Origin of the sequence: Paenibacillus sp. NFR01 (assembly GCF_900111565.1) — a bacterium.
In the GTDB taxonomy this organism is placed as follows: Bacteria; Bacillota; Bacilli; order Paenibacillales; family Paenibacillaceae; genus Paenibacillus_AQ.
Genome location: NZ_FOIK01000007.1, coordinates 61,610 through 119,280 on the forward strand (window position 1 = coordinate 61,610; position 57,671 = coordinate 119,280).

Consider the following 57,671-nt stretch of genomic DNA (forward strand, 5'->3'; position numbering starts at 1 on the left):
ACCCGGAGTGTATAGAGCGGCTGCTTCCCGTAGTTACGCGGCCACCATAGCTGCGGCTCTGCGATAATGAAGCTAAGCGCCTTGCCTTCGGCGCTTGCGGCCGCTTCGCCCTCCAGTAAGGTACCGTCGGGCGTCTCCAGCGCGGCATGCACGGTCAGCTCGGCATTCGGCGACCACTGTTCCACGCCGGTGCGGACATCGAGCCGGACGGCGCCGTTCTCGTGATGCTGCGATACGAATAAGTCGTCGATCCGGCCCAGGTCGTAGCCGCGGATCGAGATATCGCGCCAGATTCCCGAATCCGGCAGCTTCGGACCCCAATCCCAGCCGAACATGCTGTGCGCCTTACGCAGGTGGGAGATGCCGGGCACTGCGTCGGCGCAGCTCGACAGATGATATTCCTTGTCCTTCTCAAGGACGAACTTCGTCGCCGACCGGATGACTACGTGAATGTCGTTCGGTCCGGCCCGAAGCACGTCCTTGACGTCCGTCTCATAGGTGCGGTGCATGTTGTCGGCACTCAGCACGAGCTGGCCGTTAATCGATACCTCGCACAGCGTATCCAGCCCTTCGCAGCGGAGCAAGACGTTGTCACGCGCGAGCAGCGCCGGGGCTGCCTCGAAGCTCCGCTCGTATTCGTAATCGAACTTCGTCAGCTCCAGAGTGGCCATCTCGTTGTCGCGATAGAACGGATCCTCCATCTTGCCCGCCCGGAGCAGATCATGGAAGACGGAGCCGGGCACGACGGCATCGATCCATTCGTGCTCGTCGGTTCGCTTCATTCGCCAAGCACCGTTCAGGGTCAGTAGTTGCATTTTATTACCTCCTCATTCCCGCTCGAGAGTTGTGCTAATCCCGTATACTGTACTGGATAGAGATTAACGATAATGGCCGGGAACAGCTAAATCGTAGCATTCGATCCTTATCATGTCTTGTATTGCAAACGCAGATTGTTGTGCTATATTAACATCAGTTTCGAGAATATCCCGAGTGAAGGAACAGGAGGGGAGTACCGATTGAAGGCGGCTATGCTGCGCGCTGCAACGCTGATCGACGCGCAGACGCAATCCAACTACCATATTGTAGAATCGATCAATCACGCTTATCCGCTGCACGGACACGATTTTTATGAGATCTTCATTATCCTTACCGGTCGATGTGCGCATCTGATAAACGGCGAGACGCAGATGCTTGAAGAACGCGAGATGGTATTCATCCGTCCCGGCGATACGCATGGCTATGACTTCTGCGGCGATACCGACTGCCGGTTCTTAAACGTCAACTTCTATCCGGAAGCGGTAGAGTACGCTTTTGAGTTCGCAGGCAGTCCCGGCTTTGCGTCGCGGATGAAACGGGCGAAGCTGCCGCCTGTCCTCCGGCTGGCGCCGCCCGACATGGACGCCTTGATGCGTAAGGGCAGCCAGATCGGGTTGTATGAGTCGATCGACAAGGCAAAGGCACGGTCGACGGCGAGGAGCTGGCTGGTCGATGCGCTGACGCTCTTTTTCGTAGCCCACAGGGACGAGGATCAGAAAGCGATGCCGTCGTGGCTCGATCATCTGCTGCTGGAGCTGCAGAAGAAAGAGAATTTCACCTGCGGTCCTGGCCGGCTGGTCGAGTTGTCGGGGCGGAGCGCCGGTCACTTGAACCGCGTGTTCAAAGAGGTTTTGCAGATGACGCCGACCGCATACCTGAACCGGCTGCGTCTCACCCACGCCCGCAACCTGCTGCTGACGACAAATTTGGGCATTATTGAAGTTGCCTATGAATCGGGCTTCGATAACCTGAGCCACTTCTATCATCTTTTCAAGAAGCAGTACGGCGTCTCCCCCGGCAAGACCCGCTCCGTCTGAGCGTCGGAACCTCCATTCGACTTTTTTTGATCCCATCGTTGAGAGGTATTGGCGAACGTAGTCTCTGCGATTTCGAAATAAAGAAAAATAGCAATTTCTCTTTATACTTCCAGCAAGAAACAGGAAGAGTTATCTCCTCTTGAGGAATACAATAGAGAGGCTTTGAATGTCCTTTTCAAACGACGAAGTATTGCGACCATACTATCCAAACTAGAATCATGGAGAGATGACGAAATGAACGTAGAAGCGGTTTTTGAGCATTTTCCTATCCTGAGGTCAGATGAACTCGTATTGAAAAAGATTGAAGATCGCCATGTAGACGAAGTTTTTGAGATCTATGACAATGACAGGGTATTTGAATACTGCGGCATCATACCTAAGCACAATAAAGATACCGTGAGAAACATGATCGGGCATTTCGAAAGGGATTATAATAAAAGGTCGCGGGTGAAGTGGGGGATATTCGCGAATCATGAAGCCGAACGTCTGCTTGGAATTATTGAAGCCATGGATTTCAACTCAAAAGTTGATATGGTGACAATTGGTTATTTTTTGGCGGAATCGCATTGGGGAAAAGGAATTGCTGCCGAGGCTCTGAGAATGTTGCTCCACTTCTTGTTTGTGAATGTCAACGTAAACCGAATTCAAGCAGAAGTGATGCCTCGGAATGAGAATTCCAAAAAGGTACTATTGAAAAACGGCTTCACGAAAGAAGGAATGCTAAGACAAGCGACATTATGGTCAGGTAAAGGGATTGTCGATATAGAGATGTATGGTATTTTAAGAGAAGATTATATGAGTTGATCGTGAAAATGAATTCTATCATCAGCGATCATCTGCGATGATAGCTGAATGAATATGCAACTTTGTGTTTGACATTCGCAAAGTTTAACCGAGCCGGGCTGTCCCTCAGTGGAGAGTCCGTTTTTATTTGTCTTTGAAACGTTCTGATAGACCTGCGTATTGGCAAGTATTAGTTACATTTAATAACATAATTAGTTTTAATATATACCATAAATTAAAAAAATACTTAAAAAATAAAACAATTGACGTGACAAATTGACTGAATATATAATATTTTCAGAAATTCGAATAAAAATGTCAGAAAACATGACATTTAATTTCGGTTTTAATCTTCGGCCTCATTCGAATCCTGGGGGAGAGGAGAGCCGGTAATGGGATGCCAGTTACATAAAAATTGAAGAGAGGTGGTTATTCTAACTTTTTTCCAGTTTTATTCGTACGGGCTCATCAAATCTAGTAATCTATGTTGTCAAATCTTCCGCAATCTACTCGCAAACCTCAATCTCGAAACCTTTCATCCGCGACCTTTCATCTACGACCTTATGACCTTTCATCAACGACCTTACACCCTTGAGAGCCGGCAACGGCAGCACTTCTTTCATTGACAATTCAGTCATGACGGCATGACAGAAGGAGCGAAACACTTGAAAAGAAAAGTAGCGAAACGTTCTTTCGCGATGATGCTTTCCGCTTCCTTGGCTTTAGGCCTGTTTCCTTCCGCTTTGCTTGCGGAGGCGGAACCAAACGTGGCTCCGGTTGACGAAGCGCCTCTACTGCAGAACAGCTTTATGGCTACCGAAAAGCCGGGCAAGCTGCCTGCCGGACAGCGGATCATCGTGAAATATAAGCCTAGTGCCGATTACGCCCGCTTACAGGCGGTAACTTCAGCAGTATATTCGGAATCGTTGTCCCGGCTGCATATGGGGGTGCTTGAATTGGCTCCGGGGGCAGACGCGAATGCAGTGCTCGCGAACTTGAACTCAAATCCTGACGTGCTTTATGCAGAGCCGGATGTGAAGATCCTGAAGCATGCTTCAGCCCCTCCTAAACAGGAAGGAGTCTCATCCACCGGACAAGGCTCTGTACCTGATGCCGGGACTGCCTTCGAGGCCGGACAGCCTAAAGTGGATTCCGTTTCGCCAAAGGCAGAATTGGGAGCGACTGTGTCTGCGGCAGCCATTCCAACCTATCCGGATGACGAATATTTTTCGTCTCAATGGGGGCTGCATTATGAGGGACAAAGCATTGATGGCTCCTATGGTAATTATGATGTCGATATCGACGCACCTGAGGCCTGGAGCATCACCAAAGGTTCGCAAGACACGATTGTTGCCATTTTGGATACGGGCATAGACATCAATCATCCGGATTTGGCTGCTAACGTATGGCGGAATCCGAATGAAATTCCCGGTAATTTAATCGATGATGATGGCAATGGTTTTATCGATGACTTCACCGGCTGGAATTTTTATGGAAATAACAGCGAGCCGTACAGCATTTACGACGATGATTTTTATGGTACGCAGACCGCCGGCATTCTCGCCGCAAAGGATAATAATTTCACCGGCATTTCCGGCGTCGCGCCGGGTATCCGGTATATGCCGCTCAAGATCATGGGTGCCGACGGCGGCTATGTGTCGGACGCTCTGCGCGCGATCGATTATGCGGAGCGGATGGGTGCGAAGATTGCCAACATCAGCTGGTCGACGGAATCGTACAGCAATGCTTTGAAGGACGCAATTGACGCTTCCGATATGCTGTTTGTCGCGAGCGCCGGGGAGGATTACGTGAATATCAATAAGGATGAATTTCCTGAATATCCGGCTGCGTATGACAGCGACAACATATTGTCGGTTGCAGGCCTCGGCATGGATGGGCAATTCTACAATACCTACGGAATAAAAAACGTTGATATCTCGGCGCCCAGCTCCAAGATCATGACTACGATTCCGACTCGGAATCCGGGCGTTGGTGCGGAGATCGATAACGGCACGTATAAGGTGATTTACAACGAAATGGGCTATGAAGGCATGTGGACCGGCGATGCGTCGTCGATCAACAACCACATGGGAGGGTTCAACAAAGCGCTGGAATACCTGGGCAAATCGGACGAAAGTCCTTCCTCCATCCTGCTGGTAGACGATGAGGAAATTTCTGAACAGAGCGATTACAGCGTTCTGGGTGAGTACAAAGGCCTTCTGAACGCTGCGGGCGCCAATTATGATATCGCCAAGGTTCAGCCTGGTACGGACGGACCGTCTCTGGAGGAGATGAGCGCATACGATATCGTTATTTGGTTCACCGGATACGCTTTTGGCTCCTCGCTGGATGGACGGCCGACAACGGTTCTGCGGAGCCTGGACCAGAACAATCTGACGGAATACTTAAACGGCGGCGGCCGCCTGCTGCTGACGGGACCCGGTGCACTGACCAACATCGAATCCAGTGATTTCGTGAAGAACGTGCTTCACCTGGACTTTGTCCGTTACGATTTTTATCGCGGGACGGGCGACATCAGCAGATGGAGTCATGCGGAAGGTCAACCGGGCACGGTCTATGATGGCGATCTGTACGATATTTCGGCGATCACCTTTGCCGATTATACGTCCAACGACGAGTCTGTCGCCCGAATGAATCTGACGGTTCCTATGCCTGATTACGATTATGATTTCGGAACGTATCTTGCGCCAGCGTATGCGTCCGGCGTTGCCGCGCTCATTCTGAGCCAGTCCCCAACGCTTGATGCCAAGTCGCTCAAGGAGCGCGTCATTCTTTCCGGCAAGCATCTCGAATCGTTGTATGACGAAGACAGACATGATTACATGAACAACGGCAGGATGGTCGATGCGTTCCGCGCGGTTAGCGACGATGATGTTCCCGGCAAGCCGCTGCAGGCCGTTCAGACGGATTCGCTCGATCAAATCAGCGGCGATATGCAGGATGTGTTCTACGTCCATCTGAACGCCGGCGACAAGCTGAACCTTTCGCTAACGGGAGACAACGGGGGCAAATTCATGATGGTGCTCTATAATCCCGATCTGAAATCGCTCAGCGATTGGGACGCGCAAGACAAGTCGCTCGGATCGTCCATGGCGGGCAGTTCGCCGGCAACGCTTACCTATCAAGCTGATAAGTCCGGCTACTATTACGTGGGTGTTTTCTTCATCGGCAGTTCGGACAGCTATACGCTCACGATGAACACAGATCCGAGCAACATGCAAGGCATGTATGAGGATACCAGTGCTTCGCTGGCTTTTACCGGTCCATGGGCGGAAAAAGAGGACGAAGGCTATTCCGGCGGGACGGTCAAGACCATCGACGCCGCGGGCAGCGTGAAGCTTGCGTTCACCGGCAGCCAGATCGAATGGACGGCCTTGAAGGATGACTCGATGGGCATCGCAGACGTGTATCTGGATGGAGTCAAGGCGGCATCGCCTTCTCTATACAGCAAGACGCCGCAAGCCCAGCAATCGGTCTTCAAGCAGTCTCTGCAATATGGATACCACACGATTGAAGTGAAGTGGACAGGAAAGTCCGATCCGGCGGCGAAGCGGACGGTGCACGCGATCAATGTTGATTCGTTCAACGTCGGCGATGGCGCAGGCGCCTTTACCTCCGTCAAGGAAGAGTCGGATGCTGCCTTCCTTTTTAACGGTATATGGGCATGGCAGTCGAACGTTAACTATTCGGGCGGTCATGCGATGGTGACGGAAAACGCGGGCGCTTATGCGGAATTTTCATTCACGGGAACAAACGCGGTACTGCAGGCTGCAACATCGCCTAAGAGCGGGAAAGTGACCATCATGATCGACGATCAGCCCGAAACGGCGCAGACGATTGATCTTTACAGCGAGGCTACCCATTATCAGGTTCCGGTCTTTGACACGGGCGAGCTGTCTTACGGCCCGCACTTGCTTCGGATCATCAATGTGCATGCGAAGAACGAGAAGTCCGGAGGATACAGCACGAACGTCGACGCCATTGTCGTGACGAAACCGGCGGACGGCGCAAGCCTGAAAATCTATCAGGACATGAATCCGTTTGTGAAATTTACCGGTGTCTGGACGACCCAAATATCGAGTAAAAATTCCGGCGGCAGCGCGAAGTACTCCGATTTGACCGGCAATGCCGTGAAGTTCACCTTCCTGGGTACCAAGGTCACGCTTTTGTCCCAGACCGGACCGACCCGGGGCATGGTTGATATTTATATCGACGGCGTGAAGGCGAACGAGCAGCCAATCGATATGTACAGCGAGCAATACAGCTACAAAGTTCCAGTCTTCGAATCTGCTGTCCTGCCTTACGGAAGCCATGAAGTACAAGTTGTGAATACAGGAGAGAAAAACGTATTATCTTCGGGTCATGTGATCTCGATCGACGCTTTCTACGTCATCAAGTAGGCATTTAGCACTTCTTATTATTCATGCGGAAATGGGGAACAGAAACTTGAAAAACGTACTCATGAAAAAGTCGGCCGTGTTCGCAGCCGCCATGATGTTGCTGTTTAACGTGCCCGCCAGCGTCCTGGCTGCCGATAGCGAAGCCGCGAATGTGACGAGCGGGCTGCCCAAAATCGATTACAAGCAGTTGAAGGAAGCATTCGAGAAAGCATCGAAAGCCGATGCGGAACAGGAGCCTTCCATTTCGCCAGGGCTGAACACGAAATCTGCCGGCAGCGTCAACGTCATCGTGCAGTTCAGCAAAGAGCCGGTGGTGGTCAGTCAATATGGCGCTAAGCTGCGCAGACAAGCGTTCTCTGCACAGACGGTGACGCAAGGGATCCAACAGCAGCAGGCTGCTTTCGTCAGCGCCTCGAAAGCAAAGGGCGTGTCGGTTAAGGTGAACCGTAAGTTCAATACGGTTTTGAACGGGATGGAGGTTACGGTGCCTGCAGATAAAATCCCGACATTGGCCAGTCTTCCGGGCGTAGTCAGCATTAGCGAAAATCTGACGTACTATCCCCTTGCTGCTGACGGAGGTGCGGCGGTTATGGCTGATCCGGTATACGACGACGCTCCGCTCAAGCAAATCGGCGTTGACGAAGCATGGGCCATGGGCTATACAGGAGCAGGCATGAAGGTTGCGGTTCTCGATACAGGCGTTGATTATTACCACCCTGACTTGACTATTGCAGGCGGCTACGATTCCTTCTATCAGGATGATGATCCTTACGAGGAGCCTCCGCTCACGCCGATGGAGGATGAGCTCGGCATCGGCTTCGAAGGTACGCAGCACGGCACTCACGTTTCAGGAACGATCGCGGGTCGTGCCCGCAACGGTGCGGCATCGCAAGTGCAAAAGGGTGTTGCATACGACGCGGACCTGTATGTCTACAAAGTGCTTGGCAGAACGTCAGATGGTAAGGTATCCGGCTCCTCGGCGACGATCATTGACGGTATAGAGCGGGCGGTTAAAGCCGGCGTTGACGTCATTAACATGTCGCTTGGCGCAGACGAGAACAAGAATCCGAATTCGCCGGACTCCATTGCGGTCAACAACGCGGTTCTCCACGGTGTCACCGTAGTCGTCGCGAATGGCAACGCAGCAACGCAGGGGCCTTATTACTACTCGATGGGCACGCCTTCGGCTGCGCAGCTTGCTTTCTCTGTCGGGGCTGCTACAAGCCCGAGTACAATTCCGATCTATAGCGCAAATGTATCCCATCAGATCTCTGGCGCTGCCCCTTCCGAAGCGAAGCCGCTGAAGCTGGCCCAGTGGAAGACGGGTCAGGAGGACTTCGCGGCGCTGTTTGGAACGGATCCGATCAATGCAGTTTACGTTGGCCTTGGCAAAGACTCCGACTACAAGAATGTGAATGTAACGGGGAAAATCGCGTTTATCTCCCGCGGCGACATCGCATTCACCGATAAAGTGGCCTTTGCGAAGAAGCACGGCGCACTTGCCGTCATCATGTTCAACGGCAACTCCAAAAAGGTAGGCGGCGTGACAGTTCCGGACTTGACGGAAGACCAGCCTGGCCGTAACGGCCTGATCGGACTCGATGGCGGGCCGGGTGCCGACAACATTCCGACGTTCGATATGACGGGCGTGGAAGGCCGGTCGATTGCGCGTGAGTTGACCAGCACTTCGGGTAAAACGCTCAGCTTCACGTTCGAGGCTTTCAACTCTACCGAGAATGAGGGCGATCAGATGGGCGACTTCAGCTCGCGGGGCCCTAACTCGGACGGTAACTTCAGTATTAAGCCGGATCTCGTCGCTCCGGGTGTCAACATCTATTCGACCTGGCCGGAGTATGGAAAATTTAACTCCAATGCGAACTATAGCGAAGCATATATGCGTGAATCGGGTACGAGCATGGCCACGCCTCACGTAGCGGGGCTGGCGCTGCTCGTGAAGGAGGCGCATCCGGACTGGGGGCCGCTCGATATCCGCGCCGCACTTGATAATACGTCGGAAAGCATTTACGATCCGTCGGGAACGCTGTACGACGTCTATTCCCAAGGTTCGGGGCGGGTTAACGTGGCTAAGGCCATCGAGACACCGGCTCTCTTGAAAGCGATGGATAACATCACCATTTACGACAACTTGATGAATGCGACGACGATGCCAAGCGAAGCGGGCAGCGTAAGCTTCGGTTTGGTTGATGCCGGGTCTCCGGCTGTCTCGAAGCCGCTGGAGCTGGAGAACATGTCCGGCAATGCGCTGACATATTCGGCTCACGTATCCATGCACCTGCAGGTCACATCGGACCCGGATCCGATCCGTTCCGTGCCGACGCCGGATGTATCCAAGATCGATATGACCTTAAGCGGCTTGGGCGCAGGTGACACGGTAACAGTATCGCCTAACGGTAAAGCTGACTTTACGCTGATAGCCGAAGCGAATCCGGATGCGAAAGCCGGCGTCTATGAAGGCGAAGTCGTGCTGGAAAGCGCAGGCGTGCCTACGCTTCATCTGCCGTTCGTCATTCATGTCGGCGAAGATTCAGATCCGACGGAATGGGGCGTGACGGACATTCGCTCGACAGACGTGGTGGCCGCTCCGGACCATCCCATCGACGTTACGGCGAATTTAAACGCTAAGGACATCCAGCAAATTCTGCTGGTTGCTTTCTCGCCAGAATCCGACGCATGCATTGTATCGACCATGTATGACGAGGAGTTGACGACCATCGCGCCAGGCCCGCTCAAATTCGAGCAAATCGACGGCAGCTGTATTGGCACGGATGAGAGAGTGGACGATGAGGGGAATTTTTTGATAGGCAAGCTGGACGGTTTTTACGAGCTCGCCATTATGGCGCTGCATGTCGATAAAGCGACCGGAGAGGCCGACTTCGATCATGCACAGGTTGCCTACACAAGTGTGAAATTTAGCAGTGGAAGCATCGGTAACCCGGGCGGCGAAAATCCGGGCGGAGGCGATCCGGGCAATGAGAACCCGGGTGGAGGCGATCCGGGCAATGGAAATCCGGGTGGCGGTAATCCGGGCGGAGGCAATCCGGGTGGCGGTAGTCCGGGTGGTGGCAGTCCTGGTGGCGGTAGTCCAGGAGGCGGCGGTTCGGGTGGTAACACTGGAAACGATACACCGCAATCGAACGGAGGCATTACCCCAACGGTATTTGAGCAAGGGCAATCCAAAGAGGCCGCTGAGGTCTCCATGAAGCTCGAGGGACAAGAATTGATCGCAAGCGTGACGAACGAGGGACTGAAGAAGGCGATCGACAACGCGAAGCAATCCCCGGTTGCCATTACCATGAGCACGGCCGATAAAGATTCGACAGGAGCACAGCTGCAGCTGACGCCGGCGCAAGTCAATCTGCTGCGCCAAGCGCCTGCCAACAGTTCAATAGTCTTTACGTGGAACGAGGCTTCATCCGTTGCCTTCCCGCTGTCCGTACTGGCGGGCTTGTCGGAGGGTGCGGCATTGAATATTCACGTTGAGAAGAACGCAAACGCGAAGTCTGGATTCCAGGCTGCATATCCGGAAGCCGACATCCTGGGCGAAGCTTACACGTTCGAGGCGGATATCGTCCTGAACGGCAAGACGACGCCGGTTGACTTCAAACCGGAGCAATCGTTCAAACGCTCCTTCCTGATTGCGCAAGCAGTGAATCCTGCGTCGGCAGGGGTGTTGTATGAAGAAGACGGCAAAGTCAGCCCGGTAGCTGCGACATTCCAAGCAGCCAGCGGCGGAACAATCGTTACGATCGACCGTCCTGGATTCTCGACGTATGCAGTGGCCAAACGCCAGGTGGCGTTTAGCGATATCGGAAATTCCTGGGCTAAGGATCATATTCAGACACTGGCCAATGCGTTCCTGCTGAATGGCACGTCGGCAGGCAAGTTCGAGCCGAAGGCGGATGTTACGCGTGCTCAATTCGCATCGATGCTTGTTCGTGGGCTGGGTCTGCAGAAAGCGGCGGCATCTGCTCCATTTAGCGATGTGACTGCGAAGGACTGGTTCGCTCAGGATGTGGCGGCCGCATACGCAGCCGGTCTCGTGACTGGCGGCGCAGACGGCAGCTTCCATCCGAACGCTCCGATCAGCCGTCAGGACTTGACGGTAATGCTCGCCAGAGCAGCGGAACTGCTCAAGCTGCTCAAGCCTGCCGGAACGCATAAGCCTTACACGGATATGCCGCAAATTAGCGCTTACGCCGAAGAAAGCGTACAGACGGTGAGCGATCTTGGACTGATGGAAGGGTATCAATCGCAAGGCGGCATCGCATTCGATCCGCAAGGAGAGACAAGCCGCGAAGCCGTGGCGAAAGTGCTCCACAGCTTACTTCAAGCTGCCGGTCTAATTCAATAAGCCGTTGTGCCCGAGGGAATTCGGGTTGGAGGAAGCCGGTTGCCGGCTTCCCTGGCCTCTCCCCGGCATTTGCGCGGCAGAACACTACCTGTGACAGAAGGAGCCCAAAACCTTGAAAAGAAAAGTACGAAAACAAGCTCTTGTCGTGACGCTTTCTTTGTCGGTAGCGTTGGGCCTGACGGTTCCGGACGTTGCGGCCTATGCACAAATGGCGGACGATACGCAGCCCGCAACGCAAAAAGCACCGGACAAGGAGCGTAAAAGCCAATGGCCAGCGGCCGCATCGAATACATTGAATCAACCAGCTGACCTTGAAGAAGCCCCTCAAGAGCCGCAGACGCAGCTGTCGCTCCCCGTGACTGAACAGGATAAGTTTCTGGCCAGTCTAGGGAAACAAGCAGGGGCGGCGTCCCAGGCGGAAGGGAGCCGGGTCCTTGTTAAGTACAAGGAGGGCGCCGATTTCTCGAATAATCGGATCGGGTCTGAAGCAGTCTCCGAAGCATGGACGCTTCCCGGCTCGGATCTTGCGGTGCTGCAACTGGCATCTGCCGATGTGGACGGAGTGATCTCGCAGCTGGAAAGCGATCCGAACGTTCTATATGCGGAACCGGATGTTAAGGTTCATATGGCCTCAGTGCCAAGCGATCCTATGTTCCCCGAGCAATGGGGGCTTCGGAATGTTGGACAAATCATTGACGGTCCGATCAAAGGCCTTCCAGGCTTTGATATCAATGCGTTGAACGCATGGGATATCAGCCAAGGAAGCGGCGATGTCACCGTTGCGGTTCTGGATACGGGCATAGACACTGCCCATCCTGACCTGCAGTCCAATATCTGGCGAAACGCCGGCGAAATTCCGAATAACGGCATCGACGATGACGGAGACGGATTTGTGGATGATGTGAACGGCTGGGACTTCTATAACGGAGACGGAACGGTCTTCGATGCCAGCCAAGGCGACTTTCACGGCACCGAGGTGGCAGGCATCATCGCTGCTTCGGCAAATAACGGCATCGGGATTTCTGGCGTCGCTCCAAATGTGAAGATCCTGCCGCTGAAGGTGCTTGGACCTGATGGTTCGGGTTATGCATCGGACATTATCCGCGCGATTCAATATGCCGAGCGTGCCGGAGCCCGAGTCGCGAACCTGAGCTGGACGACGGATACGTACAGTAAGGCGCTGAAGGATGCAATCGAGGCCTCGCCGATGCTCTTCACTGTTGCGGCAGGCAATGAGCCCAAAGAGGATTTCTCGCTCAAGGCGCCAAGAAACCTTGACGTTACTCCGGTCTATCCGGGATCCTTCGGCACCGGCAATATGGTTACTGTAGGTTCGGTGGGTCCTGATGGACTTTACTCTTACTTCAGCAACTACGGATCCAAGAGCATCGATCTGGCGGCACCGGGCATCGCTGTACTCAGCACGGAGCCTTCCCGGAATATCGGTCTTGGCGCGCAAATCGATAATGGAACATTTAAGGCGGTCTATAACGTATTTGGCTTCGAGTCGATGCCTGTAGCGGAGCAGCGGCAAGCGGCCTTCGACAGCGCCATGCAGTTTCTTGGCGTTTCCGGCGGCGGGGATAAGCCCTCCGTTCTGCTAGTGCAGGACGATATGAATGATATCAGCTACCCGGATGAGCTTGAGATCTACACCGGGCTGCTGGATAAAGCCGGGTACACGTATGATGTAGAGACGGTACTGGCGGCGGCCGAGGGACCATCGCTTGAGACGTTAAGCGGTTATGATGCCGTGATCTGGTTCACGGGATTTGGCAATTCATCGTTCATGCCAAAGGATGAAGAGAACGTTACCGCCTACTTGAACGGCGGCGGAAGCTTGCTGCTGACGGGTCCTGGCTCACTGTTTCGACTGGCTGATACGCCGTTTATGCGCGATACGCTGCATTTAGACTTCGTTCGGTTCGAAGAGCCCGATTACGAGAGCTGGAGTTTTGCGTCAGGCATCGCCGGCACGATCTATGAAGGGATAGAGTACAACCTGACGGATAAGGGGGTATTCAGCGACGTCGAAACCAACGATCCGGCGATTACCCTCATCAATCTGGAGGTTCCGGTGAATGACTACGGCAAGAACACGGGAACGTCGATGGCTGCTCCGTACGCGGCGGGTCTTGCCGCGCTTCTGTTCAGCCAAGATCCTTCGCAGAGTGCAGAATCTGTCCGGGCCCGCCTGAAGCTTAGCGGCAAGCCGCTTGCTTCGCTTGCGAACATGACGTCAAACGGCAAAATGCTTGACGCGTTCGGCGCATTGACCGATGACGAGCTTCCGGGCAAACCGCTTCCGGCTGCGAATTCGGCCTTGGGTACATTGGATGAAGCGGCGAATCCGGACGATGTTTACTTCGTTCATCTGCTCGCCGGCGACACGCTGTCGTTGTCGCTATCGGGAAGCGCGGATACCGATTTCGATCTATATTTGTACGGCCCTTCCACACAAACCATTCAATCCAGCAGTGGCATGGCGGCATATTCGGAGTCGGAAGGCAGTTCGGCAGAGTCCCTTAATTATCATGTGCCGGAGACGGGTTATTACTATGTCAACGTTCATGCTTTTGGCGGAAGCGGAACCTACGAGCTGAGTACTTCCCAAGAGGAAGCAGTGACACATGGGGTTGGTGTCTACGAAGATGACGATCAGGCCCTCACATTCAGCGGCGACTGGAAAACAAGCTCCGATACCGGCTATTCGAGCGGGACAGCCAAGAAATTGAATGCCGAAGGCAGCGTCAGCTTCACGTTCACCGGGAGCGAGGTTAGCTGGACGGGCTATAAAGGGCCTGATCAGGGTATCGCCGATGTGTATATTGATGGTGTCAAGGTTGCTTCGCCATCCCTTTACAACAAATGGAGACAATTGAGACAGACCCTGTTCAAGCAAGCCGTACCGAAGGGGGCGCATACGCTGACCATAAAGTGGACGGGCAGCCAGGAGATGTATTCGACAGGAACAACCATTAACGTCGATGGGTTAACCGTTGCCGATCAGGCCGAAGCCTACACGGTAAAGCTTGAGGAGAACAATCCGGACTTCTCATTCAAAGGCTCGTGGAAAAAACAGCCCAATACGGTATTTTCGAATGGCTATGCCATGGCATCCTTCCAAACGGGTGATGAGGCGGTGCTATCCTTTACCGGCACGCGGGCAGTATTGGTTTCCGGAAAAATGATAGGCATCCATCCGCTAATCGCCGTGACGATCGATGACAAGCCCGAAACAGAGAAGGTCATCGATTTAAATGGGGATAGTCTATTAAAAGATACCTATCAGCTGCCGGTATTTGATACGGGCGAACTGCCAAACGGCAAGCACACCCTTCGGATCATCAACGTCACAGACTTTATTGCGATTGGGCAATTGCCGATTGTGATCGATTCGCTGATCGTAACGAAGGCGACGAAGGACGAAGCCAATCAGACGACGACGACACTGTATGAAGATACGAATGCGCACGTGACATTCAAAGGTTTGTGGCAGATGAATTTCTCGCCTCGAAACAGCGGAAGAAGCGCAATGTATTCGAATCAGGCGTCCAGTACAGTTGAGTTAGCCTTCCGCGGATCCCAGTTATACGTCGTGGGCACCAAGGGACCGGACCGGGGCAAGGTGGATATATACATTGACGGCAAGCTTGCGACGCCAAACCATGTCGATATGTACAGCTCTTCCTATCAATATCAATCGCGCATATTCGAATTGAAGGGCTTGAGCGATACGCAGCATACGGTCAAGATTGTCAACTTAGGCGTCAAAAACCCCAAATCGTCGGGCACCTATATGTCCTTCGACGTATTCCAGGTCATCAGCGATCAATTAGCAATAGATTGATAGCTTTGCTTGAACAGGCTAATGCAAAAGAAGCGCGCCATTCTCAGTCCGCAAAGACGGAATGGCGTGCTTCTTTTTACGCTCAAAATTCCTAAGGAGACTCAGATCATTTGGGAACATGTATTGGGGCAGCTAAGTTTTGCAGCAGCAGGTTATCGTATTTAGCCGCATGTTTTTGTTCATCGAGAATAACGCCATACAAGGTATCCTTGTAAATGCCGTGCGGCAGACCGAACCATATTTTTCGGTATTTTTCGACCGCGGCCAATTCGCCTTGAAAGGCTTTTTGCAGCCCTTCAACATAAGAATTCACATTCTCCGGCGCTTCATTGCTGACTCCCGTCACTTCATGCCCTGTGATTTCCTTATACATTTGGCGAAACATTTGATTATGTCCCCGTTCATCGTTCCGAATAGAGGTAATGACGTCGACTTGTTCCTGGTTCGGAGCGAGTGGAATGAGTTGATTATAAAAAAGTTCATCGTTTCGTTCACCTTGCACGGCATTTTTCATTAATTCAAGTGCCTCTTGAGTCGAAGTAGCCCAGACGGGGGCGAATGGCGCCCGAGGCCAATACGGATAAACCATATACATGCGTATACCCTCCAGAAATGTAAGTATTTATATCCTCAGTTATATTCACATTAGCCCAGTGTGTGATTATGCGGGACACCGGAAATCGCGGAACCATCTTGGTTTTTTGTTATCCTGCTTGAGATCTTGGTATGGTTGGGAGCGGGAGGAGTGAATATGATTAACTTGTATTTAAAACGCTTTCATTCTGGGAGGAATGTCTGATATGTACAAGGTAAAAAAACTTCTGATCCGCACCACGCTGCTGATGTCCGCACTGCTGCTGGCCCTCGCCCCGTCGGCATCCGCCGCCACCGTCTTCGATGAGCCACTCACTTATTTCAACTCGGCCACCTGGCAGAAGGCGGACGGGTACTCGAACGGCGGCATGTTCAACTGTACCTGGCGCGCAGCCAACGTCACGTTCACCGGCAGCGGCCAAATGCGCCTGGCTTTGACCAGCTCCAGCTACAACAAGTTCGACGGCGCGGAGATGCGCTCGGTGTATAAGTACGGCTACGGCAAATACGAGGTGAACATGAAGCCGGCGAAGAATCCGGGCATCGTCTCTTCCTTTTTCACGTATACCGGCCCCAGCGACGGAACGCCATGGGATGAAATCGATATCGAGTTCCTGGGCAAAGACACCACCAAGGTCCAGTTCAATTACTACACCAATGGCGTAGGCGGCCATGAAAAGATCGTCGATCTCGGCTTTGACGCCGCGAACGGCTACCACACGTATGCCTTCGACTGGCAGAAGGGCTCCATCAAATGGTATGTGGACGGCGTTCTGAAGCATACGGCAACCAGCAACATTCCGTCCAACCCCGGCAAAATCATGATGAACCTGTGGAACGGTACCGGCGTCGATTCCTGGCTGGGCTCCTACAACGGGGCGAATCCGCTCTATGCCTACTATGACTGGCTCAAATATACGGGCAATTAAAAGCCCCGGCATCTGCCATCTTCATAATTTGTTATTCGGCTTGACACATTGGTATGGCGAACCCTCCCTGCATTTTGTACGCTTATAGCAAGAAACTGCACAGGAGGAGCGGAATTGAAGCACAGCAAATGGATGATCGCGGCTGGGGCAGCCGTCGTGCTTTCGGTCGCGGCATGGATCGGAATAACGATTGCCCAAGACTCGCCCAAGGGAACGGCTCCGCTCAAGGAGGGTTCGATCCAGGATGATTTTACTAAATTTCAGGAGGCGCTATGGAGCAAGACGGACGGGTATTCCAATGGCAGCATGTTCAACTGCACCTGGCGCGCGGACAATATCGCTTTTACGGATGACGGATTTCTCCGGCTCTCGTTAACCAGCCCTTCCGCCGGACAATACGACGGCTCCGAATACCGCACGACTTCCAAATACGGCTACGGCCGGTATGAGGTTCAAATGAAGCCGGCGGCCCATCCCGGCATCGTCTCTTCGTTCTTTACGTATACCGGTCCTTCCGAAGGCGAGCCATGGGATGAGATCGATATTGAGTTTCTGGGCAAGGATACCACCAAGGTCCAGTTTAACTACTTCAAGGGCGGCGTCGGCGGACATGAGCATGTATACGATCTCGGTTTCGATGCCGCGAAGGAAGTCCATGCATATGCATTCGAATGGAAAAAGGATTCCATCACCTGGTATGTGGATGATCAGCCTGTGTATACCGCCGAGGAGAACATTCCTTCCGTTCCCGGAAGAATCATGATGAATCTGTGGAACGGCACCGGCGTCGACGATTGGCTCGGACCGTATGACGGCCAGGCCCCGCTGTATGCTTACTATGATAAGATCCGGTTTATTCCTGAATAACCGCGGGGATGGCGGATGCCTCCCGCGACAAGAAACCGCCTTGATCCAAGGCGGTTTCTTGTACCTGTATAGGTTATTGCCGCGCGCGGTCCCAGGCGTTAACCTCCCGGGTCTCATCCGCTCCTCCGTATAGGAGCCACTTCTTGACGAAGTTATCGAACTCCTGGAGATCGCCGTCTTCGAAAATGATCTTCTGGAAGGTCTTCTGCTCCAGCTTCTTTAACAGCTCGCCTTCCGACTTCATTGCGGGGGTCAAAGGGCCGGTGAACTGTTCCTTATAGGAGGCGGCTTTCTGGGATAACAGGATCGGCGCAACGTCCTCGGGAATTTCCTTAATCACGTTGGAGGGAATTCTTGCCCCGTCGAACGTTAGCGTATAGGAGGCGACCCGGACGCCGCCCATAGGCAGGAAGGAGGGATCGATCGTCGGCTGCCCGTCATGCATAACCCAGTCATAGCCCTCTGCGAGCCCGTTTTTGAACTCGCCGGTTGCCGTAGCGTAATAATCAAATAAATAATTTTGGTATCGGAAAAAAATCTCCGGATGCTCCATCTTCTTGTTGATGAGAATCGCGCCGTTGACGGGTAAAGAGCCTCTGCGCATGACCGTGCCGTCCGCACCGGAGGGGATCGGAGCCGGCTGAATTTGCGCCTGCGGATCTTTGGCGCTCAGAGCGGAAAGCGGCCAGCCCCGCATCCAGTACGGCCCGGCAATGATGCCGGCTTTACCCGAGACAAAGAGATTGCCGGCGCCCTCCTCGTCGAGCCAGGCGCTGTCCGCAGAGAGGTAGCCCCGTTCCACCCAGCGCTTCATCAGGGCAACGGCCTTGCGGGCCCCGGGCTGCGTCGAGCCGTATTTCAGTTCTCCGCCGGGCCCGCGATTCCACTGCTCCGGAACGGTTCCGAACGCGCCGAAGATCCAGCTGCTGTCGCCCATCCAGGTATTGGGCCCGTTGCGGAAGCTGACGGCCAGGCCGTACGTATCCTTTTGTCCGTTCCCGTCTGGATCCCGGTTAACGAAAGCATCCATGACCTGCTCGAGTTCGTCCAGCGTCCGGGGAGCCTGCAGATGAAGCTTGTCCAGCCAGTCCTGCCGGATCCAGAGAATCGGATCGGAGTTATATTCATAGTCCATAATCGGAATGGCGTATTCGCCGCCGTCCCGGACATAGGCATCCCAGGCCGAGGGGTCCTCCGCGACCGCCTTTTTCCAAACCGGAGAAGCGTATTGATCAAAGAGACTGCCGACCTCGCGGAATTGTCCGGAATCGATCAGCTCCTGGATGACGTTGGCGTCCCGGAGCGTCACCACATCCGGCATATTCCCTTTGGCTAATTCGAAGCGCAGCTTGTTGGCATAGGTTTCGGTGGTGCCGGAGATGGTCCAGAGATAGCGGAGCTTGATGCCAAGCCGCTCATCGGCCCAGACCGTATGGACGTTGTGTTCCAGGCTTTCGCCGTCCTTAAACGTCAAATTGGGATTTATGGAGCCTACCGTCGTAAGCTCGGCAGGAGGATCGTATTTTCCCTCCTGCATATTGAAGACCGCCGGCTCGTCTTTTGTCGTAAGGGGCTCCGTGCCGCCGGAATGGCCGCTGCGGAACATACATCCCGACAACAGCAGCAGCGTGAGCAGGGATAAACTTATTCTCATGAGAACCTTCGCCTCCGCGTCGTTCTGGTCGATTCGTACCGATTGTATCATAACGGTTTGTGCGTGGTTTATGATATGTTTTTGTAAATATGGCACAGCCTTTTGAAAAGGATGATCTTATGGCCCGGCGGGCAAATCTGTTTGTCAAAATGGTCGCGATTCTGCTTTCGCTAATATCGGTAACGCTCTTCTTCTACGGCGTGTCTTACCGCAAGGATGTCGGCGTGATCACAAGCCAGATCGAAACCACCGACCTGAACCACCTGGAGTTCCTGACCCAGCAGCTGGATACCGGCATCAATCAGCTGGCCGGAAGCATGTACGCCCTGCAGCGGGACCCAACGATCCGCGATTACGTGCAGATCCGGCAGCTGGAGCATCTGATCGACCCCAGCCAGACGATCATGACCGTACTGGAGAAGCTGTCGCTGCAGACCGGCGCAAGCACCTGGGAGAACCGCATCGTACTCTACAAGCCGCATACCGGCGAGACGCTCGGCTCGGATTCTTCGCTCTCCTTCGACGCTTCCATTCTATCCGGTGCGCTGCCGGCAGGCTGGAAGTATGAGCCGAAACCGGAGGGAGGCCGAGACGCCGCTTTCCGGCTGCTGCTGTCGGACCCGGCAGAGAGCCGGAATACGCCGGAACAAGCCCGGCTGCTGATGGTCATGTATGTTCCCGTGTCCAATCTGGAGCGGATGTTCGAAACCTACCAGTCGCAGAACAGCGGAGATACGCTGCTATACCATCCATCCTTCGGCATCATTCAAGGGCACGGCGCGGACAAGGACTTAGCCGAGCGGATCGTGGGCAGGCTTCCGGCTCCCGGCAACGGAGAGTCGACCCAAATCGTCAGGCTGAAGGAGGGCCGTTTTCTCGTCAGCTCCGTGCCGTCTTCGACCCTGGACTGGCAGGTCGTTCACTATTCGCCGATGGAGGAGATTCTGAAGCCCATCCGCAGCACCCGGACGTCCTTCTTCACGGCCTCGGCCATCCTGCTCGCGATGAGCCTGCTCTTCTCGCTGCTGCTGTACCGCCAGGTCCAACGGCCGGTCAGCCTGCTGCTGCGTTCCCTGAACCGGATGAAGGAGGGGCGCTGGTCGACGCGGATTCATACGAAGACCAATGCCGAATTCTCCATGCTCAACGAGGAGTTCAATGAGATGGCCGAAACGATCCAATCGCTGATCGAGCAGGTGTATATGGAGCAGATCCGGGTAAAGGACGCCCATCTCAAGCAGCTCCAGTCCCAGATCAACCCGCATTTCCTGTATAACTGCCTTCATTTCATCAAGAGCAAGGCCGTGGTCGGCGATACGGAGGCGGTGGAGGCAATGGCGCTGAATCTGGGCGAATATTACCGATACATCACCCGGGTCGATCACTCCCTGACCACGCTGGGCGAAGAGCTGAAGCTGCTGGAGAACTATCTGGCCATCCAGAACCTGCGCAAGCAGCGGATTCGCTACGAAATGGAGATCGATGACTGCTTGCTCGGCCTGCAGATCCCCCGGCTGCTGATTCAGCCGCTGGTGGAGAACAGTATCATTCACGGCATCGAGAAAAAAATCGGCCAATGCTTCATCCGGATTTCCGCCGTCCGGACCGGGGATTTCGCCGCCGTGACCGTCGAGGACAACGGAGCCGGCATGACCGCGGAAGCCATCGAGCAGCTGTACGCCAGGCTGAACGATCCGGTGCGCGAGGATGATGAAACCCCCGGCGGCTGCGGCCTTTGGAATGTGCAGCAGCGGCTTAAGCACTTTTTCGGCGAATCGTCCGGTCTGGTCATTGCCCCTTCGCCTTCCGGCGGTCTGCAAATAACGCTCCGAATGGAGAAGAAAGAGGTCCTAGATGCATCAAATCCTTCTGGTTGACGATGAACCTTATGTGGTGGACGACCTGTGCCTGTCCGTTCCCTGGCGGGAGCTGGGCTTTGAACAGGTTCACAAAGCCTATTCCGGTTACGAGGCGCTGGAGCTGCTCCAGCGCTATCCGATCGACATTGTCGTCGCCGACATCAATATGCCGGAAATGTCCGGCCTCGAGCTGATTACGATCATCCGCCGCCGCTGGAAGCGAACCCGGGTAGTCATGCTGACCGGCTATGCGGAATTCGAATACGCCCGCAAAGCGATCCATGAGCAGGCGAGCGACTACCTGCTGAAGCCGATCGCCAACGATCAGCTGACCCTAGTCATCAGCAGAATTCAACAGGAGCTGCGCGAGGAATGGGAGACATGGACCTCCTATCAGCGCACGATGCAGACCTTCCGCGAGCATCTGCCGCTGCTCCGGGACCGGCTGCTCGGCGAGCTGCTGCAGGGCCGCAAGCTCTCCCCGCCGCAGCTTCAGGAGCGGTTGTCCCAGTTTGATCTGCCGCTGCGCCCGGACCTCCCGGTCTGCCTGGCGGTGGCCCGGCTGGAGGAGTTCTTCCGCGGACGCGACATGAACAGCATGCTGCTGTTTGAATACGCCATTCTGAATATCGCGAACGAGCTGTTTCAGGACCGGTTCTACATCTGGTCCTGCAAGGATGTGCACGATTATCTGGTCCTGCTCCTTCAGCCCCGCGAGGAGCAGGAGGAAGGCGCCGAAATCTGGGGCGAGCAGGTGGCCCAGGCGGCCTACCAGCTCCAGAACAATGTGAGCACGCTGATCGGCGGCGGCCTCTCGGTTGTCACGACAGGCTGGGGAGCCTTCCCCGATCAGGTCTATCCGCTGTATCAGACCGCGATCTCCGCGATCCGCCACCACATCGGCAGCGAAACGGGATTCTATCTGAAGGCCGATGACGCCGGAAGCGCAGAAGTCGCTGCGCTGCAGCCGCTCTATGAGCCGCCGATGCTGTTCCACATGTTCGAAGCCAACAACTGGCAGGGCATCGAGGAGAAGCTGGAGGCTATCATCCGGGACCTCGGCTCCAGCGCCGACCGCTCGCTGGAGCATATCCAGGAGGCCCGGCTTCACCTGGAGTCCGTCTTTTATTATTTTGCGCACAAAAACAACAAGCTGCTGAGCGATATCGTCGGGAATCCGCTGCTGGAGCTTCCGCCGTTCCAGACGCCGGACGCGCTGCGGGAATGGGCGCTGACCCTGATCGTCCGCCTGCGGGAGCATTTCGACTCGGAGCGCCGGGACAGCCGGTCTGTGCTGATCCGCAAAGTGCATGCCTATATCAACGACAATCTGCATTACGTTTCGCTCCAGTCCATCGCCGATCATGTCGGGATGCATCCGGTCTACCTGTCCAAAATGTACAAGCTGGAGACAGGCAGGCGCATCAGCGATTATATCGGACAGGCGAAGATGGAAAAAGCGGCGTATCTGCTGACGCATACGCCGCTGAAAATATATGAGATTGCCACCGAGCTCGGCTATTCGAACGCCCATTACTTCATCAAGCTGTTCAGGGAATACGCCGATATGACGCCGCAGGAGTTCCGCGACCGGGGCGCCGTCTGACGCCTAGCTTCCGGACGGTTCAAAGCGCAGCTCTACCTCGTGGACGCCGCCGTCGTTCAGGTAAGGCACGGCGCCTTTAGGCAGGGCTTGCCCGTCCAGCGTCAGGCTGGCAGCCGTGTCGCGGAGGCGGCAGAAGCCCTCCGGCTTGTGAATCCGGATGCGGTACGTCGTGCCGTCATGCTTCACCGTGAAGGACATGTCCGTGTCCGTCTCCCGCAGCACGGGATCAAGGACAAGCCCGGCTTCGTTATATTCCACGCCCCATGCCGCCATCAGCGAGAGGGTGAGCCAGGTCGAGGTGCCGCTGAGCATCGGGCCGATGTTCTCGCCGGTCTCGCTGTTGTTGTATTGGGTGCAGAATCTCGGATTTCCGCAGATGCCGAACGGATCCTCCATCGTCCGGTAAGGCAGGATTTTGTCAACGAGCCAGTAGCCAAAGCCGGCGAGACGGGCGGCAAGCGCGGGATTCCGCGCTTCTTTGGCGCCCTTGAACATCGCGGCGGCGGCCATCATGCAGGCGTGCTTGAAGACGCCGCCGTTCTCCCGGTCGCCCGGAAAATATTCGTCGGAAGCCGTATGCGAGGACACCCGGCCAAGCGCTACCGGAGAGACCAGCTTCAGGCCGTAAGGGGTCTTCAGGCGGCGCTCCAGCGTATCCAGCATCACTTCAACCTGCTCTTCGTCGGCACAGCCGGAGAGCACGCTCCAGCTGAACGAATTCAGGAAATAGGAGCCGTCGTGTTCCCCGGAAGCGGACAGCCCGTCTCCGGCCGCGCCGAGATAAGCGTATTCGCCGTCCGGATAACGGTTAAACAGCACGCGGGCGAAGAAGTCGCCTTTCCAGGCGTGAAGCTGTATCCGCTCCCGCAGCTCCGTACTGAAAGTCTTGAGCTCGTCGGCGTAACCGCCTTCGCCCTTTTTGTCGGCTAGCTCAGCCAGTTCGTCCACCGCCAGCTTCAGCAGGAACGCGTTCATGACGCTTTCCGAATAATCGCTGTCCAGCGGCTCGCCGAAGACGCCGCCTTGCTCCAGCTGCTGCCGGTAGCGCGCCTCCTTCGCCGGACCGTTAATGCAGTTGCCGTCCAGCTTCAGGCAGTCGTTCCAGTCCGCATAATCGAGAAGCGGCAGGCCATGCCGTCCGACGGAGATCCGGCCCGAATACGTGATGATCGCCTGCAGCGTTCTGAAGATTGGACGAAGCTGCCCGTCGGTGCCGGCTACCGGACATTCCTCGTCCAGAATGCCCATATCGCCGGTCAGCATCACATAGCGGTGAACGGCCTGAACCAGCCACAGCGCATCATCCGACCACTTGCCCGGCTCCTTGCCGACCCAGAAGAAGTTGTGGAAGGCATAGCCGAATTCGAACACCATTCCCGCCCATTCGATGAGCAGGCTGCGGACCAGCCCCGCACGTCCCATGCCCACAAAGTAATACATGGAGGCGTACAAATCCTGGATTTCGCGAAAGCCGATTTCCCGGTAGCCCTTTTGCGTCTGGCAGAAGGAGCGGGAGACAAAGGACTGATACAGCACCTGAAACGGCAGGTTCCGGTTGACATAAACGTCGAGCTCGGGAGAGCCGGACTCGATTTGCAGAAACTGGCCGTATTCATGGACGAACCGCCGGGCCTCCTCCAGCGCAGCTCCGGCTGCATCGGGGGAGGAGAAGCGGTTGATCAGCGCGCCGACCTCTTCGGCAAGCGAGGCCTCGCTGAAGCCTGCGCCGCTCTTGTCGGAGACGAGACCGGTCAGCTGATCCACGGCCGCCGTTCCGCCCGCCGGCAGGGTTAGCGGCGCTGCCACGGCGAAGAACCCCGGTCCTTTGCGGTACAGCTCGCTGCTTAGCCTTAAAGCACCCGCCGGCCGGTGCAGCGTGCCGGTTCCCACGAATTCATTGTAGTTGACGCAGTACTCCCAGGGCAGCTCGGCGCCGTCCGGTCCGTGAACGATCATCGTATGGAACCGCAGATCCCTGCGTCCGGCTTCCGGATAATAATCCGGACTGATGGCCGCAACGGCGCCGTCTTCGCTGCGGAGCACGCCGCCCTGCATGATGACGTTGCTGTACAGCACGTCCTCGAACAGCGCGCCGGGAGCGGCTGAGCCGAACATCCCGGTGTAGACGAGCCGGACGTTGCGGTCCCGTCCGCTTATATTTTCGATGCTGATCCGCTGCAGCTCGGTGGCCAGCGGCTCGCCTTCCCGCTGCGGCAGGATCGAAACGGTCCGCGTGATCTCCAGGCCGCAAACCGTCCGGTAGGCGATCACCGTCGAGTTCTGGGAGTGGCGGCATACGGCGGATTCGATGCGCGAGTCTCCCGGTTCCGCGGAATAGAAGATTTGCTCCCCGTCCTCGAACAGGTAGAACTGCCGGTTGGCCGGGAAGCCGTTCTCCTCCTGGCGCATATCCCAGCGGGTCGCAAGCACTTGCGTCGCGGCATGCGACCGGAAGCTGCCGCCGCCCACCCGGTCTACGACGCTCTTGGGCGTCGTCTGCAGGGCATGGGGGAAATCAAGACGGTTGCCCAGCAGCAGATTGACCGCGAAATGCGGCCCCGGCAGCGGCGTCCGTAGGTCCAGAATATGCTCGCCGTCGGCATTGAGCGATCCCGCCCAGGCGGGCGCTTCTTTAAGCAGACGAAGGGCCGCTTGGGCCGCGGCCTCCGGAAGCTCCGCTTCCCGAACCGCTTCGCCGGCGGGCCGGAGATAGAGCGCCAGCGGCTTCTCCCCGCCTACGGCGAGCAGCGCCGAAATGCCGGTCGGAACGGCAGGCAGCAGCCCCGCAATCTGCGGCAGCTTCAGCAGCTCCCGGATGGCCGGCAGCCGAAGCGGCAGGCCGGCTACGCCGAGGGCGGACTGATGGCGGGAATCGGCAAAGATGGCGCTCACCGGGAGGCCGGGTGCGATCAGGCGGCCGAACTGCTCTCTCAGCACGTCCTCGGGCGAAGTGTGTACATTTCTTGCGGCGGTATAGCTCAGCATGACATACATCCTTTCCGGGCAGGACCGGATCAGCCTTTGACGGCGCCGGCGGTCATCCCGCTGATAAAATATTTCTGAGTCAGGAAGAAGGTGGCCATGACCGGGAGCGTGACTACGGTGGAAGCCGCCATCAGCAGGTCATAACGGGTATTGTATTGTCCCACGAACAGCCGGATGCCGACCGGTATGGTCTGGACGTCGGAGCTGGTCGTAAGCACCCAGGCGAAGAGCAGCTCATCCCAGGCCGTCAGGAAGATAAAGATGCCAGTCGCGATAATGCCCGGAACGGAGAGCGGCAGAATGATTTTGTAAAAAGCCTGGAATTTGCTGCAGCCGTCAATGGCCGCCGACTCCTCCAGGTCTCTCGGAATGGAGACGAAGAATCCGCGCATGATCCAGATGCTGATCGGGGTATAGAACGCCGTGTAGACAAGAATCATGCCCCAATACGTATTGATCATCGGCAGTCCGATCGTGTTGCGGATCCACAGAAACATCAGGTAGATCGGGAACAGGAACATAATGCCGGGAATGAGCTGCGTGGAGATAATGCTCATGCTGAACAGCTTCGAGCCCGGAAAATCAAATCGGGCCAGCGCATAGCCCGCCAAGACGGCAAAAGTGCCGGCCAGCAAGGTCGTCGCGCCGCAGATCAGCAGACTGTTGCGGAAATAGACGGCAAAATTGACCGTGTCCCACATGTTGACGTAGTTGACCCATTGCGGCTTTTTCAATTCAAACGAAGTAATGCCGTTCAGGATTTGATCGTTGGAATGCAGGGAGGTGAACACCATCCACAGAATCGGGAACACCGTAAGCGCCACGATCGCCCACGTCAGCGACGTCAGGATAAAGGAGGAGGTAGATCGTCTGCTGCGGCTCATTGGGCGTTCAACTCCGTTCTAAAGGTTCTGTACCAGACGCCGACGATCATCAGCATCGCGATCATGAGCATCAGGGAAGCGGCGGAGCCGGAACCGAAGGCCCAATATCCGAACGACTGGCGGGTCAAAGCGGTCATCAGCAGGTCGCCCCATTCGCCGGGATAGCCGGCGCCGTTGCCGAACATGGTGGAGACGATATTGTAGGAATAGACGTTATTGATAATCTGGAAGAGCAGCTGCACGGCAATGATCGGCTTCAGCATCGGCAAGGTGATATGCCAGAACTGGCGAAGCTTGTGCGCGCCGTCGATCGTGGCTGCTTCGTAAATGTCATCGGGAATGGTCTGGAGTCCGGCCAGAAAAATAACCATAAGGAACGGCCAGCCGCGCCAGATCGTAGGGATGATGATCGCCCAGATGGTGTTGGGCCCCATCAGCCAGAACGGTTTATCGTGCATCAGGTGCAGCACGTCCACCAGCAGGTAGTTGATGACGCCGTTTTGCTGCCACATAAAGCCCCAGAGCACGCCGACCACGTAGGACGGGATGACCCAGGGAAGCAGCATGGCGGTGCGGGCAATGCCGCGGCCGGGAAAATCACGGTTCATCAGAATCGCCATCAAAAGGCCCATGACCATAACGCCTATTGTAACGACGACCGCATAGATGGCTGTGTTGCGGACAGCAAAGTTCAAGCCCTGCCGGACGGGATTGTCGTTGTCAAACAACAAGCCCTTGTAATTGCTGATTCCCACAAACGGGGCTTTCAGGTATTTGGCCAGCGTAAATTGGTTCAGCTTCAGAAAGGACATCCAAATGCCCTGAATCATCGGCAGCAGATGAACCATCATCATGAATATAAGGGTGGGCAGCATCAGCAGATAAGCGAATTTATGTTCTTTGATCCGCTTGCCCCAGCGGGCCTTGGCGCCCGGCGCGCTCTTCAATCGGTTCTCGGTCTCAGTATGGAGTCCCATCTTCATATCCCTCGCTTTGTTAACGGAACAGCCGCCGCGCCAAGCGGCGCAGCGGCCTCACGTCTGTTAAATGTACGGTTTCGATCCGCTTACTGGTTAACGATGGCCTTTACTTCAACGGCGGCCGAATCCAGCTCTTTCTGGATGCTGTCTTTGCCGTAAGTGCCCTTCACGCCGGCAACGATATCCCAGATATTCGCAAAATGCTTCTGCAGCGCGGTTTCGGTCGGACCCCATTGCGGAATGGACGGGTAGCTGCGTCCGTATTTGGTGGCTTCCGCGAAGGCCTTCATGTTCGCATCCAGATCGGAAGCGTTCAGCAGCGACTGCTTGGAAGGCAGCTGGCCGGAGATGTTGGCGTATGCCTGCTGCGCTTCGTCCGAGGACAGGTACTTGATCAGATCCCAGGTGGCTTCCTTGTTCTTGGAGCCCTTGAAGACCGTCAGATCGCTGCCGCCGACGAAGGTGTACTGGCCGCCGGGACCTGCAGGAAGCGGAGCAACCGCGAAATTCTTGGCGGCCGCCTTATCGTCCATGCCGCCGTTAGCCTTCGGCGTGTTGAAGTTCTTCGCCAGCCATGGGCCGGAGATGATTACCGCCGAGTTGCCGTCGCCGAAGTCGCTTTCGATCTGCGACGAGTTTTTCTCCAGCGAAGCCTTGTCGACCAGGCCTTCGGCTGCAAGGCCGGTGTAGTACATCACGCCTTCCAGACCTTTCTCGTCGTTGAAGGTAACCGTCTTGTTGTCGTCCGCCAGCACGTTGCCGCCGGCCGCCCAGATCCAAGGGAAAATATTGTGGACGACGTTCCAGTCGTTTTTGCCCGGCAGGCCGAGCGCCGCCATTTTTTTGCCGCCGACCGTGATACCGTTGACTTTCTCCAGCGCCGCCTTAAACGAATCCCAATCCTTGAAGGCCGTTGCCGTATCCACGCCCGCCTGCTGGAAAGCGTCGGTACGGTAATAGATGGCGCGAGCGTCCACGAACCACGGCACGCCGTATACATCCTCCTGGCCGGAGATCGAAGTGGTGTTCCAGATCGCCGGCAGGAACGCATCGGCTCCGCCTACGTCAGCCACTTTGTCGTTGAGCTTGTCGATGCCGCCCATGCTGGCGATCGCCGGTACCCAGGTCGTGCCCAGCTGGAGCAGGTCGGGTCCTTCGCCGCTGGTAGCGGCTGTAGTGACCTTCGTCCAGGCAGAGCCCCAGTCCAGCACGGTCACTTTTACTTTGACGTTCGGATGCTCCTTGAGATAAGGGTCTATCGTCTTCAGGAAGTCGGCGTCCGGCTTCGGACTGTTCGGCATGATCCAGGCGGTCAGCGTAACCGGATCCTTACTTGCTTCCGGTGAGGCTTCCGCATTGGCGGATGCCGCCGGAGCAGTTGTTTCTTTTGCATTGTTATCCGAATTCGATGCCTGGTTTCCGGCGTTGTTATTGCCGCCGCATCCGCTGACTGCAAGGGTCAGTGCCGCCAGCAGCGCTGCGCTTGCCATTCCTGTTTTTCTCATTTCTAATCTCCCCCATTGTAGGTAGTTAAGGAATGCGGAGGACGGTCGTCCGTCCCCGCATCTTTATTATGAAGGCGCCGCTCCCGGGTCTAAATACCAAATCCCAAGCCTGAATAACAAATAATCAAGCCTGAACCCGTGATCATGGTTCCTTTCTGTTTCGAGTCCTTACGGACGGTCTTCTTTGACCAGATGGATATCGTCGATCTTCACTTGAAGATTCCCGGTATCGTCCTCCCCGATTTTGCCAAGCTCGAACGAAATGCGTCCGATTGGGGTACCGCCTCCGGTCACGTCGAATTCGACCGTATATTCCGTATAGTCGCTTCCCACCTCGACCACGCTGCTCGTATAGCCGTGCCAGGTATAGTTGTTGGCCGCGTCGAGCCAGCCGATGCTGACGTTCATGGAACGCGGCTTGGTCGATTTCGCTTTAAACATAAGGGTATAGTGGCCGCCGTCCTCATAGGAGATTCCTTCATAATACACCTGACGGTCCCAGCTGTTGCTTCCGGCGGAACCCACCTGAATGGCCAGCGTCTGATCGATATTGGATATAGCGAGTTCGCCGTTATCGGGCGAATAATACGTCCAGCCCTGAAGCGGACCGGCAAAATCCCCATTCGGGAGGAGGTTCTCCGCATAGGAATGTCCGGCCAGTACGGGATTGACGCGCAGCAGCGAGATGTTATCCAGCGTCACCCGGTGCTCGCCCAGCATTTCCGTGACCTTGCCCAGATTGAACTGGAGCAGCGCTTCGGAGTCTGTAGCCGGAGCAGTGAAATCATACGCGTAGTGTCCGCCGGTCCCGGTCAGGCTCGCCGTTTCGTTGAAATACGGGGTCCAAATGTTATCTTTAGTCCCGTCGCGCTGGAGAACGACCCGGATCTGGCGGTCAAGAGACGCATCGGCGTCAAATTGGAGCCTGTAGACATTCCCTTTAACCAGCGGGAGATGTCCTTGCTTGACCTGCACGTTCCAATCCTCGTCGCCGCTTCCGCCTACGTCGATACGGAGATCGCCATTATCGGCAATCATCACGGTATTCTTGACCGGATCGCTGTCTACCCAGTCTTTCTTGAACAGCGTCCAGCCTGCGGTCGTATTCGTGTCTACGCTGCCATTGACGATCAGCTCCCGCGTAAGATCGAGCCAGGCCAGGTTATAGCCTTGCCCTTCAAGGCGGAAGTAATAGGTTCCGGGTGCCAGCGTTAACGGGAGGCCCGGAAGCGCCCGGTAGGACCGGAGTCCGCCGGTATCGCCGATGCCGGATGCATAGACCGCTGCGGTCACGACCGGACGCTTGGTTTCATCCAGTACGCTCAGCTGCAGGCTGGATCCCGCATCGGCGCTGGCCACGCGGGCCATCGGGATGAAGGTGCCGCCTTGGCCAACGGTGACCTTGAAGTCCGCGTAATCTCCCGTATCCATCCCGGTAATCTCCTGGCGTCCTTCGCCGCTTGGCACCAGCGATACGCCCGATGCGGTCCAGAACTGATCTCCCTGCAGGTGCAGATATCCGTTGAGCGCTGCCGGAGCCGCCATACGCACCAGAGAGACATTATCCAGCTCCGTCGTGCCAGCGTTCCGGCCCAGAAGGAAGGAGAGCGTGCCTTTCACATCCGCCGCGCCGGGAACCACAAGCTCAGCGGTATAGTTCTTCCAGTCGGAGGTCAGCGCGATTTCGTTCCCGTCCGGGAAGATGGCGTCCTGGCTTCCCGCCTTAAGGCCAAGGGCGAGTCCTTGCCCGTCCTCCGTTCTGGCGTCGAAGCTCAGACGGTACGAGCCGGGAGACAGCGGCAGATCTGCCTGCGACAGCGATACCGCATCGGCCGAGCTGCCGTCCTTCGTTACCTCGGCGCTGAATTCCCGCTTCATGAGCGGCAGCTCCAGCCGGTTCGTTACCTGCGCCTTGGCTTCCGCTCCCGAATCCGGCTTGACGCCGAAGGTCCAATATTCCATTCGTCCGGCGCCAAGCTCGAAGGCGCCGTTATAAATCAGGTTGCCGTCTGCAAGCGGCGTCCGTACGACCGGCAGCGGGTCCGTTTCGACCACGCGGACATTGGCAAAGTAAGCAGGCACTGTATTTTTGCCGAGATTAAATTCGAAGCGGACATTGTTGTCGGTCGTCTGCTTCATGTTGAAGGTGTACTCGTAAGACTGCCACTGATTCGTCAACTGGAAGTTCCGTTCTTCCGAATACGCCGTCCAGCCGCCTCCGTACTGGGTCAGCTTGCTCATGAGCGGCCGGTCCTGATCGGCCTTGGCCTCAAAGGTGACCTTATAGGCTTTGTTCTTCTCCAGCAGCAGCGGCATCTGCGTCAGCTGAATGGAGTAATTCTGCGTGCCTCCGTCGCTGATCGCCACCTTGGCCACTTGACCCTTGTCTTGATCCTCTACGACGCTGACGCTGCCCGCTCCGCTTGCATTGGTGATAAACTCCCATTCCTTCGGCACGCCGTTAGTTGCGGCGCCCTCTGTGAAGTCCCCGTTATAGATCTGGTTGCCGTCCGCCAGCGCCGGGCGCTGCGGAACAGCCGCTTCGGGAGGGGTCGGCCGTTCGCCTGTCGGCACCGGCCACTTCTCCAGGTTCTTGTACTGATAGACGCGGACATAATCCACGTACATCCGGTCCGACTGGAAATCTCCCGCAGGGTTGCCCGGCCAATCGCCGCCTACGGCCAGATTGAGAATCATATAGAACGGACGGTCGAACGGCGCCGGGTATGCATAATAGTCCGGCTGTCCGGCGGCCTTGGTGCCCCAGTCGCTGCTCTCGAAATATTTCTTGCCGTCCACATAGTAACGGATCAGTCCGGGCAGCCATTCCATCGTAAAATCATGGTAGTCGTCTGCGAAGGTCTGTCCTGGCGGCAGCACGTAAGTCTTCGACTGGGAAGCATGCGGGATGTCATAATGCAGCGAGCCATGAACCGTGCGCGGGTAGAGGTCTGCCTTCTCCTCATCGCCGGCCACCGGTCCAGTCAACTCCATAATGTCCATCTCGCCGCTGCCCGGCCAAGGACCGTACTGCTTCTCCTCGTCCGTTGGCATCATCCAGATGGCCGGCCACATGCCCTGCTGGATCGGAAGCTTGGCGCGAACCGTAAACTTGCCGTACGTCCAGTCGCCTTTCAACTTAGAGGTCAGTTTCCCGGAGGTATACTGCTTGCCCTCATACCCCTGCTTGCGGGCTTCCAGCGTCAGTACGCCGTTGCCGCCTTCCTTCTCCACGAATGCATTGCTCGGGTGGTAATATTCCAGCTCGTTGTTATAGACCACGCCCGTATCCTGCACATTCCACTTGCTCGTATCAATGGAGCTGCCATTAAATTCGTCGTTCCATACCAGTTCCCATTGATCGTCGTCCGTGGACGGGGTCGCGCTTGGAACGGGCGTTGCGGATGGCGTTGGCGCGGCAGTCGGGTTCGTTGCCGGGCCGCCGCCCGTTCCGGCGGAAGGGCTGGCGGACGGGGAAGGGCCTGCTCCGCCTACGCCCTGCAGGGAAGCCCCTTCCTGCACCGGCTGATCGTTCAGGCGCACGCCGGAGGCGGCGACCTTCAGCAGTCCGATGCTTCCCTGATTCTTGATGCTGGAGCCGCCTGCGGACGCTCCGACCAGCAGCTCGCCTGCCCGCGAACCGGCGGACAGTTCAAGCAGGGCCGGCCGGACCAGCTCCAGCCGGGCGGCGGCGGTTCCGTCTTCAAGCGCTACGCGAACCGGGGAGCCCGGCTTGTCGACGATCACCTTCTGGAGAGAAGCTCCGCGGAAGACGACGGAATGCGACCCGCCCCCCGAAATCCGGGTTGCGCCGCTCACCTTCACGCCCGACACAGCCGCTTCGCCTTCGCCGACGCCGGCGGTCACGTAGAGATTGCCGGTGACGGCGCCGCCCTTCACGGTGACGCCCGGACGGTTGACAATGACGCTGCCCGTGACGTCGCCGATCGTGTAAGACCCTTCGGCCGGACTGATCCAGCCGATCATCCGGCCGAGCAGGGCGGCCAGCTCGCCGCGGGTCAAGTCTGCCTGCGGCTTGAGCTGGCCGTCCCCGGCGCCGCCGAGATAACCGGCGGCGATCAGCGCGTTCGCCGCTTCGCGGGCGTACGGCTTCACCTCGGCGCCGTCCGGCTTGTCGGCGAGCGCATCACGCTGCTCCGGTTCCAGCCCGAACGCACGGTACAGCAGCGTCATCGCTTCCTGCCGCGTTACCGGAGCATTCGGCGCGAAGCGGCCGTCCGGGTAGCCGGTGACGAGACCGGCGGCATAAGCCTGGCGCACCGGCGCTTCATACCACGAAGAAGCGCTTACATCGCTGAACGTGGCTGCTCCTTGTTCGGCGTAGCGGAATACCCGGACCAGCACGGCCGACAGCTCTGCCCGCTTGACGGCGCGGCCCGGTTCAAACCGCCCCTGGCCGTCGCCCTGCAGAATGCCGGCCTTCGACAGCTTCTCCGCCGACGCGGCGGCCCAGTGGCCGGTCATGTCGGCAAAAGCCGCCGACGGGGCCGCGTTTCCGGCCGCCGAAGCGGCCGCCGCCTGACGGCTGAAGCCTCCGCCCGGCCAGCTGCCTAGCAGCAGCATGGCTGCCATCAGTCCGCTAATGGTTTTGCGGTACAACATATGATTCCTCCTTACGGATCGCATGAATATCCGGCACGTTTTGCCGGTCGATTTCAGTATGAGGTACGCCCTCCGGGGAAGACATACCATTTCCTTAGTCTGCATAACAAAGATGCAAGCTGCCCGTGCATGTCAGGTCGGCAGGGGGAAGGAACGTCTCAACGCAGCTCCGGCGGGATTACCATAGGGCCGAGCCTTCAAGGAGGACCCTCCCGGCGCAACAAAAAAACACTCGTCCAGGGAAACCGAGTGTTTAGCGATAGGCTTATTTTTCAAAAATACGGAGTCGGCCAGAAGCCAACTCTTATAAGAAGGGTTTAGCTTAACTCCAACACATCGAGCCTTCCGTCAAACGCCGCAATGCTTAAAGATATGCTCGATATAATCCCTTGCACTTTGGTCAATCTCCTCATCGCTGGCCCGAAACGAGGCGCCGAACACGGCGAAATAGGGCAGCGCCACGGCGCCCGCATGTCTTGCGCTGGCAACGAAAGGCGTAATCAACTGATCCACGGTAAAAGAAACGGAGCCCTCCGGCACATAATTGTTCTTTTTATCGCCGATGGACATGGCAAGCCCCAGCTTTGTCCCCTTCAGCTTGTCGCCCTGCGATCCATAGGCCCATCCATAAGTCCACACCTCGTCAAACCACTTTTTCAGCAAAGGCGGATAACTGTACCAATAGAACGGGAACTGCAAAATCACATGATCATAGGCCTCCAACAGATGCTGCTCCCGGGGAACATCAATGTTCCAGTCCGGATACGCTTTGTACAGCTCATGAACGGCAATATCGTTTGGGTAGCGCAGCAGCTCTTGTGTCCAGCGCTGATTTACCCTTGAACCCTCAAGGTTCGGATGTGCTATAATCACAAGTGTTTTCATTAGGAAATCCCCTTCTTTGACTGCTTTTTTTGGAATATTCTTATTATCCAACGGGCGTTCCCAGATGAAAATACACACAATGAAGTAAGGTAGTTACTTCAAAGTGCGTATGGAAGGATCAGCAGAAAACGAGGTGTTATCCGATGAAACAATATACCCTGGGCATCGAGGCCACGCTGGAGATCATTGGCGGAAAATGGAAAGCTCTGATCATATGCCAGTTAATGACCGGCGCAAAGCGGACAAGCGAACTGCAGCACAGCATTCAGGGGATCTCGCAAAAGGTCCTGATCCAGCAGCTTCGCGAGCTTGAAAGGGATGGGCTCGTCAAGAGGCATGTGTACCCGCAGATGCCGCCGAAAGTCGAATACAACCTCACGGACTACGGCATTACAGCGAACAAGATCGTGGATGTGATGTGTGCCTGGGGGCAGGAAAATATTAAACGCAGGCAACAGCAGGGAGAAGAGATCGTTTTGCTGGAGGGGACGTCACCGGAGAACGTGGAGGATTCCATGTAGCTTGAGGGGCTCCCAAAAAGGAGGTCGGCGCGATGCCGAAAAACGACAATATGCTGGCCATCTTATGGCTGCTGAATTCAGGCGCGAAAGTGACCGCCAAACAGATCGCCGAAAAGCTGGAGATTAACATAAGGACCGTTTACCGTTATATCGATGCGCTCTGCGCCAGCGGGGTGCCGATTATCTCCGACGCAGGCCATAATGGCGGGTATCGTTTGCTGAACCATTTTATCCGCGCGCCGTTGCTGTTTGACCTGGAGGAGCAAAAGGCGCTGCTGCATGCCGCCGTGTTCGCCCATGAAGCCGGGTACCCTTTTAGCGTGGCCCTAAACAGAGCAACGGACAAGCTCAAAATGTATGCAAACCAGGAGCAAGAGCATCTCCTCAATCGCCATCTGGCCGGTTTCGAAGTGATCCACCGCGAGATTGCCCCTTCCGTGAAGGCAAAGCTGGAAGAACTTGAGCGGGCGGTAGCCGGCGAATGCTCGATCGAGATTGAATACCACAGCAGCCATGCCGAGCAAGCCCAGCCCAGAGTGATTGACCCTTACGGCATGCTGTATTGGAACAATAAATGGTATACCGTCGGATTTTGCCATCTGCGGAATGAAATCAGAAGCTTTCGGGTGGAGCGGATTCAGCAGATTACGCGGACCCCGATGGGGTTTAAGCGGCCGGAGGCTTTTTCCGCCAAGGAATTTTTCCTGCGCAATCTGTTGCCTGACCAAGCCGGCAAGCAAGAGGTCGTTTCATTAGTAATCCATGGGCGGCCCGAAGCGTTGGATGATCTGTGCATCCATTGGTTTCTGGGGCATCATCTGAAGGAGAGGACGCCCAATCAAGCGGTATTTGAGCTGGACGAAAGCGCCATCCATGCCTATGTGCCTTATTTCCTGCTAACCTATGGCAAAGCCATTCAAGTGCTCGAGCCGCAGAGCATGAAGGACAAGCTGGTATCGGTTGCAGCGGGTTTAATGGAATATTATCGGACGTAGCAGCTTCACTGACAGCGGTTGTCAGGGGAGCTGTTTTATAATGCAGAGGAAGACAAGGCAGAAGCCAAATAAAAGGAGCGATAACCATGGCGGACAGCAGTAAAGTTGCAGGCGTAACCGGAAAATACACCACCCATGGAACCCCCAACGGGTCCACGTCCATTACCCCATTTATTGTAGTGAATAATCCGGCGGAAGCGATCGAATTCTATCAGGCGGTATTCCAAGCAAGGATTAAGGATGTTAATGAATTTCCGGATGGCAATGGCGGCACGATCGTAGCACATGCGGAATTGGATTTCGGAAACGGCTTTCTGCAGCTGGGAGCCGCGAACCCGGCCTATCATTTGGTCCTGCCGCCTGGTGGGGAAGATGCCTGTTATTCTTTGGCCCTTTACGTTGCCGATGTAGATCAGGTATTTGAAAACGCGGTAGCCAAAGGAGCGAAGATCAGGGAGCCGATCGGCAATTTCGTTTCGGGTGACCGGTTTGGCAGTATTATTGACCCCTTTGGCGTAAGGTGGAGCCTGATGACCCGGATCGAGGACTTATCCGAGGAAGAGAGCGTCCGCAGAGTGAGAGAATGGGCGAAGAACCTGGGCGGGGAATGAGGCACAATGCAGAGAGGGGCTTGCCCCCTCTTTTTTTGATGAAAACGAATGAGTCTTCGGGGTTCCTGCTAAATACCTGACTCCGCTTCGAGGCTGAGACCCCACGTTGTGGGGTTATTTGGGCTTTGCCCGGCACGTACGCTACGCTTGCGGTTATGATATACTGTGCTGTAACAGCATGCATAGAGAGGTTTTGAAGATGACGAATAATTTTTGGCGCGATTTGCCGCGTCCTTTCTTTATACTGGCGCCCATGGAGGATGTGACGGATGTGGTGTTCCGCCATGTCGTAAGTAGAGCGGGCCGGCCGGATGTGTTTTTTACGGAGTTTGCGAATACCGAGAGCTACTGTCACCCGGAGGGGCATCATGCGGTGCGCGGCCGTCTGACGTTTACCGAAGATGAACAGCCCATCGTCGCCCATATCTGGGGAGACAAGCCGGAATACTTCCGGCAAATGAGCATTGGTATGGCGCAAGAAGGCTTCAAGGGCATCGACATCAATATGGGTTGTCCGGTAGCGAATGTAGCGGAGAATGGAAAAGGAAGCGGCCTGATCTGCCGTCCCGAGCTCGCGGCGGAGATCATCCAGGCGGCCAAAGCCGGGGGGCTGCCCGTCAGCGTAAAGACAAGGCTCGGGTTCACGGACATCGACGAATGGCGCGGCTGGCTGACCCATATTTTGCAGCAGGACATTGTGAACCTGTCCATTCATCTGCGCACCCGGGAGGAAATGAGCAAAGTCGACGCCCACTGGGAGCTGATTCCAGAGATTAAGAAGCTCCGCGATGAGGTGGCGCCGCATACGCTGCTGACCATTAACGGGGATATCCCAGACCGTGAGACCGGCCTCAAGTTAGCGGAACAATACGGCGTGGATGGGATTATGATCGGGCGCGGGATTTTTCATAATCCGTATGCGTTTGAGCAGGACCCGAAGGAACACAGCAGTAGCGAATTGCTGGATCTGCTGCGGCTGCATCTGGATCTCTATGATCAGTATTCGGCGCAGGAATCCCGTTCGTTCCGCCCGCTGCAACGCTTCTTCAAAATCTATGTCCGCGGATTCCGCGGGGCCGGGGAATTAAGAAATAACTTGATGAATACCCGGTCAACGAGTGAAGTGCGCGCGCTGCTTGATGCTTTTGGAAGCTTGGAGCAGGATGGGGCGGAGGAATAGAATAGACGCAAATAGCTGAGGATCGGCGGATGGAACGGGACAAACCCGGAGCCAGCAAGCCTTTCCTCTGTTTTGGTATAGGGAGGGAAATTACATGTCCTGGAGCAAATTGAAGCAACAACTGGAGAGCTTTCTCAGTCCTGCGTTAGCGGGAAGGGTAGAATACCGTGCACCCGCTTACCGCTATTTACATGATAAATCCGGTACTTGTTATATCGCGGTGGATAAGAAGAACGTGCTCAACATGAGCGACAAAACGAACGGGATCCGGTGGTATCTATCGGAGCTGGAAATCAAAAATGACCCGACGATCCACTTTCCGATCAGCAACGACGATATTGAGGCCGTCCGCAAAGAGACCAAGGGAACCGTACCCGAAGATCGCCTAATAGTCATTGCCCGAAACCGAAAAAGCACAGAGCTTGCCAAAGAGCTGATGGCCGCGCAGGCTGCATTAAGCAAATCGAATTTTATCGCAGAGGCGAACAAGTTCTTAACGACTTCTATAGAGAAGAGCTTGGAGAGCGATGAGATACTAATGAATGTGTTTGCGCTGCTGGATAAGCGGGTTGGGAAGAAGCGGATTTTGGGTATGGCGGAGAAGATGGAGAGTAAGCATCCGATTGTGCGGTATTTTTATGGGTTGCGGCGGGGAGCGTTGTAAGCCGAAGGAGCTATAAGTGAATATCATGAAAAATGAGGACTCATGTGATGCCGAAAAACGATAATATGCTGGCGATCTTATGGATGCTGAACGCCGGCGTGAAAATGACGGCGAAACAGATCGCTGAAAAGCTGGAAATCAATATCCGGACAGTGTACCGGTATATCGACGCACTATGTGCCAGCGGCGTGCCGATCATATCCGACTCCGGTCATCATGGCGGGTATAGCTTGCTGAGTAATTTTATCAAGGCACCTCTACTATTTGATATCGATGAAAAAAAGGCGCTCCTTCATGCTGCTCTATTTGCAAAAGAAGCCGGATACCCTATGAGCGGGGCATTAGACAATGCGGCAGCAAGGTTGCAAATGTATTCGAATCAGGAGCAGGCAAATATACTTAGCCGCCATTTAGCCGGCTTTGAAGTGATTAATCGCACCGGTCCTCCTTCGGTTCAGCCGGTACTCGCGGAATTGGAGCAGGCTGTAGCCAATGAATACGCTGTAGAGATGGATTATCGTACAGGCCGTGAAGAACATTCTAAGCATAGGGTGATTGACCCGTATGGAATGGTGTACTGGAACAGCAAGTGGTATACGGTTGGATTTTGCCGCCTGAAGAATGAAGTCCGCAGCTTTCGGGTTGATCGGATTCTAACTATACAGCGTACAGCACTAAGATTTAAGCGATCTGAGGCTTTTTCGGCCCGCGAGTTTTTCATGCACAATCTGTTGCCTGATGTAGCAGATAAAGAAGAGTTAAGTTCATTAATTATACGAGGCAGTGCAGATGCGTTGGATGACTTAGGTCTGCATTGGTTTTTGGGACATCACCTGACAGAGCGGACAGCAGATCAGGCCATCTTTGTACTTGAGGAACAAACGATTCTTAGGTATGTCCCTAATTTTCTTCTGCCCTATGGGAGAGCCGTTCAAGTCATTGAACCACAGAGCCTGAAGGCGAAGCTTGCTGCGGTTGCAGCGGACTTAATGGAATATTATCAGCTTTAATGGCTTCACTGACAACGGATGTCAGTGGAGCTATTTTATGATGGAGATAATAAATGAGGGGGGAATTATATATGAATAGTACAGTATATCTCTATGTGCTTGACACAATGGCAGACTGGGAAATTGGTTATTTAACTGCCGAACTGAACTCGGGAAGATATTATCAAAAGGAGCAGGCCGCATCTAAAGTAGTTACCGTGGGGATCGAAAAAACGCTGGTAACTACAATGGGCGGATTGAACATCATGCCTGACATCACACTGAAGGAGTGCGTCCTTACGAGCGCAGATATTTTGATTTTACCGGGTGGAGATACATGGACAGATACCATTCACGAGCCCGTCCTGCAAACCGCCGTGAGATGTATACAGGAAGATATAGGGGTAGCCGCGATTTGTGGAGCTACAATGGGACTTGCCCGGACAGGATTGCTTGATTCACGCCCGCATACCAGCAATGATCTGGAGTACCTTAAAATGATTTGTCCCGCGTACACAGGCGAACCATTCTACAAACAGCAGCCTGTTGTAACTGATGGCAAACTGATCACTGCCTCTGGAGTAGCCCCGCTGGAATTTACTGTGCATGTCTTGAAAGCCTTGGATGTGTTTTCTTCGAATACATTAGATGCCTGGTACAATCTTTACAAGACCCAGGAGCCTAAGTATTTCTATGAGCTGATGAGTTCAATTCACTAGGGTATCAAAAAGGGTGAATCCGAGCGAATTTCAGGGATCTCTGAGATTCGCTTTTTTTGCGCTCTGCTTGACAAGCAGTCTAATTAGACTATAAAATTGAAGCGCGTAGTCTAATTAGACTATAAATAAGAACACTACTCCAATCAAATATTAATTATAGAAGGAATTGATCGAAATGATTAAATCGTTTCTGATGGCAGGACAGTCGAATATGGCTGGACGGGGTTTTTTACATGAAGTAACCCCTATTTACAATGAAAAAATACAAATGCTGCGTAATGGCCGGTGGCAGATGATGGCCGAGCCGATCAATGTGGACCGTCCGGTCTCCGGAATAAGTCTGGCAGGTTCGTTCGCAGAGGCGTGGTGCCGGGAGAATCCCGAGGATCGCATGGGCCTCATTCCTTGTGCGGAAGGCGGAAGTACCCTGGATGAATGGGCGGTAGAGGGTATCCTTTTTAGACACGCTGTAATTCAAGCTAAATTCGCGATGGAGAATAGCGAGTTAACCGGAATTCTCTGGCATCAGGGAGAGAGTGACAGCACCAATGGCAATTACAAAGGGTATTATCAAAAGCTGCTTCGAATTATGGAGGGATTCCGCAAGGAGCTGAATGCGCCAGAGCTTCCTATCCTGATTGGCGGGCTAGGGGATTTTTTAGGCAAAACCGGTTTTGGCAAACACTGCACGGAATATGAGCTGGTTAATCAGGAATTGCAAAAGTTCGCCGTGGAGCAGGAGCATTGTTATTTTGTCACCGCCTCAGGGTTAACTTCCAATCCGGATGGGATTCATATGGATGCCATTTCTCAGCGGAAATTTGGTCTGCGGTATTATGAAGCCTTCGCCAGTAAGCAGCATGTAATGAAGCCATTAGATAACGAGGATGAGTTGCTCCGTCTTATTCAGGAGAGAACCCATACCCAGGCAGAGAAGATCTATATGCACAGTATGGATTTAGCATTAGGGAAGATAACCTATGATGAATTCGAAGCTGAACTCAGAAAATGAGGTGTTTGGTTGATCCCCTTACTAATATTAGGTTTATTAAAACAAAACCCGGGTTCTCACGGGTATGAATTATTAGCCTTAATGGAAGAGAGGCACTATAAATATATCGTGAATTTCACCAAAGGCTCCTTCTATTACAATCTTCAGCAGTTGGAAGATAAACAATGTATTGTAAAGGTGGATCCATCATCCAAGAGCTCCAGAGAGACGAATAACTATGTCATCACGGAAACCGGGGAAAGAGAATTTGAGCAATTGATGGTGAAAGTTGGCGCCAAGACCGACTATGTCAATTTATCTTTTTATGCAGCCCTGCTGTTTGCGAATGAATATAACCGTGAAGAGCTCACCAAATTAATCGAAATACAAATTGAACAAAGCAAACAGAAGATCAGTTTACTAGAACAATCAATTGAGCATAATGAGGCACTCCCGGTTCATTTCAAAAAAATGCTGGAAAACTCGCGTGCTCATCATCTGGTAAACGTTAAGTGGTTTGAGGAGTTGCTGCAAGAGAAGCTCAGTTGAAATGACAAAGAAGACACCGGGAAGCTCCTGGTGTCTTCTTTTTTTTGGCGGAAGCTTTCTTAAGTGCGCTAGAGCAGAAAAGGAAGTATGGATTATCATTTTGATAAATGAATATTCCTATTATATTTTTGGTAACTGTCAGGGGGTGCCGGATTGAAGCTCAAAATCAAAGCAGGCAGACTCAGTCGATTATTCATCTTTGCGGGTTTTGGCGTTATTTAGCTTACAACCGGATGCAGTCCTAAATCGAAAGAAGGTGTGCAGCAAGTGACTGTAATTGTACCTGCGAATGAGATGATTACAATACCTTGGAATGAAGGATGGTCAGTGGCCGTAAGCGTTACCCCGGGTATTCCGTTCGAGCTGCAGGGGAGCGAAGAAATGACCTATGAAATATCGGGTGACACGCATTACTTATGCGTATAGAAAGAAGGAAGTCCTGAAAGTATGAGCGAGGCCGAAAGCACCGCGAAGGCTGGGGAGAGCTTTTACTGGAACTCTTTTTTCGAAGATCCTGCTAAACCCCTTTCTGGAATGGAAGCCTCTTGGATTAACATCATCCGGGATCAGGATGGATATCTGACAGGATGGGTTCTGGTCAAAATATTACCTATGTCAGAAAAGGCAGGAAACGGAGACGTGACTCCGAGGTTTAAAGACAGATATTGTCGCAAGCGTGGCTTTTCCTCAGCAAGACGGGGCTTCCCAGCTTGTTTCTGAGGAAGATTTAAGGAATCTAGAAGCGGGCTATAGAAAATAAGCATTGAATGTGAGCGAATTTCAGGGATCCCTGAGATTCGCTTTTTTTGTTCTGTTTCCGATCGTTACTTTACCGGCTTCAGTTTGTATTGAGGACAACGATGGTCGACACATGCGTATTGGACCTTCTTTGTAAACTGTAATCCAGCGTGTTTATAGTAAACGTGGAACATTTAGGTTACATACCATGGCTTCCCGTTTTATTACGGCTCACCCTGATGAGGGGATGTTGAGCTTGGGAGGAAGCAATTAAAAGGAAATCTTAGCTGGGCAAGTTCAACTGGTAGATTCACCCAGGAGTGATATAATGAATCAAGAGACTTAAGACTTAATTTGATATTAAGGACGGGCGAAAGATGAGTCAACTTCAAGTGGCGTTGGAATATTGCAAGGTTGTCAATTATGCCATGCAGCAAAATTATGTACCTATTATCCGCAAATTGTGGATCACCCATACAAATGCCAGCGAACTACGGAATGTCCAAATTGTAATCCGGACACAGCCTGAATTTGCGCATGAGTGGAGTACGACGCTGGATGTATTGCTGCCGGAGCAGACAACGGATATGGGAACAGTTCCCCTGCAGCTGTCGCCTGCGTTTCTCGCCCAGTTGACGGAGAGAATGGCTGGCAGCTTGGAGCTAACTGTACAACATGAAGGGGCGGTATTGCTACAGCATATCGTGCCAATGGATGTCCTGGCTTTTGATGAATGGAACGGGCTGGCGGAACTGCCCGAGATGATCGCGGCTTTCATATCGCCTAACCATCCCGAGGTACTGCGATTGGTAGCAGAGGCGTCGGGTATTCTGGAAGGCTGGAGCGGATCCTCCTCATTCAATGCGTACCAGAGCCAGGATCCAAACCGGGTGAGGTTGCAAGCGGCTGCCATATATGCTGCCATCCAGAAGGAGGAACTGACTTACTGTGTTGCCCCGGCCAGCTTTGAGCAGATCGGCCAGCGTATCCGGTTGGCGGATAATCTGTTCACTAATCGAATGGGTAATTGTCTGGACATAACGCTGCTCTATGCGGCCTGTCTGGAAGCGGTAGGGCTTCATCCGTTGATCGTTTTTACTGAAGGTCACGCTTTTGCGGGGGTATGGCTCGTAGAGGAAACATTCGCAGACAGCGTTCAGGATGATATGTCTCTGTTGACCAAAAGGCTGGCTTCCGGCATTCATGAGATTTGTCTGATTGAAGCCACCGCATTGACAGCCGGTAAAAATATATCGTTTGAGGAAGCAGAACGCCTGGCGGTCTCGCAATTAGCGCAGCCGGAACGATTCGACGTCTTTGTCGATGTCAGACGCGCAAGAGGGAGCGCCATTCGTCCCCTGCCGCTTCGCATAGCCACACCAAATGGATGGGAAATCAGGCATCCTGAACCGGCAGCGGGAATCGGATCTACTGAAGCGCCTCGTCAGATCGACGTGATGGATCGGCCTGCTGAAGTAAGATCTATCACTCTCTCCAAGCAAAAAGAATGGGAACGAAGACTGCTGGATCTTAGCCTACGCAACGGGCTGTTGAACTTCCGTCTTAGTCGCTCCAGTGTCGGTATTCTGAATTCGGACTTGAGCCGCATTGAGGATGCGCTCGCGGGCGGAGAGGAGTTTCAACTGCTGGCCATGCCGAAAGACTGGCAGGGCAACGGAAGAGATGCCGATTTATTCCGCACCATTGGCAATGACGATCCGCTTAAAGAACTGCTGAACCATGAATTATTGAATAAGCGTCTGCGTTCTGATTTGACCGAGGCGGATTTAAGCAACCGTTTGATTCATTTGTATCGCTCCGCCAAATTATCTATGGAGGAGAACGGTGCAAACACGCTATATTTGGCGCTTGGTCTGCTGCAGTGGTATGAAACCGGAGTGAGTCAAAAAGCCCGTTATGCTCCGCTCGTCCTGGTCCCCGTCGAGCTGGTTCGGAAATCGTCCAAGCAAGGAATTGTCCTGAGGGCCCGCGATGAGGAACCGCAGTTTAATATTACGCTGTTGGAATTACTGAAACAGGATTTTGGAGTGGATATCGGCGGTTTGGATCCTCTGCCGAAAGATGAGCAGGGAGTGGATTTAAAGCAGGTTTTTACCATAATCCGGCATGCTGTAATGAGCCATACCCGATGGGATGTTATTGAAGCTGGATATTTGGGCTTGTTTTCCTTCAGTCAGTTTGTCATGTGGAACGATCTGAGGATAAGATCTGCAGAATTATCGAAGAATCCGGTTGTAGCCAGTTTAATGGCGGGGCAGCTTCAGTGGACTCCCGAAGATGTTTTTCCGGAAAGCCATGTTCTGGACTCTCAATACGGTGTGGAACTAGGAGCCGTGCCGATTAGTGCTGACTCCTCTCAGCTTGCGGCCATTTATGCCTCCGGTGAAGGACAAAGCTTCGTTCTTCACGGCCCTCCGGGTACTGGGAAATCCCAGACGATAACTAATATGATTGCTAATGCACTGGCTTCGGGGAAAAAGGTGCTGTTCGTCGCCGAGAAGATGGCTGCCCTGAATGTAGTGCGAAATCGCCTGGCGTCTATCGGCTTGGATCCGTATTGTCTGGAGCTGCATTCAAACAAGAGCAAGAAGAGGGCGGTGCTGGATCAGTTACGTCTTGCTCTTGAAGCGCCCGGCCGCCGTTCTCCTGAAGATTGGGAGAGAACTGCAGCCAAGCTGACTGAAACGAGGCGGCAGCTGAATGAATATGTCTTGGCGCTGCACCGGAAGAGCGGGAACGGTCTGTCGGTGTACGACGCGATTGCGCAATATAGCAAAGTAAGAGCGATGCCGGATTCGGTTGTATTCGAACCGGCGGCAGTCGGTGCGCTGTCCCTGGAGCAATTCCATGAATGGGGAGAGCTTGCGAGAGAGCTGCATGCCGCTGCTGAGCAATGCGGGCATCCTGCAGGCCACCCATGGTCGGAGACAGGAATATCCGATTATACTCCGGGGACGAAAACGCAGCTTGCCAAGCTGCTTACCGATTGCCTAGCCAAGCTGAACGTTTGCGATCAAGCGCTGAAGGCAGCAGTGAACGCGGCTTCGCTGCCTCACGGCACCGTGACCCGGAGAGAACTGGGTTTGCTTGCCGAGTTATGCAGAATGCTTGCTTCTATCCCTCATGTAGCTTCAGGGCTGATCAAGAGCAATGAACTTAAGCAGGATGCGGCTCAGATCAGCTTCGTCGTTCAACATGGCCAATGGAGAGACGAACTGAGGTCAAACCTTTCAGTAATATTTGCCGATTCAATCTTCTCGATGGATGCAGCAGAGGTGCTTGCATTATGGAAGAAGGCCGAGCTTCAGTGGCTGGTGCCAAAGTGGATGCAGCAGAACCGTATTTATAAGATGTTACGGAGACAGCTGCAACCTGGAAAGGATTTATCCAAAGCAGAGGTCGAATTAAAGCTACGGGATCTCATTCAATACAAACAGGAAGATCAGCAAATTCAATGCTTGGAGTCCTCCATACGTCCTCTTCTGGGCGAGGACCTATGGAATGGCGGAAGGGGAGACTGGCAGGCTGCGGCAGAGGTGAACGACTGGGTGATCCGACTCGACCGTCTCCTAGTCTCTACTTCCAGCTGTGGTAGCAATCCTGGGGGGTTCCGCCAAAAACTTGTGCAGCTGCTAGCTGCGGGTAAGGAGAGCTTTATCCAGCGCTGCGGAAACCTCTTAACCGAATTTGCCGAGTCCGTACAGGTATTACAGCAGACGGAACAGCAGTTAATGACCCTTTTGGAAGTAAACCGGAGCAAGTTTGAAGCGAAGAGGCAAGGGGAAGCCTGGATTCCACTTATGAGAGAACAAGCAAACCTATGGTTGAGCAATCTGGACGGAATTCGGGACTGGTGTGCTTGGCGGAGAGTACGAGAGAAATCGGCGAAGGCCGGACTGCTGCCGTTGCTGCAATCTCTTGAGCAGGGACGGATCTCCTTGGAACTGGCAGTGCCGGCATTTGAGAAGGGACTTTATCGGGCGTGCGCGGAGCACTTGATAGCAGAACGTGCGCCGCTAAGGGTCTTTTCCAGCCGGTTGTTCGAAGAATCAATCAAACAGTTTCAAGAATGGAATGACCTTTTTGAACAAATTACCCGCGAAGAGATCATTACTCGACTTGCGGCGAAGATTCCAAGTACGGCGCAGGAAGCCGCGCAGAGTTCGGAACTTGGCATTCTGCAAAGGGCAATTCGCAGCAGTGGCCGAGGCATCTCCATCCGCAGACTGTTTGAACAAATTCCCAACCTGCTTCAGCGGCTGTGCCCATGCATGCTGATGAGCCCGATTTCGGTCGCTCAGTATCTGAATCCTTCCAACCCGCCATATGATCTGGTCATCTTTGATGAAGCTTCTCAAATGCCAACTTGTGAAGCCGTGGGAGCGATGGCGAGAGGAAAGCATGTGATTGTCGTAGGAGATCCGAAGCAGCTTCCGCCTACAAGCTTCTTCTCTTCCGGACAAAGCGAGGTAGGAGAGAATGACCTGCTTCAAGAGGATTTAGAGAGTGTGCTGGATGATTGTCTGGCTCTGGGCATGCCACAAGGCCATCTGCTTTGGCACTACAGAAGTCGCCATGAAAGCCTGATTGCGTTCAGCAATATCCAGTACTATGATAACAAGCTGCTAACGTTCCCTTCACCGAATGAACGGCTGTCGCGTGTGACGCTGCAGCAAGTCGAGGGTGTCTATGATCGCGGGAGAACGAAGCTTAACCGGGCTGAGGCGGAAGCAGTCATTCAGGAGATCATACGACGTCTTCAAGATAACAAGCTTCGTCACTATAGTATCGGGGTAGTAACATTCAGCGCCGTTCAGCAGAGCCTCATTGAAGATATGCTGGATGAAGCTTATGCTAGACAACCTGAGCTGGAGGCATGGTCGCAGGAAATGAACGAACCGATTTTTGTAAAGAACCTGGAAAATGTTCAGGGCGACGAGCGGGACGTCATTTTGTTCTCCATTGGTTATGGTCCGGATGCATCTGGCAAAGTTAGCATGAATTTTGGACCGTTAAACCGCGAAGGTGGCTGGCGGCGCCTCAATGTTGCGGTTTCACGTGCCCGGTACGAAATGAAGGTGTTCTCTACCTTAAAGCCGGAACAGCTGAACACTTCGCGTACAAGCGCGCAGGGAGTGGCCGGGTTGAAGGCTTTTCTCGAGTACGCAGCAAAAGGGAAAGAAGCGTTAGGCTTTCGCAGCTCTGTCAGCACTTCTCATTCCCGGCTCCAGGGGGTGGAAGTTCAAGTTGCCGAAGAACTACGGAAGGCGGGACATCAGGTAGACGTCCAGATTGGAGTATCCGGCTACCGGATCGATCTTGCAGTTGTGGATCCGGAGGATTCATCCAGGTATGCGCTCGGCATTGTCTGTGACGGATATGGCTATGAACAGGCGAGAACAGCCAGAGATAGAGAGATATTAAGAAATCGTGTGTCGGAACAGCTCGGTTGGAAGCTGCACCGGATGTGGTCGCTGGATTGGTGGGAGAATCCAGAACGCGAGCTTCAAAAGATAGCTCACGCCTTAGAGCATGTTTTGCAGGCTGAGAAAGAAGCGATACCAGAGAAGGCTGGGCAGGAAGAGATGGAACCGGCTTATGCGGTAAGTCAAGAAACCCGGATTCCAAATTCCTGCAAGCTTGAAGGCAATTTGGTTGAGCCGTCAACGGCGGCAGTAGCGAACAAGCCGAACGATCTGAAGAGATATAAGCCCTATATAGTTCCGCTTGCAGGGTTGCAGGCGGAGGAGTTCTATTCGGGTCAGCATACCTTAACCTTGTGCAGACAAGTTACTGATACTATTGAGTATGAAGGGCCGATCAGTAGACAGCAGCTATGCAAAAGAGTTCTTCAAGCATGGGGAATTTCCAGAACTGGTTCACGAATTGAGAAAAGGTTCGACGAAGTCTTTGCCAAGCTTAAACTTGCGACAACGAAGCGTGAAAAAGCCGTATTTTTCTGGCCGACCTCCATCTCCCCCAACTCTTATACCGAGTTCCGGGTGGCTTTCACGGAGAATGAACGGCGAAATGCCGAGGACTTGCCCCCAGAAGAGATTGCCAATGCCATCAAACATGTTCTTAGCAGCCAAATCAGCTTGCCTAAAGAGGATTTGCTTAAAGAAACAGTCAAGCAGTTGGGATATCAGCGCAGCGGCACATCTCTGGATAAAGCAATTCGGAGCGGAATTCAGCTTGCCATTGACCGCGGCTATGTTGCAGTTGACGAGAGGGAGCGCATCGTCTTGGTTTAGGCGGTTCCATTTAGTCGCAAATCACAAATTCTCCTTGTTCTCGCAGCATTTGAATGGAAGCCAACTTTACTGCTCCTCCTGCTCTCTCGGATTAAGACAGAAACAAAGGCATACACCAACATTATGTTTGGACTGTCCACGCGACAGTCCTTTTCTTATGCTCATTTTTGGAAGGGAATCCTTCCCATATTGTCGAATAACCATACATATTGTAAATCTAGTTAATACGAGGTTTTGCTATGTTTAAATCGATATTGTCTTTCTTCAAGAAATCTGATACTAAGTCGCCACAAACTGTGCGTAAGGCAACAACTCCCAAGTCGAAGCCGAGAGTTGCCTCCACAAGAATTGGAGAGTTGGGCGAGTATAAAATTAATATTCAATTGGACCAGCTACCTAAGGATTGTAAATCGTTGAGCGATCTGCTACTCCCTAATCCCAAGTCTCGAACAGGCTACGCTCAGATTGATCATGTTGTTATTTCCCCATATTGTTTATTTGTCATTGAGACGAAAAACTACAATGGTGAAATTAAAGGCGGACGAACTGATCAACAATGGTCTGTGGGCAACCGTTACAAGATGATAATCCGCTGAAGCAAAACTATGGACATATCAAGGCCATCGAAAGTCTGATAAAAGATGCAGCTGCAGTTAAGTTTATCTCTATAGTTTCATTTACGATGAGATGTCGATTCATTATTGATCCAGAGCTTAGGAGCATTCAATCGGACGAACTGGTCGTCTATGATGTGGAACTGAGTGAGTACATCTCTAGGAAGCTGACCAGTTTGAAAACGGTAAACCCCGTACCTTCTATTTCTACGTCACAGATCCAAATGATATACGATCAATTGGTTCAGGCTAACATCATTGATTCCGAGATTCGTAAGCTTCATGTACAGAGAATAAAGAGGACTAAGAATTATTAAATAAATACTTTATAAAGGGGTGTTTCTATGAGAAGTATGTGGCTTGTTCGGGCGGGTGAAAGGGCATATCTTATTGATGAATTTAAAGAAAAGCAAGCTGTGGCGATTGGTTGGTCTGAATTGGGAGATATCAGTACAGTGAACACACTGCAAGAGATGAAGAGGCTTTTGAAGGTAACGTACCCTGGGTTTAAAGAAGGGAAGATTAATATTACTGCAGGGCAGATTTTTCGTTTCGTAAGTGAATTTAAAATAGATGATCAAGTAATCACTTATAATCCTGAAGAACGTCTTTATTACATAGGAAGGATCAATTCAAATTATGAATTTAAGCCCAATTATATTACGGATAAGCCTCATACCCGCAGAATAAATTGGGAGGGAACTGTATCAAGGGATGTTTTGACGGCAAGTGCTCGGAATACACTTGGTTCCATTTTGACCATTATATCTATACCGAATGATGTTCAAAAGGAATTGCTCGAGCAAATGGTAACCGGACAGACGGGAAGTAGTCAATCAAGGAACCAAATAGAGCTTGTGCAAGCCGAGACGGAGGAAGAAGCTGAGGAATTAGAGCTAATCAAGGAAGACGTCATTGAGAAGTCTAATGAATTTATAAAGGATAAGATTGCTAAGTTAGACTGGGAGCAAATGCAGGAACTCGTTGCGGGCATCCTAAGAGGAATGGGTTACAAAACGCGAATATCACCCAAAGGGCCAGATCGAGGAAGAGACATTCTTGCATCCCCAGATGGTTTAGGGCTCGAAGAACCCAGAATTATAGTGGAAGTAAAGCATCGTTCAGGACACATGGGAGCTAATGAAATACGTAGTTTTACTGGAGGATTAAGAGTAGGAGATCGGGGCATTTATGTGTCTACAGGCGGATTCTCAAAAGAAGCCAAATATGAAGGGGAAAGGTCTAATATTCCTTTATCTTTAATAGACTTGGATTTGCTCGCGGAATTAGTAACACAATACTATGATCAATTTGATTCAGAGACACGGACACTAATCCCGTTAAGAAAAATATATTGGCCGTTATAAATTTGAATGTTTTTTGGATAACTAAGGACGTGGTGTTTCCACGTCCTTAGTTATTTATGCAATTAGAATCTCCGAGGAAGGGTTCATTTCAATTAAGTGAATTATTCGGTAAGCAAATTAATTGGGCCTCTCGGTACAATGTTTTTTTACTCTATTTAGTTTTAATTCTTAGTCAGATACTTTGAACGCGGTACCCATTTCGCCGCAATGAATGCGCCGGATCTTCTCATCTCAGACATTCAGGTTTTCTTTCAAAGATTCCGCTAAGAGAGGGAGCTGTAAATATGGATACAGAGAAAAAAGCGCGAAACCAGAGGCATGAAGCTGATGGAAATACCGGAAAAGTACTTAGTGTTCGTGAGCTAAATCATGCGCTGCTTGCAAGGCAAATGCTGCTTAACCGTGTCCAGCTCCCTGTCTTGGAGGCCATCGAAAATCTGGTTGGAATACAAGCTCAATCCCCGAACGCCCCTTATTTCAGTCTGTGGACACGTGTAGAAGGTTTTTCACACGAAGAACTGTCAGGGCTGTTGCGGGATAGACAGGTTGTACGCATGGCGCTTATGCGCTCGACCTTGCATTTGGTTACTGCCCACGACGCATTGCGGTTGCGTACTGTGCTGCAGTCTGTCATGGATCGCAGCCTGAGGGGATCTTTCGGTAAGCACATTAAGGGGATAGACGTGGAAGCGCTTGCTGCAGCAGGAAAAGCGTTAGTAGATAAGGAGCCCATGACGCTTAATGAATTAGGCAAACGATTAGGCGAATACTGGCCTGGACTGGATCATGAAGCTGCAATGGGAGTGGTTCGTAATAAGGTGCCGTTAGTGCAAATACCGCCGCGAGGCATATGGGGGGAAGGGGGGCAAGCTGTGCATACGTCAATTGAAGCGTGGCTCGGCCAACAGCTATCCTCATCGCCAGATTCAGAATGGCTCATTCGGAGGTACTTGTCCGCGTTCGGACCGGCCACAGTCAAGGACATCCAGGTGTGGTCAGGACTTACGCGTATTCATGATCAGATACAAATGCTTCGCCCGAGCTGATCACCTTCCGTAATGAACGAGGCGAGGAATTGTTCGATCTGCCGAATGCTCCTCGGCCTGATGCCGAGGAGCCGTCTGCGCCAAGATTTCTAAGCGAGTTCGATAATATGCTGCTGTCCTATGCGGATCGCAGCCGTATTATGAATGAGGCGGACCGCAAACGAGTATTCACGTCGAACGGAATCATCCGCGCAACCATTCTCTTGGACGGCTTTGTAGCCGGAACCTGGAAGCTGACGTGCGGGCGTGAGGGGGCTGTCCTGCATATCGAGCCCTTTCGCCCCCTTTCTAAACAAGAGATGGATGCTCTTTCGGAGGAGGGGCTTCGGTTGCTTCATTTCGCAGATCCGAATGCGGCTGCCTCTGAGGTGATATTTCACTAAACATTTCCGCACTGGAAGTCGTTTTATGAAACTGGACCGTTTTGAGCTTTAGGAGTAGGCAAGTATATATGGCGCAATCCTCTCCCGAAACACATCCATAGGCTGCTTCTTATGCCTGTTCTGGTCTTGAGTAAGCACAACCACAGCTTCCAGTGCGGGCAGCACGTACACGAATTGTCCGCCGTAGCCGCGGGCATAGAAGTACTCCAGAGGTTCCCCTGTCCCCTCCGAATACTCATCCACCCACCAATGCCACCCATAACGCCCCCGCCGGGGCGGTTCGGTACCGATCGCCGGCGTGGCCGACCGCTGCACGAGCTCGCGCGAGATCAGCGGTCGGCCTTCCCACATTCCTTGCTGCAGATACAATTGGCCGAATCGCCACAAGTCGATAGGGCGCAGCTTCATGCCGAAGCCGCCGGTGTGCACGCCCTGCGGGTCCTGTTCCCACTCGTACGCCTCGATGCCCAGCGGGCGGAGCAGATGCTGCTCCGTGAACTGCGCGGTGCTCATGCCCGAGCACATGGCGAGGATTGCCGACAGCAGCTGGGAGTTGCCGGAGTTATAGACCATACGGGTGCCGGGCGTGTTCTCCAGCGGCTGCTCCAGCACGTAGCGGACCCAATGCGGCGAGCGGGTCATCTTCGGAAAAGAGTTCCGGCCCCCGAACTCGTCCCAGCGCCAGCCGGCGGTCATCGTCAGCAGATGCTCCAGTGTAAGGTCGGCTTTGCGGGCATCTGGGTCCCGGGTGAGCTCGGGGAAGAATTCGCTCAGCCGGGTCTCGGCCGGCGGAATAATCCCCTGGTCCATGGCGATGCATATCGCTGCAGACAGGACGCTTTTGGTACAGGAATTAATGCGGGCCAACTGCTCGCGGGCGCTGTCATCCCGGTAATGCTCCAGCAGGATGCGGCCGCCTTGGCTGATCAGGCAGCTGCGCAGGTCCAACGGCGCGATTGCGGCAGACAACTCCGATAGGTTCAACATCGTGGCCTCCTTGTAAATGTCTGGCATGTTGACGTTCGATTGCATTCTTTGTGATTATACCCCAATCTTGTGAACGAAGTAGGGAGGCAAACGATGGGCGAACCAAATTTGCATGAGGAAATGCCGAATTTTAGTAATAGAGTCTCGTATTTTTACCGAAATATAGGTATAGGCTTTATTTTATTTTACATGGTATCTCACAGACAACACAGTATCCCGCACACGTGGAGGGCCCGCCATGACTTTACCCTATATTTACTCTTTAGTATTTTTTATTGCGTTTGCTATTTATTTTACGCTGGGGATGTATACCATTTCCCTCAACTCGAAGAGCGTACTGAACAGGCTGTATTTGGCGGCCTGTTTGGCATTGTCCATATGGGCCTTCTGCTTCTCCCTCGCCAATTCGGCGCCGGATTATGCGACGGCGCTATTCTGGCGCAGGCTCTCTTCCGTCGGATGGGGGACCGTATACAGCTTTCTGCTGAATTTTTATCTCCTCCTGACGGAGAAACACCGGATTCTGAAGAAAAAATGGCTGTATGCGCTGCTGTACCTGCCGGCGCTAGTGAACGTTATTGCTTTTGGATTAAGCGAAACGGCTAAGACGCAGTACAAGCTCGCGGAGACGAGCGTGGGCTGGGTGAATATTTCGGCGAACACCTGGGGTGATGTATTTTTCGACCTGTATTACGTGCTGTTCTCCCTTATCGGATTGATGCTGCTCTTTCGTTGGGGAAGAGGGACGAAGGACCCGATTAAGAAGAAGCAAGCGTATCTTTTTCTGGGCTCCTATATTGTCACCGTGGTCCTGGGTACCCTGACCGATATGATTGTAAATACATACACTTCCTATACGCTGCCCCAGCTGGCCCCTGTATTTGTCCTGCTGCCGACCACCGCTATTTTTTATGCGATCAAACGTTATGGGCTGATGGGCCAGGGAAAAAGCGACCGGGTAGAGCCCGGCAGGATCCTCAGTGAAGTGAACATGGAACGGTTCATCAAAATCATGTCCTTCGTGTATGTGATTGGCGGACTGCTCAATTTTACGGCCCAGTATTTTTTCAATCAGCATCCGCCCCAACTCCAGGAGATTTTAGTCTTCAGCGCCTACTTTTTTGCGATCGGCATTTTATTGACGCTGATTAATGTTCTCCCGATCAAGACGGACTATAAAGAGGTTATTTTCATTCTTCTGATGCTGGTGACGATCCTTTTGATCGCGGTTAACTTTGTCGAAACGGCAAGTATTACGGTATGGGCAGCACCTTTTATCGTGATCATGTTATCCGTTCTTTTCAACAAACGGCTGATGATTTTCTGGATCGGGTTCTCCATCCTGGCTGCGCAAATCCATATCTGGGCAAGAATGCCGCGGGCGATCGTTCAGGTCGACGGCTCGGATTATCTCGCGCGGATCGGCATTTTAAGCATTACGCTGGGGCTGGCCCATTTCGTCAACCGGGTCTATGTGGAGCGTCTTGAAGAGAATGAAGCCCAAATCCGGTTTCAGAAGCTGGTCTCTCAGATTTCCGGCGAATTCGTCAAGGTTAGCGAAGCCGATCTGGATGAGAAGATATATGAATTGTTAGCGTTAAGCGGCAAGCATTTTCAAGTGGACCGGACGTTCTTCATAAGCCTGGCGGATGAGCAAAAGATTTATGAATGGTGCAACGAAGGCGTCGAGCCCGAAGCGGACCATATCCCGAAGCTGACCGGCGAGGCCTTCCCGTGGTGGATGAGCGAAACCTTGAAGTGGAACCTGGTTCATGTTACAGACGTGGAAACGCTACCTATGGAAGCACAGGCAGAAAAAGAGATGTTTTTCGCGCACAAGATGAGATCGTTGATCTCCATTCCCGTGAAGAATAAAGGCCGAACGCTGGGTTACTTATTCTTTGCATCCGTGAAGAAGGCAAGGACCTTTAGGGGGAACCATCAGGAGCTGCTGCGGATTCTCGCCAATCTACTGTCCGATGCGCTGGTGAAGGTCGAAGCCGAGAAAGAAATCAGGTACATGGCGTATTACGATGCATTGACCGGGTCTCCCAATAACACCTTGTTTAAGAATCAGCTGGAGCAGACGATACAGTCCGCTAAGGGAACGGGGCGTTTCATAGGCGTTCTGTTCATTGATCTGGATTCTTTCAAAATCGTGAATGACACGTTAGGCCACCTTGGCGGAGATGAGATGCTGAAGCAGGTGACCCGCCGGTTATCCGGGTGTCTGCGGCCGCAGGATATGGTTTCGCGTTTTGGCGGGGATGAATTTCTGATCAATATTGCCGGTGTGGACCGGGTTGAAGACATTAGGGAGATCGCGGATACAATCAAAAAGGCGATTGCGCAGCCGGTCATGATCAAGGATCATGAATTTTTCATTACAGCCAGTGCGGGAATTGCCGTATATCCTGCAGATGGCGAAACGACGGAAGAACTGATTAAGCATGCCGATTTGGCCATGTACGCTTCGAAAGAAAAGGGGAAAAATCAGTTCACCTTCTGCTCCTCGGGCATGAAAGAGAAAGTGCTGCAAAAATCGCAGCTGACCAAAAGTCTGTACCGGGCGCTGGAACGGAAGGAATTTATCCTCTATTACCAGCCACAGGTGAACGTTCAAACCCGGGAGATCGTGGGTCTTGAAGCGTTGGTCCGCTGGAATAACCCGGATTTGGGCATGGTGTCGCCTGCTGCCTTTATTCCTTTGGCAGAGCAAACCGGACTGATCCTCCCGATTGGAGAGTGGGTGCTGGAGACTGCATGCCGGCAGAACAAGCTGTGGCAGGAGATGGGCCTGCCGCCTGTACGTATGGCCGTGAACCTCTCCGTCATGCAGTTCCAGGACCGGAACCTGCTGGGCATGGTGGACCGGGCCTTGCAAGAAACCGGTCTGGAATCGAAATACCTGGAGCTGGAGGTCACGGAAAGCGCTGCAGCGGCGGATGGCGAAGATTCCATTATTCAGGTGCTTCATCAATTGAAGGAGCTGGGCGTCTCGCTGTCCATCGATGATTTCGGCTCGGGTTATTCTTCCTTAAGCCGGTTAAAGACCTTGCCGGTCGACCGGATCAAAATCGACATGCAGTTTGTGCGCGGCATCTCCAAAGGCAATGAAGATGAGGCGATCGCCAAGACGATCATTCAACTGGCCAAAAACCTGAAGCTGAACGTAATTGCCGAAGGGGTCGAAACCGAGCCGCAGGTCGAATTTTTCAACCAATACGAATGTGATGAGATTCAAGGGTATTTCTTCTATAAACCGATGCCGGCGTCAGAGATTGAGCGGGTTTTGCTGGGCCGGTTAGCGGTATAGGATAGCCAAACGCCATGGGAAGTCGAAGCTGACGCCTGTGGCGTTTTTGTTTGGGCAGCGAATCAAGGGCTTGAGGGGGAACTTTAAGGTTGGTTTAAGGGAGCGGCCTTATCCTTCAGATATCAAGTAGTGACTACCGTACCCATACGAGGAGGACATACATTTATGAATAGCAAAAAAATGAAAAACGTAAGCGCCATGGCAGCGGCGATGCTGCTCAGCCTGGCGGTTGCAGGCTGCTCCCAATCGCAGGACGGCAACGCTAATGCAGCAACGAATCAGACGAGCTCCCAAGCTGCAAATACGCAAGCAGACAGTACGCAGAACTCAACGACGCAAAGCACAGGCACGACAAGTTCGGGGACGAGCGGAGCTTCCGCGCTGGATACCGCGGAGATGTTCAGTGACCGGGATCTGGAGCAGTCGGCGGACCTGTCTTCGGCAACGGCCATCGGGCTGGTCAGCGGCAAGGATGTGACTCTAAGCGCGGAAGGCGTCTACGTACTGAGCGGCGAAGCGGACCATGTGACGGTTACGGTTGAAGCGCCGGAGGATGCCAAGGTGCAGATCGTTCTGGATGGCGCGAGCATTACGAACGAAGATGCACCGGCGATATATGTGAAGTCGGCAGATAAGGTTTTTGTGACTTCGGCGGACGGTCAGAACCATCTGGAGGTTACGGGAAATTATGCCGCAGGTGGAGAGACGAATGTGGATGCGGTGATTTTCTCTAAAGCGGATTTGACGTTGAACGGAACCGGAACGCTGGATATTGTCTCCGCTCAAGGCAATGGCATCTCGTCCAAGGATGATCTTAAAGTTACAGGCGGCACATATACCATTCAGTCTTCCGCAGATGCCATGGAGGCCAACGATTCCATACGGGTCTATGACGGAACGATTACGATCGATACCGGCAAGGACGGCCTGCACAGCGAGAACGTAGACGATGCTTCTCTAGGGTACATTTTCATTCAGAATGGCACTCTGAACATCACGGCGGCGGATGACGCCATTCGCGGCAACAGCATCGTTCAAATCGACGGCGGCACTATTGATATCAAGGACTCCGAGGA

The 57,671-nt window shown here is 53.6% G+C and carries 36 protein-coding genes (2 of these 36 running past the window's edge); 26 read left to right on the plus strand and 10 right to left on the minus strand.

Features of this window, described 5'->3' with window-relative positions; all coding sequences use genetic code 11:
• Window positions 1-815, minus strand: the beginning of a protein-coding gene (locus tag BMW84_RS21775; protein WP_091072035.1) for a beta-mannosidase. 1,657 nt of this gene lie to the left of the window's left edge; only the first 815 of its 2,472 coding nucleotides appear in the window; it begins with the start codon at window positions 813-815; the stop codon falls past the left edge of the window.
• Window positions 816-1,016: 201 nt separating this feature from the next.
• Between BMW84_RS21775 and BMW84_RS21780 the strand changes: the two genes are divergently transcribed.
• The 5 genes from BMW84_RS21780 to BMW84_RS21800 all read left to right on the plus strand — a co-directional run bounded on the left by BMW84_RS21780 (window position 1,017) and on the right by BMW84_RS21800 (window position 15,279).
• Complete coding sequence (locus BMW84_RS21780; RefSeq protein WP_091072038.1) at window positions 1,017-1,853, plus strand: helix-turn-helix transcriptional regulator; 837 nt, start codon at window positions 1,017-1,019, stop codon at window positions 1,851-1,853.
• Between the two features lie 234 nt (window positions 1,854-2,087).
• Window positions 2,088-2,657, plus strand: a complete 570-nt coding sequence (locus BMW84_RS21785; protein WP_091072040.1) for a GNAT family N-acetyltransferase — start codon at window positions 2,088-2,090, stop codon at window positions 2,655-2,657.
• A 644-nt stretch (window positions 2,658-3,301) separates the two neighbouring features.
• Window positions 3,302-7,057 (plus strand): S8 family serine peptidase, encoded by a 3,756-nt coding sequence (locus BMW84_RS21790; RefSeq protein WP_175498982.1) that lies wholly within the window; start codon window positions 3,302-3,304, stop codon window positions 7,055-7,057.
• Window positions 7,058-7,103: 46 nt separating this feature from the next.
• Window positions 7,104-11,429 carry a S8 family serine peptidase gene (locus BMW84_RS21795; RefSeq protein ID WP_175498984.1) on the plus strand — a complete coding sequence of 1,442 codons (4,326 nt, stop codon included), beginning with the start codon at window positions 7,104-7,106 and terminating at the stop codon, window positions 11,427-11,429.
• A 112-nt stretch (window positions 11,430-11,541) separates the two neighbouring features.
• Window positions 11,542-15,279, plus strand: a complete 3,738-nt coding sequence (locus tag BMW84_RS21800; RefSeq protein ID WP_091072047.1) for a S8 family serine peptidase — start codon at window positions 11,542-11,544, stop codon at window positions 15,277-15,279.
• Between the two features lie 106 nt (window positions 15,280-15,385).
• Here the strand turns inward: BMW84_RS21800 and BMW84_RS21805 are convergent, their stop codons facing one another.
• Window positions 15,386-15,874 carry a ferritin-like domain-containing protein gene (locus BMW84_RS21805; protein ID WP_091072049.1) on the minus strand — a complete coding sequence of 163 codons (489 nt, stop codon included), beginning with the start codon at window positions 15,872-15,874 and terminating at the stop codon, window positions 15,386-15,388.
• Between the two features lie 247 nt (window positions 15,875-16,121).
• Here BMW84_RS21805 and BMW84_RS21810 point away from each other — a divergent pair, with 247 nt between their 5' ends.
• Together BMW84_RS21810 and BMW84_RS21815 are read left to right on the plus strand one after the other, a co-directional pair.
• Complete coding sequence (locus BMW84_RS21810; protein ID WP_302848111.1) at window positions 16,122-16,802, plus strand: beta-glucanase; 681 nt, start codon at window positions 16,122-16,124, stop codon at window positions 16,800-16,802.
• Window positions 16,803-16,916: 114 nt separating this feature from the next.
• Window positions 16,917-17,669, plus strand: a complete 753-nt coding sequence (locus BMW84_RS21815) for a beta-glucanase (protein ID WP_302848110.1) — start codon at window positions 16,917-16,919, stop codon at window positions 17,667-17,669.
• A gap of 73 nt (window positions 17,670-17,742) precedes the next feature.
• Here BMW84_RS21815 and BMW84_RS21820 read toward each other — a convergent pair whose 3' ends face one another.
• Window positions 17,743-19,323 carry an extracellular solute-binding protein gene (locus tag BMW84_RS21820; RefSeq protein WP_175498986.1) on the minus strand — a complete coding sequence of 527 codons (1,581 nt, stop codon included), beginning with the start codon at window positions 19,321-19,323 and terminating at the stop codon, window positions 17,743-17,745.
• A gap of 119 nt (window positions 19,324-19,442) precedes the next feature.
• Between BMW84_RS21820 and BMW84_RS21825 the strand changes: the two genes are divergently transcribed.
• Together BMW84_RS21825 and BMW84_RS21830 are read left to right on the plus strand one after the other, a co-directional pair.
• A complete protein-coding gene (locus BMW84_RS21825) occupies window positions 19,443-21,200 on the plus strand; it encodes a sensor histidine kinase (protein ID WP_175498988.1) in 1,758 nt (585 codons plus the stop codon).
• Window positions 21,178-22,788 (plus strand): response regulator, encoded by a 1,611-nt coding sequence (locus BMW84_RS21830; RefSeq protein WP_091072058.1) that lies wholly within the window; start codon window positions 21,178-21,180, stop codon window positions 22,786-22,788. The genes BMW84_RS21825 and BMW84_RS21830 overlap by 23 nt, the downstream gene beginning before the upstream one ends.
• A 3-nt stretch (window positions 22,789-22,791) precedes the next feature.
• Here BMW84_RS21830 and BMW84_RS21835 read toward each other — a convergent pair whose 3' ends face one another.
• The 6 genes from BMW84_RS21835 to BMW84_RS21860 all read right to left on the minus strand — a co-directional run bounded on the left by BMW84_RS21835 (window position 22,792) and on the right by BMW84_RS21860 (window position 34,650).
• Window positions 22,792-25,773: a GH36-type glycosyl hydrolase domain-containing protein gene (locus BMW84_RS21835; protein WP_175498990.1), complete on the minus strand. Its 2,982-nt coding sequence runs from the start codon at window positions 25,771-25,773 to the stop codon at window positions 22,792-22,794.
• A gap of 29 nt (window positions 25,774-25,802) precedes the next feature.
• Window positions 25,803-26,657, minus strand: a complete 855-nt coding sequence (locus BMW84_RS21840; protein WP_091072063.1) for a carbohydrate ABC transporter permease — start codon at window positions 26,655-26,657, stop codon at window positions 25,803-25,805.
• Window positions 26,654-27,634, minus strand: coding sequence for a carbohydrate ABC transporter permease (locus tag BMW84_RS21845; protein ID WP_091072066.1), 981 nt, complete (start codon window positions 27,632-27,634; stop codon window positions 26,654-26,656). Before BMW84_RS21845 ends, BMW84_RS21840 begins: the two co-directional genes overlap by 4 nt.
• Before the next feature lie 89 nt (window positions 27,635-27,723).
• Window positions 27,724-29,142, minus strand: a complete 1,419-nt coding sequence (locus BMW84_RS21850) for a sugar ABC transporter substrate-binding protein (protein WP_091072068.1) — start codon at window positions 29,140-29,142, stop codon at window positions 27,724-27,726.
• 168 nt (window positions 29,143-29,310) lie between these two features.
• The gene (locus tag BMW84_RS21855; protein ID WP_175498992.1) at window positions 29,311-33,765 is read right to left on the minus strand and encodes a carbohydrate binding domain-containing protein; all 4,455 of its coding nucleotides are present in this window, start codon (window positions 33,763-33,765) and stop codon (window positions 29,311-29,313) included.
• Window positions 33,766-34,113: 348 nt separating this feature from the next.
• Complete coding sequence (locus BMW84_RS21860) at window positions 34,114-34,650, minus strand: NAD(P)H-dependent oxidoreductase (RefSeq protein WP_091072074.1); 537 nt, start codon at window positions 34,648-34,650, stop codon at window positions 34,114-34,116.
• Between the two features lie 143 nt (window positions 34,651-34,793).
• Here BMW84_RS21860 and BMW84_RS21865 point away from each other — a divergent pair, with 143 nt between their 5' ends.
• From BMW84_RS21865 to BMW84_RS25115, 15 genes are all read left to right on the plus strand, one after another.
• A complete protein-coding gene (locus BMW84_RS21865) occupies window positions 34,794-35,171 on the plus strand; it encodes a winged helix-turn-helix transcriptional regulator (protein ID WP_091072076.1) in 378 nt (125 codons plus the stop codon).
• Window positions 35,172-35,203: 32 nt separating this feature from the next.
• Window positions 35,204-36,166, plus strand: coding sequence for a helix-turn-helix transcriptional regulator (locus BMW84_RS21870; protein WP_091072079.1), 963 nt, complete (start codon window positions 35,204-35,206; stop codon window positions 36,164-36,166).
• Window positions 36,167-36,252: 86 nt separating this feature from the next.
• Window positions 36,253-36,777: a VOC family protein gene (locus BMW84_RS21875; RefSeq protein ID WP_091072080.1), complete on the plus strand. Its 525-nt coding sequence runs from the start codon at window positions 36,253-36,255 to the stop codon at window positions 36,775-36,777.
• Between the two features lie 199 nt (window positions 36,778-36,976).
• Window positions 36,977-37,957, plus strand: coding sequence for a tRNA dihydrouridine synthase (locus BMW84_RS21880; protein ID WP_091072081.1), 981 nt, complete (start codon window positions 36,977-36,979; stop codon window positions 37,955-37,957).
• A 94-nt stretch (window positions 37,958-38,051) separates the two neighbouring features.
• The gene (locus BMW84_RS21885; RefSeq protein ID WP_091072083.1) at window positions 38,052-38,621 is read left to right on the plus strand and encodes an SF0329 family protein; all 570 of its coding nucleotides are present in this window, start codon (window positions 38,052-38,054) and stop codon (window positions 38,619-38,621) included.
• Window positions 38,622-38,668: 47 nt separating this feature from the next.
• A complete protein-coding gene (locus BMW84_RS21890) occupies window positions 38,669-39,631 on the plus strand; it encodes a helix-turn-helix transcriptional regulator (protein ID WP_091072086.1) in 963 nt (320 codons plus the stop codon).
• A gap of 71 nt (window positions 39,632-39,702) precedes the next feature.
• The gene (locus tag BMW84_RS21895; protein ID WP_091072087.1) at window positions 39,703-40,329 is read left to right on the plus strand and encodes a type 1 glutamine amidotransferase family protein; all 627 of its coding nucleotides are present in this window, start codon (window positions 39,703-39,705) and stop codon (window positions 40,327-40,329) included.
• Between the two features lie 175 nt (window positions 40,330-40,504).
• A complete protein-coding gene (locus tag BMW84_RS21900; RefSeq protein ID WP_091072089.1) occupies window positions 40,505-41,341 on the plus strand; it encodes a sialate O-acetylesterase in 837 nt (278 codons plus the stop codon).
• A 9-nt stretch (window positions 41,342-41,350) separates the two neighbouring features.
• Window positions 41,351-41,869 carry a PadR family transcriptional regulator gene (locus BMW84_RS21905; protein ID WP_091072091.1) on the plus strand — a complete coding sequence of 173 codons (519 nt, stop codon included), beginning with the start codon at window positions 41,351-41,353 and terminating at the stop codon, window positions 41,867-41,869.
• Between the two features lie 447 nt (window positions 41,870-42,316).
• A complete protein-coding gene (locus tag BMW84_RS25105; RefSeq protein ID WP_254773089.1) occupies window positions 42,317-42,589 on the plus strand; it encodes a hypothetical protein in 273 nt (90 codons plus the stop codon).
• 395 nt (window positions 42,590-42,984) lie between these two features.
• A complete protein-coding gene (locus BMW84_RS21915) occupies window positions 42,985-48,882 on the plus strand; it encodes a DUF3320 domain-containing protein (protein WP_091072093.1) in 5,898 nt (1,965 codons plus the stop codon).
• A 239-nt stretch (window positions 48,883-49,121) separates the two neighbouring features.
• Entirely contained in the window at window positions 49,122-49,478 is a 357-nt protein-coding gene (locus BMW84_RS25110; protein ID WP_254773090.1) for a nuclease-related domain-containing protein, read from the plus strand.
• 362 nt (window positions 49,479-49,840) lie between these two features.
• Complete coding sequence (locus BMW84_RS21925) at window positions 49,841-50,863, plus strand: restriction endonuclease (RefSeq protein ID WP_217646148.1); 1,023 nt, start codon at window positions 49,841-49,843, stop codon at window positions 50,861-50,863.
• A gap of 284 nt (window positions 50,864-51,147) precedes the next feature.
• The gene (locus tag BMW84_RS21930) at window positions 51,148-51,909 is read left to right on the plus strand and encodes a winged helix DNA-binding domain-containing protein (RefSeq protein WP_254773092.1); all 762 of its coding nucleotides are present in this window, start codon (window positions 51,148-51,150) and stop codon (window positions 51,907-51,909) included.
• Between the two features lie 29 nt (window positions 51,910-51,938).
• Window positions 51,939-52,292 (plus strand): DNA glycosylase AlkZ-like family protein, encoded by a 354-nt coding sequence (locus tag BMW84_RS25115; protein ID WP_254773094.1) that lies wholly within the window; start codon window positions 51,939-51,941, stop codon window positions 52,290-52,292.
• Between the two features lie 48 nt (window positions 52,293-52,340).
• Here BMW84_RS25115 and BMW84_RS21935 read toward each other — a convergent pair whose 3' ends face one another.
• Window positions 52,341-53,279: a serine hydrolase domain-containing protein gene (locus BMW84_RS21935; RefSeq protein ID WP_091072095.1), complete on the minus strand. Its 939-nt coding sequence runs from the start codon at window positions 53,277-53,279 to the stop codon at window positions 52,341-52,343.
• A gap of 238 nt (window positions 53,280-53,517) precedes the next feature.
• On the opposite strand from BMW84_RS21935, the gene BMW84_RS21940 reads away from it, so the two are divergent.
• Both BMW84_RS21940 and BMW84_RS21945 read left to right on the plus strand, forming a co-directional pair.
• Window positions 53,518-56,595, plus strand: coding sequence for an EAL domain-containing protein (locus BMW84_RS21940; RefSeq protein WP_091072097.1), 3,078 nt, complete (start codon window positions 53,518-53,520; stop codon window positions 56,593-56,595).
• A gap of 165 nt (window positions 56,596-56,760) precedes the next feature.
• Window positions 56,761-57,671 carry the 5' portion of a carbohydrate-binding domain-containing protein gene (locus BMW84_RS21945; RefSeq protein ID WP_091072099.1) on the plus strand. The gene runs 340 nt beyond the window's last position, so only the first 911 of its 1,251 coding nucleotides appear in the window; its start codon is at window positions 56,761-56,763; the stop codon falls past the right edge of the window.

Coding starts and splice junctions, on each gene's coding strand:
- BMW84_RS21860 (WP_091072074.1), bottom strand. CDS start 34,650: ATGAAAACACTTGTGATTATAGCACATCCGAACCTTGAGGGTTCAAGG.
- BMW84_RS21925 (WP_217646148.1), top strand. CDS start 49,841: ATGAGAAGTATGTGGCTTGTTCGGGCGGGTGAAAGGGCATATCTTATT.
- BMW84_RS21940 (WP_091072097.1), top strand. CDS start 53,518: ATGACTTTACCCTATATTTACTCTTTAGTATTTTTTATTGCGTTTGCT.
- BMW84_RS21865 (WP_091072076.1), top strand. CDS start 34,794: ATGAAACAATATACCCTGGGCATCGAGGCCACGCTGGAGATCATTGGC.
- BMW84_RS21890 (WP_091072086.1), top strand. CDS start 38,669: ATGCCGAAAAACGATAATATGCTGGCGATCTTATGGATGCTGAACGCC.
- BMW84_RS21820 (WP_175498986.1), bottom strand. CDS start 19,323: ATGAGAATAAGTTTATCCCTGCTCACGCTGCTGCTGTTGTCGGGATGT.
- BMW84_RS21835 (WP_175498990.1), bottom strand. CDS start 25,773: ATGCTGAGCTATACCGCCGCAAGAAATGTACACACTTCGCCCGAGGAC.
- BMW84_RS21855 (WP_175498992.1), bottom strand. CDS start 33,765: ATGTTGTACCGCAAAACCATTAGCGGACTGATGGCAGCCATGCTGCTG.
- BMW84_RS21810 (WP_302848111.1), top strand. CDS start 16,122: ATGTCCGCACTGCTGCTGGCCCTCGCCCCGTCGGCATCCGCCGCCACC.
- BMW84_RS21930 (WP_254773092.1), top strand. CDS start 51,148: ATGGATACAGAGAAAAAAGCGCGAAACCAGAGGCATGAAGCTGATGGA.
- BMW84_RS21900 (WP_091072089.1), top strand. CDS start 40,505: ATGATTAAATCGTTTCTGATGGCAGGACAGTCGAATATGGCTGGACGG.
- BMW84_RS21830 (WP_091072058.1), top strand. CDS start 21,178: ATGCATCAAATCCTTCTGGTTGACGATGAACCTTATGTGGTGGACGAC.
- BMW84_RS25105 (WP_254773089.1), top strand. CDS start 42,317: ATGAGCGAGGCCGAAAGCACCGCGAAGGCTGGGGAGAGCTTTTACTGG.
- BMW84_RS21840 (WP_091072063.1), bottom strand. CDS start 26,657: ATGAGCCGCAGCAGACGATCTACCTCCTCCTTTATCCTGACGTCGCTG.
- BMW84_RS21870 (WP_091072079.1), top strand. CDS start 35,204: ATGCCGAAAAACGACAATATGCTGGCCATCTTATGGCTGCTGAATTCA.
- BMW84_RS21845 (WP_091072066.1), bottom strand. CDS start 27,634: ATGGGACTCCATACTGAGACCGAGAACCGATTGAAGAGCGCGCCGGGC.
- BMW84_RS21895 (WP_091072087.1), top strand. CDS start 39,703: ATGAATAGTACAGTATATCTCTATGTGCTTGACACAATGGCAGACTGG.
- BMW84_RS21935 (WP_091072095.1), bottom strand. CDS start 53,279: ATGTTGAACCTATCGGAGTTGTCTGCCGCAATCGCGCCGTTGGACCTG.
- BMW84_RS21850 (WP_091072068.1), bottom strand. CDS start 29,142: ATGAGAAAAACAGGAATGGCAAGCGCAGCGCTGCTGGCGGCACTGACC.
- BMW84_RS21880 (WP_091072081.1), top strand. CDS start 36,977: ATGACGAATAATTTTTGGCGCGATTTGCCGCGTCCTTTCTTTATACTG.
- BMW84_RS21885 (WP_091072083.1), top strand. CDS start 38,052: ATGTCCTGGAGCAAATTGAAGCAACAACTGGAGAGCTTTCTCAGTCCT.
- BMW84_RS21805 (WP_091072049.1), bottom strand. CDS start 15,874: ATGTATATGGTTTATCCGTATTGGCCTCGGGCGCCATTCGCCCCCGTC.
- BMW84_RS21875 (WP_091072080.1), top strand. CDS start 36,253: ATGGCGGACAGCAGTAAAGTTGCAGGCGTAACCGGAAAATACACCACC.
- BMW84_RS25110 (WP_254773090.1), top strand. CDS start 49,122: ATGTTTAAATCGATATTGTCTTTCTTCAAGAAATCTGATACTAAGTCG.
- BMW84_RS21825 (WP_175498988.1), top strand. CDS start 19,443: ATGGCCCGGCGGGCAAATCTGTTTGTCAAAATGGTCGCGATTCTGCTT.
- BMW84_RS21915 (WP_091072093.1), top strand. CDS start 42,985: ATGAGTCAACTTCAAGTGGCGTTGGAATATTGCAAGGTTGTCAATTAT.
- BMW84_RS21785 (WP_091072040.1), top strand. CDS start 2,088: ATGAACGTAGAAGCGGTTTTTGAGCATTTTCCTATCCTGAGGTCAGAT.